The organism is uncultured Fibrella sp. (assembly GCF_964250085.1).
Taxonomy (GTDB): Bacteria; Bacteroidota; Bacteroidia; order Cytophagales; family Spirosomataceae; genus Fibrella.
This window is the reverse complement of record NZ_CAXUEC010000003.1, coordinates 916,261-971,369: the sequence shown is the minus strand read 5'-3', so window position 1 is coordinate 971,369 and position 55,109 is coordinate 916,261. Positions and strand designations below refer to the sequence as shown.

The following is a 55,109-nucleotide window of genomic DNA, read 5'->3' as shown; positions in this document are numbered from 1 at the left end:
CTCTCCCGCATCTGATCAAACCGGAGTTTAAAGCCGTGGTTCATAATCGCGGTCTCTGGCTTTAGATGGTGTTTTGGCAGGCGAGGCCACAGCTTTAGTTTTTGGAACGTTGACTGGATGGCGTTGAATGTCTGCCCGAATGCGCTCATTCACCAAGTCTTGTGTCTGATGTTTACGACTGACGAGTTCGGTGGCAGATTGCCGGTCACCTAGCCGTGCGGCATGGTCCAGCAACTGTTCCCGATCATCGGTGTAGATACGCGCCCGGTCCCGGCCACGCGACACTGACACATAAAATTGTTTGGCATCCGTAGCTGCAAAGGTGCTGGCAGGCTGGGCGATAAAGACTTCATCAACTGTTTTGCCCTGTGACGCGTGAGAGGTCACACAATAGGCATGGGCGAGGTGGCCGTAATCCGCACTTAACTGATAAGTTGACTTGCTGATGTCATTGCGCAGATGAATAGCACCCGATTTGGTAATCGAGACCACGTTTAGAATCTGGCCGTTATTGAGCCTGTTCTTATTCTGATCAAAGCCATTGCGGGTAATGCGGATTTTATCCCCTTTGGCAAGGGCGATGTCTGCCGTGCGATACACATCATAGTCGCTGCTTTTATGCAGGGGCAGGGGAACACCCTGTTGATCATCGCTACCGATGAACACCCCCTTATCGCTGCTGCTTTCAATCGTCCACACACTGCCTCGTTTGATACCCGGCAAATTCTGGCTGAACTGTACCACCTGACCAACTTTAAAGTTACGCCAGTCTGTTTTTTCAGCTTCCGTCAAATTGGTGTTGATGAGACGTCTGGCAGTTATTTCTTTTTTGCCAAGCAGCCCATCGGCTTGCATCTGTTCGCGAATGGATTTTGTCACCGCATCGCTGTTTAGATGCGTCGGCGAAATCACAATCGCCGACTTGCCCTTCTTGATGGTGTCCACATAATCCCTGACTAGCAGTTCGTTTGGTTTGAAGGGGTCAATCGTTTGAATAGCACCCATGTCATTGAGCTTGCCGAAAGCCTCTTTGACGTCGCCTTTCGCCAAATCTTCAACAGCCGCCCGGTAAACCGTATCCCGCTGGCGACGGATTTTGCTTACTTCGGCGGCTTGGATACCCCCGACCGTATTGAGAATCCGTAACGCATCACCGCGCACGATCGCACTGTGCTGCCGGGTGTCGCCCCCTAATATCAGCCGGGCGTTTTTATCGTGCGCCAGTTTAAGCAGTTCTGTCATATCATAAGTACCAAGCAATCCGGCCTCATCGACCCACAGGACTTGGTTGAGAAGGGCATCCTGCATCTTTTGATCGGTCAGGAGTTTGGCAACGGTCTCAGCCGTGCCAAAGCCTTCCTCGCGCAACACACCCCGCGATGCATCCGACGTGGGAGCCACAACGGTCACGGTTTTGCCAGCCTTCGTCATCCACTCAGAGGCTTCGCGCATCAGCGTTGTCTTGCCCGACCCTGCGGCTCCCCGGATGATCGAGACCTGATGGGTCGAGGTCAGCACATGCCGGATCGCTTCGCCCTGTTGTCCGTCAAGAGTGATGTCAGGGACGGTTGTGTATAACGGCTTGAATTTACCTTGCCCGCGCCGCGCCAGCTCAACCATCTGTTGCTCTTCGCCCAGTACCTGTCGTGTCGTACACAGAACACGGTTTGTGTCGTTGACCTGCATGACACGCTGATCGGCTTGAAACGCGTCCGTAATGGCATCCAGCCTGACCGCTGCATCACCCAGACTGTGCCGGTAAGCACTGGCCAGCAGCCGCCGATCCTGAATGACCGAGGCCCGTTCAAAGCCATGCTCCAGCGCATGATTGACGCAATGTTCAGGTGTCAGTGCCGCTTTCGCTTTTGCGGGTGCAAAACGAATAATTGTTTTGCCTTCCGATTGGTCATTACTGCCCAGTTCCAGCATCTGTCGCCGCCAGTCGGCTTTTAACTCACTCATACTGTACCCGGTCTGCTTTTTGGAACGGGTCCGGGCCCCCAAAGCCCCCAGTTCGTCAATGTCGGTAATACCTTTTTCTATGGCGATCCGCCCGATTTCATTGGTACGTTTGGAAAACAGATCAACCACCTTTTGCGGGACCCCTTCGATCTCAAAGGACTTGTCTGTCCGCCGGATTTGATAACCCTGTTCGATCAGCTTATCCGACAGCCGCTTGTGGAAAATGGCCTGATAATAGGGCATATCCCGGTTGATATCGCGAAACTGCCCGGCCTTGACCTGTTGTTCCGCTTCGTCCCACGTCGCATTAAACACAAAGCAGTGAGCATGCAAATGCGGGTCCGGCAAATAGCCATCCACGGGCCTAGACGTTTGATGGACAAACTCTGCATGAAGCAGTTCCCCAGTGTCCCGTTCGCTGGTCTCCTTGTTCTTACGCACCCGCGTTTTGGCGTCGCGTTCAATGTCAGCCATCGTTCGCCGGACACTGTCCTGGAACGCATCCAGAATGTGACTGTCGTTTGACAGGCTGTGCAGGATGCTGACCGATTTTGGGCAGTGAAAATTCAGATCATAACCGACCGTGCGCTGTTCATTGGTGCGGGGTGTCAAAGTCTCACCGGTCACGGGATTGACGTTATCGCAGAGCGCGAAAAATGTCTTCTTATCAACCGGACCGGTGAGACCAAGACGCTGTGCCAGTTTCCCTTGCATGATGCCCTGTAGCTCCTGATCATTCAGGTAATAATCCGCCTTCGCCAATGCCTGCGAAAAATAGGTTTTAGCACCGGATGCGGACTGGCTCTGGATCATTCTAATCATGACGAACAGGATAAATCAGATTGCTGGAAACGATGGCTTGAATCGCACTTTCATAAGCCCTGTACAGCGTGATTAACGCACAGCTATGGTGTGCCCTTAGTCAGAATCAGTCTTGACCGATGCACAGTTCGTTTTGAATCAGACGTCTTCTCGTAGCACAGCCTATGAGCAGTGAGCGGCGTTAAAACGCGACAGCCACTTCGTCGTCAGCAAACAGGTCAGCGACACGACGCCTTGCATCCGGGTCCGCCGGGCGACGACCGTAGAAGTTGAAACCGCGTGTGTCAGTCGCGTCGTCACCGTCGACAAACGCCTTGACAAGTTCCTCATTAGCGATCTGTTCGTCGATCTTGTCGAGTATGAAATCATCCCCTTTTCGGTATTGCGCCTGATAGCTGAAAGCGTAGAACAGGCTACAAAGATGAAAGACACCGCCAATGGGCTGATTCAATAAACCCAAAAGAATGCCTGTAAAGAAAAAGAAACCGGGTTCCAGCAATGTTTCGATTTGCCTGGTGGTCAAGCGTTGCCCGTTAAACTCGAAGTTACGAAAACGCTCATGTATTTGACCCGTGGATAGACTGAACCGCTGGAAGTCAAATGCGCCAGGCAAACGTTTGATCTCTAGGCGTCGTTGCCATGCACTGTAAGCGAAGTATCCAACGTATGCATACCATGTGAAGAACATCTTGACAAACGTAAACACGGCATCATCGCGGTACTGGTATGGAGACTTGCTGTAGATGAAGAGGGGCATGAAGGACATGATTATGATCAACCACACCGCAATTGAAAACCGGAAATACCGCTCACCCATATTCCGCCGAATGGGTACTTCAAGTATCAGACGCGGCCACGAGCTGAGAGCCAGAAAAAAGTCCAGCAAAGTGTCCATGATGACATTGCGACGCTGGAACAGGGTCTTGTAATAGAGGTTACTTTTTTTCATGGGAATTGAAGTTTTGAGACGTGTAAAACATGAAATCTGTGCAATTAAAGAACATACATTGCGGCGATTACGTAGGTTGGTCCTCCTGCTTGAAAGTCAGCTTCATATGATTGTAACCGTTGGGGAACACATCACCCTGCCGGTGAATATAGGCCTCCACGCGCAGGCCGTTTTTGGGTCCACCCGTCAGCAGGCGGGAAAACTCTTCGGGCCGGACCAGCCGCTCAAGCTTGAGACTGCGGCCTCTGGTTTGCGAGAAATTCTGGGCAACCGTTGTGCTTTCCGACACATCTTCAAAGAACGCATCGCCAATAAGCCTGCTATACCATTCGTTGGTTTCTGAATCGCTGGAGGCGTGCAGGATCTTCGTGCCGAAATTGCCGAGCAGGCTACGGACCCGGTGTTCCGCCCGGTCGCCACTCATCATGCCCAGATAGTTGGGCAGGTTCTGCGTTAAAAAAACTGTTGCAATCCGGCTGCTCCGGGCGGTCGTCAGAAACTCGGCATCTTTGTCTAATAGCAGGTGCTGGCTCTCATCAACCCAGAGAAAAACGGGCCGTGGATTCTTATGAACGTCCCGCCGTTGCCAGGCCCGCTGGAAGCAGTACTTGACCATCAATTGTGCATCGCGTCCCGCTTTACGGTAAGTGAGGATGGGAAGATTGATTAAGACAACTTTCCCCTTGAAGCAATCTTCTGGTGTTACTGTCGAGGCATAGCGGCAAAACAGGGAATAGAACGGTTCGCGTAAGAGACGATATAAAAACGCTACACAGGACGCGTCGATCACACTCCGTGTCTTCTGGCTTAAGGGGATAAACGTATCGACAAAAAAGCCATCCACAAACTTGAGCAGCCGGGCATCGGGCAGGGCATCAAGCAGGGCCATTTCATAAACCCCATCGTCAGCGAAACGCTCCTGAGACGTCGCATCCAGTGTTGCAGTCCATTTGTCGATCTGTGCCATGACGTTGGCACGGGCCGCGTCAAACGCCAGATTGAACGCCTTGGTTGGTTCGTCCGGTGAGGGTGCCTCTTGCCCCTCCTTGGGTATCGTGTTGACGATAGCGTAGAGGTTCTGAATAGTTACCCGACCGTAAGCAAGCTTACACAGATCAATGGAGTTTGAGATCAGAAGCTCCAGGGAATTACGCCAGAAGGGGTCGTCTGACTGCCCGCTTTCCTGACTGCTTCCGGCCTGAATGACGGTCGTCAGCATGTCCATGATATTATCGGTTGCTGCCAGTTCATCCTGCCCGTAGCCACTCTCCACATCCATGAAATTGAACCGGTGCTGACCACCAGGTTCGATCACGATAAGATCATCGGAGCGGTTTGTCTGCCAGCAGTAGGATCGCCATAGATCAACCTCATCAGGTTTGACTGTTAATATAAGACCCCCGAAGCCGTTAAGTAGATATTTATTAGCGATCAGGTTACCACTGCCGGATGTTTTCCCAGAGCCTGTGGAGCCAAAAATTTGAATTCCGGTGCAGGCCTGACGGATGGTGATGCAGTCGCGACCGGCAGAAGTCACCAGGTCGATAAGGGGTGTATCCAGATCAAAATTGCTCATGTGTCGTTTGTTGTTTAATGTCCGAACAGTCAAGTCAACTCATGTCTGATAAGAGCGGGCCAAAGCATGTCGTCTTTGACCCGCAATACATCGTTTACTTTCGTACTATCAGTGCGGTTGACTTAATAGTTGTTGCCGCTCTGGTGCTTTTCGTGCCGGTAGTCGTTTTCAGATGATTGGGAGTGGTCCCCATCTGCGTAACGTTTCTCTGTACGACCATCCTTGATACGGTAGTAATAGTCGTCGTTCGTGTCCTTTTTGAAATCGGCATCGCGTAACGCTTTGTCGAGATCGTCACTTGTTGGCTGTCCCATGTTTGTTTGGGGTGAAACTGATTTGGTAATTTCTATTGAGCGTGCATTAGTAGCTTTATGGTATACCCGGCATCCATCAAAGCCGATCGTTAGACGAATGATTTTCCGGGCGGTAAGGCTTGAAAACATCGTCGTCTCCAAGACGCTTCACGTACAACTGTCCTGTTTCTCCGATTAAGGTTTCCAGAAAGGTGTTGTGGTCGCTGTTTGTCATGATGCCGTTATCGTGACAAGTCCAGCCATCCATACGTGCGTCCTCTACAGTGGTCATTTACTTACATTATATTCTCTGCTGACACTTTACAGGTTTCCAGCGTGACCTGCTCAATTTTGATGCGGCCGCTTGAGCAAGACAAAGTTGTGAACTCCTTGATGATGAAGTCAATGGATTATATTTTGCGCTAAATTTTGCGCCATGAAACAGACCATACCTTTACAGCTTCGCCAATCGTTCACACCTGCCGAATACAGGGATTTATATGAAATGCTGTTAGAAGCGTTCATAAAAAAGGAATGGCCGGACAAAGGCCCTGCTCCTGGTGGCAAATTCAGTGTTTGGTTCAAAGAGGGAAAGAAAGGGTACCGCGTAGGAGAACTTTTCCAAGTAGGGCCGGAATACTTCTACGACCGATACGGCCGTGCGAAGAATGGTAAATCTATCAGTCTGGAAGAACGTCTTGTGGTAGCTGTATTGGACTATATCGACATGAATGGTCGTACGATTACAGAGTTGCTAAGCAATTTCTACAGCAGTCCTAACCGACCTAGTCGAAAAACAAATGCAAAAACCAGCGCAATTGCGCCAACTGAATCGGCCGTTCAGGTATCAGAATGGGATGATGTCATCGCAACCGTGTTCCATTTTTATGCCGCTGTTGATGCGGGAAGTGCGAAGCATCATGAAGCGTGGAACTGTTTAACACCACGGCTACAGCACAGCATTTGTGAATCTGACTTTGAGCGTTTCTGCGAAGGCTATACCAATACGGTGGCCATCAAGAATATTAAAGTGTTCAACGTCGTGAAAAACGCGAATGAAGCGGTTGAGTGCTCGGTCTATTACATTGACGAAATCCGTAACTATCGCTCGAAAGATCTGAGCGGGTGGGACGAGTATACCGTAGCTGACCTGATGGAGTTTGTTGAGAAAGTCAGGAAAGTTGAAGCCAGTGTTGCAGCCGCAGGGGGCAAAGGCTTTGAAAAACTAGAACTCTATAAGTTATTTGAACCGGCAGCCTCGGAATACATCTGGTATAAATGCCGGATAAAGCCTGAGAACATTGATAAGGTGTTCCCTACACACAAAGCCACGGAAATTAAACGCCTCTATCGTGTAACCTGTAAGCACATAGGAGGCCGCTGGCTGATTGACACCATCAGGCTATTGAATGTGCATTCATCCCGTTAGGGAACATCACACTCATAAATTAAGCTTTTAAGTAGCGTTATAGAAACTTTGGTAGGTTGTACCAACTCAAATCAATCATAGTCTAAAAGCCTCATTATGAGCTAAGTGAACTCTAAAGTGGTTTGGTCACTAAACATGATCAGCGTGAGCAGAAGCCACGAGGAGATACTCTGCAAAAGAATGTTATTGTTGTACCTATGTTGTACCAAAAAAAAGACCGTTACGATTTCTGGTCGTAACGGTCTGATTATCAGAGTAGCGGGGAGCAGGATCGAACTGCCGACCTTAGGGTTATGAATCCTACGCTCTAACCATCTGAGCTACCCCGCCGAATTGTTCTGCAAAAGTACGGAAAATCTTTTTCGAGACAACGGTCGTGCCTTGTATTTGGTATATATTTTACGTTACCTTGCTAAAACCTTGTTGGTCCGTACCCGCTGAACCACCACATTCCTGCTGATAAAAGGCTGATCGAGAGGGTATCGAAACGTAAAATAAGTATCACTTCTAAGTCTGTAACCCTCATGGAGAAATTTAAATTTGTTACCGAATATGAACTTCGGGCCTCTCCAAAAGTGCTTTTTCCGTATATAAGTACCGCCTCAGGCCTATCACAATGGTTTGCCGCCAAGGTCAATACCATGCCAGAGCATAAATACGATTTCATCTGGGATGACGAAAGTCACCTGGCCCGGCAAACGTCACTACGCCAGAATAAGAGCGTCCGGTTCGAGTTTCTGAACACAGGAGATAACGGACATGATAGCAACTATGTCGATTTTCGGGTCGATGTCAGTGAACTCACCCAGGCAACGTACCTACGAATCACCGATTATTCAACCAATACCGATGAAGAAGAGCTGCAGGACATGTGGGATGGTATGTTGGATAAATTGAAGGAAATCGTTGGGTCATAACCAGTACGCCTGGCTCGCAAGCCGTTAAAAAAACATAATCGGAAATGGATCGTGAACAATGACCTGTGTAGCCAACGTTACATAGGCTGGATAACACTGCTCATCCTATTCCATCGGGCGTCCATTCGTAGTACGTGAAAAAGATTGATAAGCTTGTTCTGAAGTCGTTCTTCGGGCCGTTTTTTCTGACATTAGCCGTCGTTATTTTCATCTTTCTGATGCGGCTACTGATGCTCTACATCGAAGAGTTCGTTTCTAAAGATATTACGCTGGTTACGTTCGGGCGTCTTCTCTACTTTTTTGCCGTACTAACCGTACCCACCGCCCTGCCGCTGGCGGTGCTGTTGTCGTCGCTGATGACGTTTGGTAATCTAGGTGAATTCTTTGAACTCACAGCCATGAAAAGCGCGGGTATTTCGCTCACCCGTGCGTTGCGCCCATTGCTGGTACTGGCTGTCTTTTTTATGGGCTTCTCGTTCTGGTTCAACAATAAAGTCGCGCCCTGGGCTAACCTGAAGGCCTACAGCTTGCTCTACGATATAAAAACGGCTAAGGCTGCGCTGAACCTCAAAGAAGGAATCTTTTATAACGATCTGCCCGGCTACAGCATAAAGGTTGACAAAAAGCAGGGAGACTCGCTCACCAACCTGGTCATTTACAAAAACAGTTCGTCGGGAATCGAGTCGGGTAACCGCGAGATCATTCTGGCTAAATCAGGGCGGATGTATACCGATCCAAGCCGGTCGTACCTCGTGTTTGAATTGACAAACGGGAACGATTATCAGGAATACAATGATGGGCGCACGGCGGTAACGTATACGGGTAGTGGGTCAGTGAAGCCAACGCAGTTTATGCGTAATGGTTTCAAGCACTATAAGCTCGTTATCAGCCTGGAGTCGTTTGGCCTGCACCGGACCGACGAGCAGCAGTTTGAGTATCACCCGTACATGAAGACGCTCAAGGAGTTAACCACCATTGCCGACTCACTGAAAAAAGACGCCACTCGGGCCAGTTTAAGTATAGCCAGCTCGTCAAAAAATTATTACACCTATCAGTTTAAGTCTGATGCCGTTCTGAAGGCTAAAAAGGTCACGGAAGGGAAATGGATCGATACGCTGCTGGCTCGGCCACTGCGAACCTCAAACCCGGTCGAGGTGGAGCAACAGGCGATTTCTCAGGCCCAGAACATGCTGTCGTACGCGCAGTCGAATATTCTTTACTTGTCAGAAAAGAACAAAAGTTCGTATGCCTACGAGTTAGAAAGTCATCACAAATTTACGCAGGCGGTTTCTGTCTTTATCATGTTTCTGATTGGGGCACCGCTGGGGGCTATCATCCGTAAAGGTGGCTTTGGGTTGCCCGTGCTGGTGTCGATCATCTTCTTCATCGTCTTATATGTGCTCACACTGTTGGGCGACAAGTTTGCGAAAGATGGTGCCTGGCCAGTTGTAATGGGTGCCTGGATGGCCAATATTGTATTACTGCCGGTAGGCCTTTACCTGCTTCGTCAGGCTCGGCTGGATTCGAGCCTCTTCGATAAAGATGCCTACCTTGTTGCGTGGAATAAACTCAAAGCCCGGTTTGGAAAAGCTAAACAGGTGGCGTCTGTCTAGCTTTTCAACGGTCCTGGAGCCGAAACCTCAGTATTTGGCACCTGATTGGCAGCCAGCTACCTATCAATTCGTTTTTACAGAGCAGGTACGTTGCCTGGATAAATCAGTAAATTTTATCAAGACTGCCTGTTCTGATTTTCCGTATGGGGGCCGTTAAGCAACTTATTTATGTCGTGGATGATAACCCAGACTACCGTCTTCTGGTTAGTCAGGTCTTCAAACGCTTTCTGATCCAGTATGAGGCCGTCTTTTTTGAGAGTGGTACGGCGCTCTTCACCTATCTACAATCGGAACCACAACAGGTTCCCTGTCTTTTTTTAGTAGACGGATATATGCCGGAACAGACTGGCATAGAGATAATCAGACAGCTTAAGCAGCATCCCGGCTGGCAGAAAATTCCGGTGGTGATGATCAGCAGCAGCGACTCCATTGCTGAACAGGAACGGGCTTATGCTTCAGGGGCAGCCTCGTATCTGATAAAATCGACCAATATCTTGTCACTAAAAGAACAACTGAGCCTGGTTTGTCAGGACTCGATAGCACTGGGTTGTCCGCCTGATGGTGTGCTGTAACAGACTGGACCTGGGCGGCATTTTCCGGTAGAGAATATGCGAATCCGCTTTCATCGGGGCTGTTTTCAGGTTGCAGGAAGGCACACACTTCACAGCACAGCTACGTTATTGAGCAAGCCGATGGCTAAGTTTTGACTACCGGCAAATGTAAGTAATGTATGATCAGTTATTTTAGATGTTCATTGGTTTACCCATAAATGCCATGATGTACAGACAGGATAACGAAAAGGTCATAACTAACTTCAAGCGAGCCCGCATTTTGGTCGTTGAAGACAATGACGATTATTGGGTCCTCATTCAGCGGGCCATGTTGCAGATACTGCCCGAAGTGATACCACTTCGGGCAGCTAGTCGTAATCAGGCTCATGAGCTACTCACCGAATGGGCGCACGATGAAGGGCAAATGCCTAAACTGGTGCTGCTCGACTTGTACCTGCCGGGGCGCGATCAGGGATGGCAAGTGCTTTCAGACATAAAAGAATTAAAAGCACCGTGCAATCAGGTTCCGGTCGTTATGCTGAGTAGTTCCAATGTACAGGCCGACATCACCGAAGCCTACAGACGGGGAAGCACATCGTATTTGGTGAAGCCGACTGTCTTTTCTGAATGGCTCGACTATTTCAAGCAATTACGTATATTCTGGTGGGAAACTGTTACCCTTCCGCCCATGCGGCTCGCTGGCTGACAAACCAGTCAAACGGCTAATGGCAGGGCAGCAGTACGAAGCCAAAATTGACAAATCCGCTCGACCGTCGACGCTATTGGTGCCTGGCTATCTGGTAGTGAAATCACCGAATTAGCCCGCCGACGGTAACTGGCAGAGATGGCTTCGTCGGTGGGTGGAACGACCATCACGATCGGGATTTGCCCGAACTGTTCGTGCTCTTTCAACTGCTGCAAGGTATTCAGGCGTTCAAGAGTCGATGTCCGGGCATCCAGGATGACGAGTACAGGCAGTTCATCGGTCGACAGCAAACTTAGGACACGTGGTAAATGGCTGCTTTGAACCGATGTATGAAGGGTATACTGCGCCCAGCGCGATTCGAGCGCCCATTTGATCGACAGCGTATTACTTTCTTCCGTAACAAGAATAACTGGTCTGGATGTTACTACAGAGTTATCATCCGGTTTTGATCGAGTTGGTGCGTTGTCGAGCGTTTCCGGAGCGGTTTCAACCGGCGCTTCCTCAGGAGAAAGGTAGGGCTGAAGGGCGGTAGCAACCTCGCGCCAGCGTCGTCGGCTGACGGGCAACACCACACCGCCTTCGAGTTGTATACTGCCCGCCATTCGCTGCCGGGGCGGGTGTTGAAGCTTTTCAACACAGGCAGGGTTGACTAGTGCCGTTTTATGTACCCGGATAAAATCGGTTAGCTGGGTTTCCAGATAACTGATGGGTTTGGCAAGCATCTTTTTTTCGCCATTTCTGAAATGAAGCCAGGTATAGTTATTGGCGCCTGCCAGATAAGCAATTAAGGCCGGGTGTCGAATGGCTGGTTTAACAACGCTCATAGGTTTGGTTGACTAGTTGTTGGATATGCACTTAAAGTAATTTAGCAAGAGCTATTCGAAGGGTTGAGAGCCAGGATGTTTCCCGAACCGGATGCACAACAACCGCATCCGGGCACGCCGTGACGGGTACGCCTGCTTTAGCCAGTTTATCGAGCCAATGTTCTTCATGACTCTGCTTACGATCGAGCCACTCGTCGAATCCACCAACTTGCTCAAGCAGCGATCGCCTACAGAAAAGGTTCGCACCCGTCGATGCCGTTATAGGCTGGGTAGGCACCGGATATTGCACCCGGCCAACCACCACCTGAGCACCCGCATGAAATAAGGGTAGCGCGGTTGTTAGCCAAAGCGGTTGTGGCAGGCAGTCGTCGTGGGTAAACGCTACAAACAGGCTACTCGCTATTCGCCAGCCCCGATTGCAGGCCGCCGCCACATTACGATTCCGGCGCTGACTAACGTACCGTATGGAGAGGCCCGTATGAGAAGCAATTTCCCGCACTAGAACTGCCGTTGTCCGGTCATCTGCTGTGTCCACCACGATTACCTCGAACTGGCTTCGGGATAGTTTTTGCTGGGCCAATGCCAGTAGACAGTCCCGAAGCATTGCCGGACGCAGACAGGTAGGAATTACAACAGTAACAAGCGGGTTCATCTATCATCGATAGGCAGTTTAGAGTTTATAAGGCTGCTTAACTAATCAACGCTATCGAAATCCTGATTGGCTTAAATTAATCAAATGAATGAGCCAACGGTTCTTTTTAACTTTTTTGCCTCTTAAATGGTAATAATAGTGAGCAAACGGTCACTTGTGAGGCCGTCAATGGATCCTTTTCTTTCTGTTCACAAAAGAAGCCTGACATTGAGTTGTCAGGCTTCTTTTGTGAACAGAAAGAAAAGATAAGTTATATAGCTTACACGGGTATTTGTTCGAAACTAATAGCCGGTTTACTGGCGTCTTTAAAAGCGGCACGAGGCCGAATGTTCAGCGTTTGAAACAACTGCTGGTCAGCGTCTGTGTCGGGGTTAGGCGTCGTGAGCAGTTTATCACCGGCAAAAATAGAATTGGCTCCAGCCAGAAAACAGAGCGCCTGCTCTTCTGTGGTCATACGTACCCGGCCCGCCGACAGCCGTACCATTGCCCTGGGCATGATGATGCGGGCCGTGGCGATCATACGAACCATTTCCCAAACAGACACGCGCTCCTGCTCTTCCAGCGGGGTTCCTTCAACCGGAACAAGGGCATTGACGGGAACCGATTCTGGATGTTGTGGCAGGGTAGCCAGGGTCAGTAGCATACCAATGCGGTCGTTGTGGGATTCGCCCATACCGATGATGCCCCCCGAGCAAACCGAAATACCCGCGTCACGCACGTGCCCGAGTGTATCGAGCCGGTCGTCGTAGGTACGTGTGCTGATGATGTCACCGTAAAATTCTTCGCTCGTATCCAGGTTGTGGTTGTAGGCGTATAAGCCTGCGTCCTTCAGCTTTTGGGCCTGTCCATCGGTTAGCATTCCCAGGGTGCAGCATACTTCCATGCCCATGGCGTTCACGCCCCGTACCATGTCGAGTACGTTGTCGAAATCGCGGTTGTCCCGTACTTCGCGCCAGGCCGCGCCCATGCAGAACCGGCTGCTTCCCGATGCTTTTGCCCGGCTGGCTGCTTCCAGTACTTCGTTTACTTCCAGCAACTTATGGACCTTCACGTTGGTATGGTATCGGGCCGCCTGCGGACAATAGGCGCAGTCTTCGGGGCAGCCCCCCGTCTTCACCGACAACAGGGTGCAGACCTGTACTTCCTGCGGGTCGTGGTGTTGCCGGTGCACCGTTGCCGCGCGGTAAATCAGGTCTAAAACGGGGCTATTGTAAATGTCAGCGACCTCGTCGCGAGTCCAGTCTGTGCGCATGTGGAAGGTGTTGGTAGTAAAGTTTCAGGTTTCAGGTGCTTCGCTGCCGGGTTGGGGGTAGCCCGCCAGCGAAGCACCTGAAACTTATTTAAGTTTATTAATCTGTTCGGTATTTCGTTTGGTATCAAGCCGACTGGCCTGGGCTATTTCCATCGATTTTGTGGCGGCCTGCTTTGCTTCGGTGGTGCGTTTGGCCCGGCGCAGGGCATCGGCCTGCTCAAAATAAAGATCGGCCTGCTCACCGGGCGTTGTTTTCAAGGCCAGGGCTTTAGCGGTCCACTTGATCAGCGAAGGTACATCGGCCGAGTCCGGGCTGTTCCGGTTGAAGAGCCGGGCCACGTAAATATATTCAGGAACCGACAGCGAATGCGTGGCCACGTGGGTGTTCATGCGTTCGGCGGCCAATGCGCCCTGCTTGAGCCGGAAATAAGCGTTAACCTCAGGAAGCAAGGTACGTGAGGAAGCCATTTTCGGGTCGACCCCAATCTTTGTCAACCCGTCATATACCTGTTTGATCTGGGCTGGCGAATAACGACCTCCGCGGCTGCTATACAAGGACGACATCAGGATATTCTCGGCTACATCAAATGCTGCCTGGCCATACTGCTTTTTGTAAGCAGCAAAGTTGTTGACCAGACTACGAGCCAATGGATTGTCCATGTCGATAACCAGCTTTTGCGTCACCAGCCAGTTTGTGTTGGCGATGTAGGTGTTGGCAGGCTGTTGCCGGGCATAGTCTTCCATAGCCGCCATGTTGGTCACCGTGTCGCAGATAACCCGGCTATACATAGCCAGATCGATCAGGAAATTAGGCGATTTTTCACCGGCGTTGAAGCGTTGTTTCCAGGTCTGGCTCCGCGTTGATGGGGCCACTGCGTTGTTAGCGTGCCGAATTAGTTCATCGGCCGAGTTCTGGCTCATGGCAAAATGAACCAGCTCGCCCGAGGGGCTGAAAAATAGAAACAGCGGGAGCGAAGGCACATAAAATTTCTTCGACTTAAGCCATTCGCGCGTAGTCGGCTGGTTGATATCGACTTTGGTGCTGATAAACTTGGCATTATATGACTTACCAACCCGGCTGTCGGCCAGCGTGGGCATAAAGCTCTGGCACACGTGGCAATCGGGCGAGTAGACTTCAACAAACACCAGTTTGCCCGCCTTCTGCGCCGTTTTGAACACTGTACTGATCGGAGCCTGCTGAAAAGTAATGCCTTTCTGAGCCAGCGCATCGACGGTACCCAACAGACACAGAAACAGAATAATACGCTCCATCTGGAGCCAGTTTGAACGATTCATCATTGGTACGGTGGAGATGCGTGTTAGTGGCGACTACGGTTACTTCCCCGCCTGATTTTCGGCCCGGAACTCAGCTTCTACCCGCTTGCTCAACGTACGGCAGAGGTTATCTATGTCGTCGGCCATGGCGGCGTCGTTGGTGGCGGTACGAACCGTGCTGGCAATACCGCCCATGATTTCGATCATAAACCGCTTCATGTCGCCCACCTCCATGTCTTTCGTCCACAGGTCGATTTTCAGCGTGTTGTGGTGGTAGTGGTCCCAGACGGCAATCGATACGCCCTTGGTGTCATTGAGCCCTTCATTCGGGTTATCGGTAGCGTCCCAATAGATTTTATCAGGTACGTTGTCGTTGTCTAACTCAACGGTGAAGTTTATTTCAGATTGACGCATATGTGTTGTTGGGGAAGTTCGACGTTTAATGTATGCTCGGTTTTACCCCCAACCTCCTGAAGGGGGTTGGGGGTAAAACCGAGCATACACCGAACTAGTTTTGCTTGATTTTTAGTCAAAATTAAGCATTTTCCGAACGCGCTGGCTGTAAAACCGGGGCATTCAACTGCTGCCAGATCACATTATAGACCTCAGTAGCGTCCAGCTCAGGCTGTTCGGTAGCCGTTTCGCGTCCGGGTTCATCCGTGATAAGGATCGGGTAATACTCCCGACCGATGTCAATGGCACCGTGTGAGCCTTTTACCAGCGTAGCATCCAGCGAAATCACGTCCATCAAATACCGGAAGCCGAGCAACTTACGGGCCAGTTTATAACCCGCTTTGGCTTTGATCAGCGGATTGGTCTGATCCATAAATAGTTCGACGGGGTCATAGCCGGGCTTACGGTGAATATCGACCACCTGGGCATAGTCTGGTTTTTTGGCATCATCGAGCCAGTAATAGTAGGCAAACCAGCTATCCTGTTTGGCAACGGCTACCAGATCGCCAGATCGTTCGTGGTCAAGGTGATGGGCCTTTTTGCCTTCCTCGTCGAGCACTTCGGCCACGCCCGGCAAGGCTTCCAGCAGTTTTTTCACCCGGGTAATCTGCTCAGGGTCGTTTACGTACACGTGCGCAATCTGATGGTCGGGGGCGGCAAAGGCGGCACTCGCACCGGCGTCGAGCAGTTCACGGCCCGCTTCGATCCGAACGGCGATCAGCCCGGCTTCGCGCAGCGCCCGGTTGATGTAGATGGGCCGGTTGACGCTGTTGATGCCGTACTCCGACAGCAGGATCACCCGCGTTTTTTTCTTTTCGTAAAAGGCTACCAGTTCAGCCACCAGTTGATCGATCTCGCGCAAATCGCTGGCTATGTTGGCGAAGTCGACGCCGAATTTCTGCAACCCGTAATCGAGGTGGGGGAGGTAGATCAGCGTGAGCGTGGGATCATGCTTGTCGTCGACATACATCGACGCGTCGGCAATCCACTTCGAGCATACGATATTGGCATTCGGTCCCCAGAAGTTGAACAGGGGGAACGTACCCAGTTTGGCCGTCAGTTCGTCGCGCAACCCGGCCGGATGGCTATAGCAGTCGGGCATTTTCAGCCCGTCGGCATGGTATTGGGGCCGGGGCGTCACCGAATAGTCGACGGAGGCGTACATGTTGTACCACCAGAACATCTTCGAGCAGGTAAACGTCGGGTCTTCTCGTTTGGCGCGTTCCCAGATCTTCTCGGCCTTAACCAGCTTGTTCGACTGTTTCCAGAATTTTACTTCCGCATCTTCCCGGTCATACCAGCCGTTGCCCACAATGCCATGCTCAGACGGCCATTTGCCCGTTACATAGCAGCTCTGCGCGGTAGTGGTCACGGCCGGCAGCACCGGCTTGATGTAGGTCAGGTGCCGGGCCTCGATGTACTGTTTTAGAAACGGCGTATGCTCGCCAATCAGGCTGGCACTCAGGCCAACGATGTCGATAACTACGGTCTTGTTCATGGGCGTTGATGTGTTTAGGTTAAATGTGAGGCGTTGTAACACGGACTGAAGTCCGTATTTTTCACTTAGAATACGGACTTCAGTCCGTGTTACAGTTTATCTGTTAATCCTCAAACAGTGAACATGTCAGTCACCCACGCCATTTCGCGGCTAATCGAGTCGCTGATGGGCACTTGAACGTCGGCAGGAAGTACGCCCCAGGTGTAGGTTTCGACTTCCAGTTGGTTGGTGAACGGCTGGGTACGTTGCCGGTTCAATACTTCGATGACGTTATTCTGGGTTGACTGCAACAGGCCATACGTTTCCAGAAACAGCGGAACGTGGAAATGAACCCGCCATTCGCAGTGCGTATTGGCGTCGAAATCAGCCAGTGCTTCCGTAAGGTCAGGGTAATGGTTGAGTGTTCCGTCGGCGAGGCGAGCCACTACCTGATGCAGGTACGTTGGCTCGTTGAAAGCGGCAATCGCATTGATTTTTTCCCCGAAATTTTCCTCGAATTGTAGACGCAGGGCCGAACTGATCTGGATTTTACCAACCCGAATATCAGCTTCTGACAAGGAGGCCAGAACAGCGTCTGTTTCTTCGTAGGCAACGGCCACATGGCACACGTCGTAACAGAGTTGAATATGGTCACGTACGGCTGCGTCGGCCTCAGGTACGTCTAAACCGTGTTTTTCGGCCAGGTACGTTCGCGCGGCGGGGCGCAGCACCTGCGTATACCAGGCCACAAAGTCGGCCACGTTGTCGAGCAGGCCGTCGGGTTCGGGCTCAATGTCGAGGTGGAGCAACGTACCTGTTTCTGTACGCAACCGGATCAGTTCGTCGAGCACGCGCAGCACATGTTGCGTGGCCGCCTGCGTTGCCTCCTGCCGCGCTTCGGGCGACGGCCACCAGAGGCGATAGGAGAGGGGCGAGGTAGAAATACCGCCTTCGGTTTCGCTATCGGGCAGAAGCTTCGCCAGCAGGTGAAACAGCCGAATAGTATAGTCGACGCGCTCGTTGGTTGTCCAGTCGGGGGCGTGGACCTGATCTTTTACCCGTTCGTTGTGGAAGCCGCCATAGGGGAATCCATTCATAGTGAACACGTAACAGCCTGTATCGGCCAGCCACGACTGAAACTCGGCCAGGTTTTCGGGTTTTGTCAGGTCAATACTGGCCTGATTCGCCAGCCGGAGACCAAGCGGAAGGGGAGCGTCTGGTGAAACGGCCGCTTTAACGGCTGGAACCTGGTTGCGCAGGTGCTGAAAATGGTCAGACCATGTTTCGCCAGGATGAATATTGGTGCAATAACCGAGGTGCATTTTCTTGGAAGTCAACGGTCGAAAGGTCTTACCGCAGTTTGCGGGAGCCATTGGCTAGTACGCTTTTGACAATGAATTAATTTCCAGTTTGGCCACCGCCTGGCGAATCAGGGCTATATCCATCTCGTGTACTTCAACGCCCTTACCCAATGCATCGAGCAGGGTGATAGTCAGTTCGCCGCCGAGATGTTCCTGAAATTCGGCCAGGCCACGAACCAGGTGCTCGCTGTTGTTTTCGGCAAGGGCGGGGTGAAACAGCTCAAAACCTACGCCTTGTAACACGTGCATAATCCGCTCGGTATCGGCTTCCTGAATGCGGCCGGCCAGTTGCGAATACACCACATCGAGCGCAATGCCGATGGCAACGGCTTCGCCATGACGAACCGAAAAGTTGGTCAGGTATTCCAGCTTATGCGCGGCCCAGTGCCCAAAATCGAGCGGCCGGGCCGACCCCATCTCGAACGGATCGCCGCCCGATATGTGCTGCATATGCAGGTCGGCGCAGCGGTAGATAAGGTAGTTCATGGCGTCGGCGTCGCGGCGGGCCAACGCATCGGTGTTGGTTTCGAGCCACTCGAAAAAAGACAGGTCTTTGATGAGGGCCACTTTTACCGCCTCGGCAATGCCTGCCCGCCAGTCCCTGTCATCGAGGGTAGTCAGGAAACGGGCATCGTTGAAAACGGCAACGGGTGGCGCAAACGTACCTACGAAGTTTTTCTTCCCCCGGTAGTTGACGCCATTCTTTACCCCAACACCCGAATCATTCTGCGACAGCACCGTTGTTGGAATGCGGATATGCCGAACGCCCCGATGAGCAATAGCGGCGGCATAGCCCACCAGATCGAGCACCGCGCCACCGCCTATGCCAATTACGTATGAATGCCGGTCGATTCCATACTCGTTGACAGCATCAACAAGCAGGTCAACCAGTTTGGGGTCGTTCTTGGCGGCCTCGCCACCGGGTACTACCAGTGGCTCGGCAGCCAGGATAACGTTCGCTGACTGAGCCAGGTACGTTCGTACATCGTTGGCTAGCGATGGATGATGCTGCGCGACGCCTTCATCAATCACGACCAGTACTTTTCGCACCAGCTTACCCATAACCTGCTGGTTGAGGAATGTACGGAAAACTGGATTTGTGACGCTGAACAGGCTATTGGTGAACGAGACAGTGTACGTGAACGGAACGTTGAACGATTGTTGAAGTGAGGTCATTTCAAAAGTAGTCAGATAAAGGAAAAGACAAATTTACCCATGAATACCCATGTTTTCGCTTACGAATTAAGGGATCAGGCTAAACGGCGCTCTCTCTTTATATACCTTGACCTCCGCGTTATAGTTCGCCGCAGGCATCATAGCTGACCGGCTTACGAACTTCTGCACATCTGTAAGAATCATCCACGGATCAACGGGCCTGGTGGTAGGCATAACTCTATCCGAATTATCCCGCCGGATGAGGCGCGGGTGGTGGCCGGTTAGTGTCACGGAGACCTACTTGTTAACTGGCTAGCTTTGGTCGTTCGCAACTGAAGCAGGTATATACATATCGAACCTGGCCCCTTTAGTCAGTTCGCCCGTAGCGACGATCAACCCGTTGTGATTTTCTACAATTTTTTTTACAATAGCCAATCCAATACCTGTACCATCGTATTGTTCTTTTCGATGAAGCCGCTGAAAAACGTCGAATATTTTTTCGTTGTATTTCGGATCAAAACCGATGCCGTTATCGGTCACGGTGAGGTGGTAGTAGGTCTGGTTTGCCACCAGCAGTTCGTTGCCTAAGTCGCTGCCTTTCACCACCACACAGCTTATGCGTATGTGTGGTGGTACAGACGGGTCTGAGAACTTAAGGGCATTGCCAATAAGATTGGTCAGCAACTGGCGAAACTGAAAGGCTACCATATTGATTGGGCACAGTTCCGTGATGTCGATGATGGCGTGCTTTTCGTCAATCAACTCGCTGAACTCTTTAACCACCTCGGTCAAAATCAGGGCGGGGTCAATCATTTCACGAGTCAGTTCATGGCTGCTGAGCTTGGAAAAGGCCAGCAGGTCCTGGATGAGGTGCTGCATCCGTTCGGCTGATTTCTGTAGCCGCCTGAACGCATCTTTGCCGCTGACCGAAAGATTCCGGCTTTCTTTTTCAAGAATAGTGTTGGCTAAGGTTTGTAGTTTTCGGAGCGGCTCCTGTAAATCATGACTCGATATATACGTAAACGATTCGAGTTCTTTATTTATCTTTTTGAGTTCGCTATTTTTTCTGCCCAGCATGTCGTTCGCCAGCCGCAGCTCGTGTGTCCGGCTGATAACGGCTTTTTCCAGCACTTCTGTCTGTTCTTTCTGCTCCTGGATTTCCGTGTTGGTGCCTATCCACATGGTGATGTCGCCGCTTTTATTTTTGTAGGCAATAGCGCGACTGAGATGCCATTTGTAGTCACTGGATGCATTCAGAAAGCGGTGTTCCATGTCAAAATCGGCGCCGGAGTCAATCGAATGCTGCCAATTTATTCTGGTCTTCTTCCGGTCGTCGGGGTGAACATTTCTTTCCCATCCCCAATCTTTCAGGTCGTCGAATGAAAGACCGGTGTACTCATACCAGCTCTGGTTGCAATAATCAACGTTGCCGACAGCATCAGCCGTCCAGACTTTGAGCGGCATTGAATTAGCAATAAACTGAAACCGTTTTGTTGCCTGCTGTTCAACTTCCCGCGCTTTGGCTGCTTGGGTAATGTCTTCGATGGACAGCAATATGAGCCTGTCTGCGCTTTTTTTATCCACAATCTCACGGGCATTCAGCAACATCACCCGCTCCCCGATAGTGGCAAAGTTGTGGGTAATTTCAAAATCACTGAATGTCGATTTTTGGGGCAGAATATGCTCCAGTAGCGTACGCAGTTGGGGAATATTCCACTGCCGGTTGCCCAGGTCATACACCAGCATTCCTTCCGTTTCGACTTCACTGACCCGGAATGTTTTATAAAAAGACTGGTTTGCCAGTTTTACCCGTAAGTTACTGTTCAGCACCAGCAGCGGCTCGCGGATATTGGCAATAATGGCTTCGGCATAATCTCTGGCTGCGGTTACCTGTTCATTCAGGCTGGACATTTCCTGATTTACTACCGTTAGCTCTTCATTGGTGCTTTGCAGCTCTTCTTTGCTGCTTTCTACTTCTTCGTTCAGGCTCTGTAATTCCTCGTTACCGCTCAGAAGCTCTTCGTTGGCACTTTGTAGTTCTTCGTTGACAGCTTCCTGATCTTCGGTAATGCCCCGCATATCGTCGCGAAGTTGTACCAGTTCCTGCTCCAATTGCAGAATGCGCAGGTCTTTATCGTCTTTCTCCAGCGCTTTGGCCGTTTTCCGGTTGCTCCGTGTCGACTTAGTGCCAACGGCCACACGACTGTGAAAAAGAACCAGGTAATGCGGCTCAACAGTATTGGGCAGCGGAATGGCTTCGATGGTAATGGTGGTCAGGTTTCCATTTACCTCCACCAGAATATTCTCTTTACTAATCGGGATTTTTTCTTTTTTGACCTTGTGAAGCATATTCCGCAACTCAAATGCCAACCCGTTTTTGGCCATCAACAGCAGATTATGCGTGGGTTTACCCGACGATTGTTCCAGATAAGTGCTGGGATTACCCCGAAAATGCACAATGTCGAGCGACTCATCCACGATTACGCCGACGGGCGAATAGTTAGCCAGAATAATTTCGTCGGCTGTTTTCTGGAAATCGGTTTTCATTGACTTGGTTTCAGGGTTCGGCCTGACGGGCTGAGCTGTTAATTCCTTTCGGCCGGGGGCGACCGGAATAAAGCGCGTGGGCGTGTCTTTCCGGGAAAATAGTTTCTCATTTTTGGATACAGTCGCAAACAGGTCTGGCACACCACCGATGGTTTCTGACTTGCCAAGCAGTAAAAATCCGGTTGGGTTCAGGGCATAATGAAAGGTAGTGAGCACCTTTTTTTGCAGGTACGTGCTCAGGTAAATCAGCACGTTGCGGCAACTGATAAAATCCATCTTGATGAAAGGCGGATCTGTCAGGAAATTGTGCGAGGCAAACACGCACATAGCCCGCACCGATTTATTGATCTGGTACCCACCCTGGGTTTTTGTAAAAAATTTCAGTAACCGCTCCGCGCTCACGCCACTCACCTCGGCTTTGGTATATAGGCCGGTACGGGCTTTGGCAATGGCCTGGTCGCTTAAATCGCTGGCAAAAATCTGCACCCGTTCTGCTTTGTTGCCCAGATATTCGCTAAAGCACATGGCAATCGAGTAGGCTTCTTCGCCGGTGCTGCACCCTGCTACCCACACCCGGATGGGTTTACTGGCCGTCTTCTGGGCAATACGCGGAAAAACTGACTCGCACAGCGTGTCAAATACCGTGTTGTCGCGGAAGAATGAGGTTACCGAAATCAAAAGATCCTGATACAAGGCATCCTGCTCTGACGGGTTTTGCCGCAGATACTGAAGGTACTCGGCCGGATTTTCGTTTTTGTTAATCGCCATCCGGCGCACTATTCGCCGACGGATAGTGGTCTGTTTGTAGTAGGTGAAGTTGGTTTTACGGCGGGCACGCAGCACCGCCAGTATCTGGCCAAATATGTCGTTATCAGATAGCAAAATAGCCGATCTGCCAGTGGCCATTTCGTTGATACTATGGGCTACTTCCTGAAGCTTTTGGGGCATTTCGTTGGGCGGTAGCACAAAATCGACCACTCCGGACAGCACGGCATTTCGGGGCATTCCTGGGTACGTTGCCGACGCTTCGTCCTGGGCGAAGGTGATCCCCTCGTTAGCTCTGATTGCTCTCAGGCCATTGGTGCCATCGCTGCCTGTACCGGATAAGACAATGCCGATGGCATGATTATGATGAATGGCGGCCAGTGACGTAAAAAAAAGGTCGATAGGCAGATTGAGTTCCCCTTTTTTCGTGGTGCGGGGGCTAAGCTGCAATACGCCGTCGTTGGCCACCAGCATTTTGTTGCTGGGCAGAATATAAATATGGTTGGGCTGCACCTTGACATCGTCAGCAATTTCCAGCACCGGAATATTGGTGACCTTTTGCAGCAAATCGGGCAGCAAGCTCTCGTGGTTAGGATCAAGGTGCTGCACCAGTACATACGCCATTCCCGACTGGTCAGGAATGGCTTTAATGAAATTTCGAAAGGCTTCCAGCCCACCCGCCGACGCACCGATACCCACCACCGGAAACAGGTTGTCGGAGAGTATTTTCTCTTTTTTTTTCACGTTGATTTTGGTGTCGGGACGACCTCAACAGGGAGGGCGTCTTTGGCTGGTGGCAGGCTAACGGCTTCCACGGTTAGTGCCAGTTCCCGCTGAATAACGTCTTTGAGTTGAGCAATGTGGGGTGGTTTGACAATACAATGGGTGGCCCCGCTTTTATACAGTTTTTCTTCCGTGTCAGGATTGATATACGTAGACAAGATAATGACAGGAAGCCGTCTTAGTGTGGGGCTAAGTCTGATCTCCATTAAACACTCGTGCCCCCCTTTACGCGGCATGTTGAGGTCGAGGAAAAGAAAGTCGGGCAGGTCTGATGCTTTATTATGGAGTAACTCCATCAATTGTTCACCATCGTGGACGACAGTCAGCATTGTGGCTACAGGCAAGCCTTGTACTGCTTCTTTGAAAAAAAAACAATCGTCTTCGTCATCATCTGCGAGCAGTAACTTAAGGAAATTTGTATTCATCAGTGAGGCCTGCGCTAGCAGTGAGTTACGGAGTTGGGAAACGTACTGTCACCTGGAAATGCCTGCCATTGAAACAGGACGTGACGATGCATTGATCAGACGTGCATTCATGTAAGCTATTCAAGTTAGTGGGGGCACCTTTGCTATCCTGGAACTGGCCGCAGTGTGCTTAAGTAAATTCTACTAAATGTAGTTAATCAGAAAGACTAAATACATTAAAGTTGCAGCCTGCTGATAGCTGCCGTTTCCTGAATGCCCGATCGTTCTGGAAAATGTTGCTCACAAACTGGTTATCTTATGAGGCTGTTCATCCAATTACCCATAAAAATACGTGCTTTTATAACTATTTGGCAGCATGTTGCAGGGCCGGTGTAGCCAGCGTACGCGCAATGACGCGTTTCTTTTCAGGTTCGTAGGGACTGGTACGGGCAACCTCCTGATGACCGGCTAAACCTTTCGCGTTCGTCGATGTCCAACCACCGAATTACGTTAAACCAACATACGAATATGAAAACGATGAAATTAGTAGCCATTGCCCTGTTACTCTCGGCCGGTGCCTATGCTCAGTCTCAACCTACTGCCCCTGCTTCTGCCAATCATCAGGGGCACCGAAACAGGACACCAGAGCAACGGGCGACAATGAAGGCTGAGCGCAAAGCCAAATTTGACAAAATGACGCCCGATGAACGGAAAGCATTCAGGGAAACGCATCGTCAGCAGCGCGAAGCTAAACTGGCCGCCCTGCCCGCCGACAAACGCGCGAAAATCGTTGAACGCCAGCGGACGCGGAAAGTCCAGCGCAGGCAGGAGAAAGTGAAGTCGTAAGGCAGCAGATCGTACACCTACCAGGCTGTTTACGTCAGCAAATGGCTAACGACAACAGCCTTGTAGATTTTTGTAGCGATTTGACGTTCAGTATATTATGTTACGGCAAATGCTTTGGCCAGCCAGATCGAAACGGGTAACAGCAGCAACGTACCCAGGGCCAGTTGCCAGTTGCCGGAAACGCTCACCCAGGCGGCATCCATCACGATCAGAGACAGCACGCCCGCTTTTACGGCACCACCAATATTGGGGCCGATTGGGTGCTGGATGGCTTTCAGAAGTGGTCGGCCAATCAGGAAAAGATGCAGTAGAACGAAGCTGACAGTCAGCATCAACGTATTGGCACTGACTGCCATGACTAGCTGGGCCGTGCTGACCAGCAGGTAAAATCCGGCGGCTGCGTAGAGGGTCAGGCGTTTGCCGCCATGCACTTCGTCGCGGCTGATCATGGTGATAGCGGCAATGTAGATGACCGGAACCACCGCCAGCCACCACAGCGACTGAACAGCCGTTGGGCCGGCTGCGCCAACGCCCAACAGCAGGTTGAACCCCCGGCAAAGGCCCATATTTATCGGGCCAAACCACGACATGTGCTTGCCAAAGCGGTTGTAAAAAACGGCCAGCCCCGCAATGAGGGCGGCTGTACCACCCGTTGCAGGGCTGTAAAAAAAAGCCAGGGCAATGCCAGCCAGCAGCAAACCAACGCCCAGAGCCGACGCCTGGCCCAGACTGACGCGCCCACTGGGAATAGCCCGTTCCGGCCGTTCAACGGCATCGAGTTCCGCATCGAACACATCATTCAAAACTACACCGCCGCCGTAGAGGCCAATAGTCGACACCAGTAATAGCCAGATCGGCTGTTGGGTTGTCAACAGAGAAAACATGCCTGTCAACGCGGCCAGGGATAAACCCGCCAGAACGTCGGCTACGGCTGTAACGAGGTTGGCCGGCCGCATTAATTGTAAATAGGACTTCACTCGGTTATTTTATTAGAACGGAGTTTTTATCTAATCTCGGCTGCTGACCACCCCGCAGAATGGTGTTGCCGTTGAATTTCTGGCTTTGGTCAATTGCCAGTCCATCCGCAAAATCAGCGGTGTTTATCTGGCCACTTTGCGCAAAGGCATCGATGGCATTTTGGTACGTGACCTGCCGGATGTGCTCGAGCGGAATGCCGCGCATAACCATCAGTGCTGCCGTTTTGGGCACGGCCAGTGGGTCGCTGATACCCCAGTCGGCGGCTGAGTTCACCATGATGCGTTCCGGGCCGTACTGCCGCACCACCTCGACCATGCGTTCGTTACCCATTTTGGTGAACGGGTAAATCGTAAATGCCGCCCAGAATCCTTTATCCAGCACCGACTTCACCGTCTCTTCGTTGTTGTGATCCACGATCACCATTCGAGGGTCGAGACCATGTTCGAGGGCAATGGCCATACTGCGCTCAGTGCCTTCCTTTTTGTTGCGATGCGGCGTATGTATCTGGACGGGTAAACCGCTTTCTTTTGCCAGTTCCAACTGAGCCCGGTAGAACCGATCTTCGGCGGCCGTTTGATCGTCGAAGCCAATTTCACCGATGCCCACCACGCCCTCTTTGTACACAAAGAGCGGCAACAGTTCCATCACCTCCTCGGCCAGGGGTACGTTGTTGGCTTCGCGCGAGTTGAGCCCGATTGTGCAATAGTGCTTGATGCCAAACTGCGACGACCGGAACCGTTCCCAGCCAATCAGGCTGCTATAATAATCTTTAAACGTAGCCAGACCGGTACGCGGCTGCCCCAGCCAGAAAGCGGGTTCGATCAGGGCCACAATACCCGCATCGGCCATCGCCTGATAGTCGTCGGTGGTGCGGGAAGTCATGTGAATATGCGGGTCAAAAAAACGCATACCCTGAATATAGGTGGGGTAGTCGAAGGGCGTTTCGGCTACGGGTGCCGGGCTTGGTGAAACGGCCTCGTCTTCGGCGTGAGAAGGGTTCATAGGAGAGAGTTGGTTACTGGTTATTAGTCACTGGTTATTGGCGTTGCACAGGTACAGCCTGTGCCGTAAGGCGAAGCTCCTCAGCGGAGCAACAACGAGTCACTAATAACCAGTAACCAATAACTGTCTTGCTGGTTCGTAGTCGGTTTCGGCAATCACCTGACGGGCGGCGAGCTGGTCGCGTTCGTCGGGTGATTGCAATAGTTTTTTTACGTCGGCGAGCAACGTTTCGTTCATGAAGTGCGGAATCAATTGCCATACTTCCGCCGGAACGGTCCGGCCGGCGGCCCAGCGTTCATGGGCGAAGTTCGACAGGTCATTGGCCAGTGTCTGGTTGGCCCGTTGGGCTAAACCTGTGATTTTAGTGATGGGTTTATCGTTAAAAATACATTTGAGCACCAACTGATTCCAGGCCGCTTCAGGGAAATAATCGGCTGGGTACGTATTGCCAAACGCGATGGCATCGAACACCGGACTCATGTTGGACCGAACGGCTTCGGTGGCCTGAAATAGCCAGCGTTCCGGGTACGTTAGCAGGGGCAGGGCAGCGTACAGCGCAACAAGTTCCTGCAACTCGGCCGTATCAAACAGCGTTTGAATGGCCTTCACATAGGCATCTTCCGGTTCGGCTGGCAGGGACGTGAGCAGCAGTCCGCGTGCCAACTGGTCCATTGTCCAGTTGGGCGGCATTCCGTTGGGCGGCGTTCCGTCGGGCTTCTCAGGTACGTTCCTGCGGATAATGAACCGGGGAGCCGCTACAAATGCAGCCAGTTTCGCCGGGGTAGGAGCCGCCAGTTTGCTTTCCAGCCAGTGTCGTTCGGCGTCAGTGGCTGCGTTGATGAAGGTGGATTGAAGAGTTGTCATAATGAACCACAAAGACGCAACAAGAAGCGCAACGAAAAAAGTAGCCGTATTAGGTACACTACTGATTTTGATCAATAACAAACGTAAACGGCATCAAATTCGCTTAAAGGGGGCTGTGCATGGCGAAAGTGGCCAAGAGTATAACTCTCAACGGCTTTTGCCATGCACGACCCCCTTTAAATTGAGCCAATTACTTGCTACCGAAAACCCGCTTTAGAATGTCAGTGACGCGGGCAACGGGGTCTTCGCGGATGCGCTTTTCTTCCTGAGCCACCAGAATAAACAGCCCGTCGACGGCCTTGTTGGTGGCGTATTCGGTCAGGTTGGCGTTGACAGGTTTTACCAGGGGAAGCCGGTTATACGTCGACGCCAGGGTGTTGTAATACCGCGTGGCGTTGTTCTTCTGCAGGGTGCTGTCGATAATTGGCGTGAATTCCGAGACCAACTGCTGGCCTGTGGTGCGGCGCAAATACTGCGTAGCCGCATCCTGACCACCCCGCAAAATACCCACAGCGTCGGAAATGGACATTTGGGTAATGGCTTTGAAGAAAACAGGTTTCGCCTTTTTGGCCGCATCTTCGGCCGACCGGTTCAAGGCCAGCACAAACTGGTCGACCTGATTGCCGAAACCTAGCTGCCGTAAACGAGATTCAATGCGCTGTGCTTCAGGGGGAAACAGGATCTTGATCAGGGTGTTTTTATTGTAGCCATCCAATGCCGAAGCCTGGGTTGCACCCTTGTCGATGCCCACGCGAAGCGCTTCTTTCAGGCCGGTAGCAATCTCGGTCGACGAGAGTGACCCTCCCGACGCAGCCGGCTGGATCACTTTCTCGAGTAAGCCACCCAGCTTGCCAAATGGACTGGACGGCTGCTTTTGTGCGGGCTTACTGGTAGTGTCCTGAGCCTGAACGGCCCCGGTGAGCAAAAGCGAGAGGCCCAGGGCCCATGCACGAATTGGTTTCATCTCAATAGGTTGTTTTACGTACTTTTGACATTGGTAACTGTAGAATGTAAAGCGGCCTGTACAAAAAAAATGTTCCCGCCCAACACAGCGGCAATGGCCAGTTTACACCCTACGGTAGCTTCGAACGCGGAATGCCGTCGTTCATTTAGATCAATACATTCTCTATGCCAACTACCATCAGGGCCGAAGTGATTACCATTGGTGACGAAATTTTATTCGGCCAGATTATCGATACCAATACCCAGTGGATCAGTACTGAACTGACCAACATCGGCATACGGACTATTCGGAAGACATCCGTTGGCGATGAAGCCGGGGTTATTTTAACGGCTCTTGCCGAAGCCGCCGCCCGCGCCGATGTGGTGATCATTACCGGTGGCCTGGGACCAACCAAAGATGATATTACCAAAAAAACGCTTTGTGAGTTTTTCGGCGTCGGCATGGTCCGCAATCAGGCGGCGCTGGAGCTGGTAACCGGTTTTTTTGAGAAACGCGGCCGTGAAATGACCGACCTCAACCGCATGCAGGCCGATCTGCCCGAAAACGCCGAGTACATTCAGAACGATTGGGGAACGGCCCCTGGTATGTGGTTCGATCAGGACGATACGGTCTTTATCTCACTGCCCGGCGTTCCGTTTGAGATGAAAAGCCTGATGACCTATCGGATGTTACCGAAGCTGAAAGAGCGATTCGTGATGCCAGTTATCCGCCATAAAATGATCCGGACGATTGCCATCGGGGAGTCATTTCTGGCCGAGCGCATCGAGGCCTGGGAAGATGCCCTGCCGCCTCATATCCGGCTTGCTTACTTACCCAGTTTTGGCGGTGTAAAACTCAGGCTGACCGCTACCGGTACGGATAATGACCAGCTTGGCCGTGAACTCGATGAACAGGTAGCCAGGGTGCTTCCGCTGATCGAAAAGAACGTGTATGGCTATGATGACGACGAAATTGAGACGGTCGTGATCCGGCTGCTGAAAGAAAAAAACCTGATGCTGGGCGTTGCCGAAAGCTGTACGGGTGGACAGGTAGCGGCCACACTAACGAAGGTACCGGGCGTTTCGGCTGTGTTTGCTGGCGGTATTGTTAGCTATAGCAACGAGGTCAAAATCATTGCGCTTGGCGTGAATCCCGAAACACTTGGGCAGTTTGGGGCCGTGAGCGAACCAACAGCCAGCGAAATGGCCGAAGGCGTGCGGGTCATGCTTGGCACCGATGTAGGCATTGCCACCACCGGTATTGCCGGACCAGACGGCGGTACACCCGACAAGCCCGTTGGCACCGTCTGGATCGCCGTAGCCACGGATAACGGGACCGTTACGAAGCACCTGAAACTGGGCCAGTATCGTGAGCAGAATATCACGCTCACCACAACGTACCTACTAAATCTTTTACGTGAACAACTAATTTGATTTTGGATTTTGGATATCGGATTTGGGATTTGTTGCTTACGCGTTCACGTTCTCTGCCACAACAGTTGAACGCGTAAGCAACAAATCCCAAATCCGATATCCAAAATCCAAAGTCCCATAATATGGCTCTCATCGACATGGTCATGCCCAAAATGGGCGAAAGTATAATAGAATGTACCGTTATCACCTGGCTCAAAGAGGTTGGGGATCGCATTGAAGTTGACGATTCGGTGCTCGAAGTGGCAACGGATAAGGTTGACACCGAAGTGCCAGCCTCGGCAACGGGCATACTGAAAGAGCGGCTGGTCAACGAAGGCGACATTGTGCCGATTGGTCAGGTCATCGCCCGGATTGAAACGGAACAGGAAGCAGGTACGTCCGCTGCGTCACCGGACCCTGTTCCTATGGCTTCACTGGAGCAGGTCGGCGTCGACGTAGCTGCCGCCAACGATGTAGAGGAAGCTGAAGTAGTCCACTCGGCGGCGGCGCTCGAAGCCAGCATCGGGTCCATGAGCACAAAACCCGGACTGGTGCCGGTAGCGGCGGGTCCGGCATTCGAGGGCCGTTTCTACTCCCCACTCGTGCTGAATATTGCGCGGGAAGAAGGCATTTCCCGTGCCGAACTGGACACAATTCCGGGGAGTGGTTCCGACAACCGGGTGACCAAGAAAGACATGCTGGCCTATGTGCTCGACCGTGCCGAAACACAGCGGGCAGGGAGCAGCGAGAAAAAGGCAACTGTGCCGTCTGCCACGCCCCCAACTCCACGCGCCCAGCCCCATGCCCCCAGCCTGAATGGGTCGGCCGACATTGTTCAGATGGACCGGATGCGGAAGATGATTGCGCAGCGTATGGTGGAATCGAAACAGATATCACCGCACGTTTCGTCGTTTGTAGAAGCCGACATGACTGCCATTGTGCAGTGGCGCACGGCCAATAAAGACGCCTTCAAAAAACAGACCGGCGAAAACCTGACCTATACGCCCATCCTGATCGACGCGGTGGTGAAAGCCATTCGCGACTTTCCGATGATCAACGTATCGGTGGATGGCGACAACATTCTGGTCAAACGCAGCATAAATATTGGCATGGCGGTAGCCCTGCCAACGGGAAACCTCATTGTGCCGGTCATTCACGACGCCGCGCAGTATAACTTGATTGGCCTGACAAAAAAAGTGAACGACCTGACGCGGCGTGCCCGCGAAAACAAACTCACGGCCGACGATCTGGCTGGCGGGACCTACACGATCTCGAACATAGGTACGTTCGGTAACCTCATGGGTACGCCCATCATCGTGCAGCCGCAGGTAGCCATTATGGCGTTTGGAGCAATTGTGAAAAAACCCGCCGTGATTGAAACACCACAGGGCGATCTGCTGGGTATTCGCCAACTTATGTTCCTGAGCCATTCATACGATCACCGCGTGGTGGATGGAGCCCTCGGTGGGCAGTTTGTCCGCCGTGTTGCCGATTATTTCGAGGGCTGGAACGAGCCTAACCTCTAACATGATGATCCGCGTACCATCTTCGCGTACCATACAACCTTTATGAAGAAACGCATTTGCATTGACCAGGATGATGTGCTGGCCAACACCCACGCCAAACTGATTCAACTGTACCTGGCTTCGGGTGCGCCCCGCTATGAACTGGCCGAACTAGAGCAGAAATCCTTTCAGGAGATTCTGGACGAGAACGAGCGAAAATCCATCCACGAGCAGGTATTCGAGCCGGGCTTTTTCGCTGATATCGAGGTGATGCCCGGTGCGCAGGAGGCGGTTTTGGCCCTTCAGGAAAAGTACGACGTCTTCGTGGCTACGGCGGCGATGGAGTTCCCTAATTCGTTTCGTGAAAAATACGACTGGCTGGCCCGCTATTTTCCGTCGATTCATTGGAAAAACATTATCTTCCTTGGCGATAAGAGTATTTTAGGCGCCGATTACCTCATCGACGATATGCCGTATAACCTACACACGTTCAAGGGGAAGGGCCTGTTGTTCGATGGGTTGCATAATCGGGATGAAACGGCCTTCGAGCGGGTGATGAACTGGACCGACGTAACAAATCTGCTACTCGGTTAGCGTTTCTTAACCAACGGTCCAACAAGCAGCCTGAACAACTCGTTGAATGTACAACTAGCCAACTATACGTAACGCCCCACGTGAATATGCCTCAAATAAGTTGCTCGTTTTGCGGTCGCCGCAAAAATGAAGTTCAATTGCTACTGTCTGGTATCGATGCCCACATTTGTAATCATTGCATCGAACAGGGATTTGAAGTCGTTGTTGAAGAAACGCGCCCTAAGAAAAGCCAGAACGCAGAGCCACCAAAGCTGAATTTGATCAAGCCGCAGGAAATGAAGCGGTTTCTGGATCAGTACATTATCGGGCAGGACGAAGCGAAAAAAGTATTATCAGTGGCCGTTTACAACCACTACAAGCGATTGATGCAGCCGCGCACTGACGACGAGATCACGATTGAAAAATCGAATATTCTGATGGTGGGCGAAACCGGGACCGGTAAGACGTACCTGGCCCGCACCATCGCCAAAATGCTCGATGTGCCCTTTTGCATTGCCGATGCCACCGTTATTACCGAAGCCGGGTACGTTGGCGAAGACGTGGAAACAGTGCTGACGCGGCTCTTACAGGCGGCCGACTACAAGATAGATCAGGCGGAGATGGGCATCGTGTACATCGACGAGATCGACAAGATTGCCCGCAAATCAGATAACCCGTCGATTACCCGCGATGTGAGTGGCGAGGGCGTGCAGCAGGGATTGCTCAAACTGCTGGAAGGGTCATCGGTCAATGTGCCGCCGCATGGGGGGCGCAAACACCCGGATCAGCGTTTAATTTCGATTAATACCGAAAATATTTTATTCATCTGCGGTGGTGCTTTTGACGGCATCGAGCGGCATATCGCCAAACGGGTAACCTCGCGTCCTATCGGATTTACCGACGAGCGCCGCCTGCACGCCAGCACCGATCGGAGCCATCTGATGCGGTACGTGTCGGCGCAGGATTTGAAATCGTTTGGCCTTATTCCCGAACTGTTAGGTCGGTTGCCCGTGCTGACACACCTCGATGCGCTCGATCGCGACGCGCTTTATCGTATCCTGACAGAGCCTAAAAATGCCATTACCAAACAGTATGATAAACTGTTTGCGATGGACGACGTAGCCGTTCGTTGGGACGATTCGGCGCTGAACTACATTGTTGATCAGGCGCTTACTTTCAACCTGGGTGCTCGCGGGCTTCGGTCAATCTGCGAATCGATTATCACGGATGCTATGTTTGAGCTTCCCTCGCAGGAAGGAAAAAAAGAACTGACCATTACGCATGAGTATGCCTCCGAGAAGTTCAGCCGCACGGCGGCGCACGAACTTCGGAAAGCCGCATAAACAGGGCTGAGCGCCCAACGAGTTACCAATCGACGTCGCGTTGCTACACCTGTCATTAGGCCCTGTAGCGGCGCGACGTCCGCCTTTTTTTGGGGCATTACAGAAAACGCAATTAGTTCCATTGCGTCAGATGTTCACAACATTCAGGAGGGGTTCGTGTTAGGAGGCAGATAGCTTATCTCTCACTTAACACACGAACGTTATGAACACGTCGACAAAACACACACTTTTAGTCCTTGCCGTTACGGCTTTTTTAGGCTCTTGCAGCCGTCCGGTGGCTACTTTTCAGCCGTCTAAAGCAGAACGGTTCTATTCGGTACAAACTCCGGTTATGCCAGTAGCCACTCAGGAAGTAGTAGCTAGCGAACCGGTAGCCGTTGCACCCGTCGTGGCTGAAACTCCAGCCGCGCCCGTAGCTGCAAACGCTACGATCAACGAGGCACTGACTAAAGCAGAAGCTTACGCATCGACGAAAGCCCGTCCTGCCGATGCGCGCAAACTGGAGCGCCGGATCACTAAAATTCGGGAAGTGTTGGCTGCCAACCCACAACAGGCCCTGACAACAAACAATGCAGTTAGCCAGAAAACCACGCTGGTTAAGCGCATGATGCTGAAAAGCATGGACAAGAAGATTCAGAAGCATCTGGCGCCTGAACAACCAATGCGGAGCAGCACGCTAACAGCCGGTCTGGTAATCGGTCTGATTGGCTTACTTCTGTTGCTGTTGACAACCGGTACAGCGGCAACTATTGGTCTGATCGCTTTGGTGGTTGGTATTGTCCTCGTTATTTTGGGCCTGCTCTAATTAGTAGTTCACATTAATTCATTGGTTATTTCCAACACGAGTATGAAACAGTTTATTCACTCCGTATCGCTTGCCCTGGCGGGCGCTGCCCTGCTTACTGCCTGTAGCCGTCCCGTTGCCACATTCCAGAAGTCGCAACCTGAGCGTTTTTATTCTCAGCAGAAAACAACAGAGCCTGTGGTATTGACTGAAGAGGTGGTAACGCCTGCTGCCGACGTACCTGCGGTGGTTGCGACCGAAGCCGTTGCAAATGCACCGGTGGCTGTGCAAACCAAACAGGCCTCTGACGCGCTGGCTAGTCTGAAAACAACCAACTCTACAGACCGCCGCCTGACAAAGCGGATCGAGAAAGCAGAGAAGATGCTGGCCGATGTGAATCAAAAAACGAGCACGCAGGCGGTTACGTCGACGAAAAAGGCTAGCTTTTTTGAGCGCACTATGCTGAAAAGTATCGACAAAAAGATCAAGAAGCACATGGCACCCAAAGAAACAACGGCTATGACAGGCTACGTGCGTCTTGGGGCCATTATTGCACTGGTTGGTCTGCTGTTGCTGCTGATCGGTAATGGCGTAGGTGCCACTATCGGCCTGATCGCGCTCATTGCTGGCCTGGTACTCGTGCTATTGGGCGTAATAAACCAGGGAAGCCTGTAACTTAGAACGTTACCGGTAGTGCATTAATTGAATTGTCCTGAATCGGGCGACTTGTTGATTGGTTTTACCAACACAAGCCGCCCGATTTCTGTTAGAGACGGTATTACCTCAACCAACTTTTCTATGCTCAAACGTCCAACCCTCGTCTTTCTGCATGGGCATCCACTAAGCCCGGTTATATGGGACTTCCTGGCCTCAGCCCTGTCCGACGATTATGCCATCATCAAGCCTGACTTTTCCCGGCTGACCGATCATACCAGCATTGATGCCTACGCCGACGAGTTGCAGGGGCAGCTAAGTTCGTCAGAAATGGGCGCATGCGTGCTGATCGGTCATTCGATGGGCGGCTACATCGCGCTGGCGGCCGCCGAAAAATATCCCGACCGGGTGAAAGGCATTGTGCTCGTTAATTCAACGGCCTTTGCCGACCCCGATACGGACCAGCAACGCCAGAAGCGGGAGGAAGCAAAACAGAAGCTGGAAACAGAAGGTGGTCATGCGTTTGTCGAGAAAGCCATTCCAGCCATGTTTTCGGAACAGCACCGTCAGTCGCTCGCCGACACCATTCAGCAACTGGTCGATGCCCACAAGAACCTGCCCGAAGCCGCCATGCTGGCCGGTTTACAGGCAATACGTACCCGGCCAGACCGGTCGGATTTTCTGAAAAATGCGGACCTGCCCGTGCTGATCATTGCAGGTCGGGAGGATAAAGCGATCCCGTTCGAACGCTCGGAGGAATTGAAACAGAAACTGCCCAGCGCCGAATTTGTAGTGCTCGAGCAGTCGGGCCACTTAGGTATGATCGAGGAGCCGGAGCAGTTGGTACTGGCTATCAAACCCTTTTTGGAAAAGATCACGGTCGATTGAGTTGGTTCGTTACCGTGATTCCTAATTAAACGTAACGCGGACTTCAGTCCGCAGGCCATTATTTTGCCTGCGGACTGAAGTCCGCGTTACGTTTATACCTATACCCTGTCAAAATCCGTATTTTTGCCGACTTATCACCAAAGAACGTCCGTATGTCACAGCTATTCAACGTCTACCCACTCTACGATATCGAACCCGTTCGGGCGCAAGGCAGCTACCTTTGGGATGCCAATGGCACGCGGTACCTCGATCTGTACGGCGGTCATGCCGTGATTTCGGTTGGTCATACGCATCCCAGGTACGTTCAGGCCTTGACCGATCAACTCCACAAGATTTCGTTCTATTCCAACTCGGTCCACATTCCGCAACAGCAGGAACTGGCCGATAAACTGGGCGAACTGTCGGGCCATACCGATTATTCGCTATTCCTCTGTAATTCAGGTGCTGAAGCCAACGAGAATGCGCTCAAGCTAGCTTCATTTCATACGGGCCGGAAAGGGGTTGTTGCCTTTACAAAATCGTTTCACGGGCGTACGGCCGGCGCTGTAGCCGCCACCGATAACCCGGCTATTGTGGCTCCGGTAAACTCAACGGAGCACGTCACGTTCCTTCCTTTCAACGGCATCGACGGCCTTGAGGCGGGTATTACAACCAGCACCTGCGCCGTCATCGTGGAAGGTATTCAGGGCGTGGGCGGTATTCAGGTAGCCACTGATGCGTTCTTGCAGGCGCTCCGCAACCGTTGCGACGAAACGGGAGCCGTCCTTATCCTCGACGGTGTGCAGTGCGGATATGGTCGAACCGGCCAGTTTTTTTCGCACCAGTTCAGCGGAATCCGGGCCGATATTATCTCGATGGCGAAAGGCATGGGCAACGGTTTCCCGATCGGTGGTATCCTTATTGCGCCTGAGTTCAAAGCCAGCTACGGCCTGCTGGGCACCACGTTTGGCGGCAATCACCTGGCCTGTACGGCGGCCATTGCCGTGCTCGACATCATGCGCGAAGAAGGCCTGATCGAGAACGCCGACCGCCTTGGAACGTACCTGATGGATGGTATTCGGCAGATTGGCGGCTACAAAGACCTGCGTGGTCGTGGGCTGATGATCGGTATCGAGTACGATTTTCCGGTTGAAAACCTGCGCCACAACCTGCTATTCGGGCATAAGCAATTCACGGGTGTAGCCGGTAAGCATACCATCCGTCTGTTACCTTCTCTGGCGTTAGGCACCGACGAAGCCGATCAATTCCTGGAAGCGCTGAGCCAGGAAGTTCACCGCGAAGACGCAACCGTTTCACGCTAAGGGCGCAAAGAGATGGAAGAGAAAATCCTTAATCGTCATAGACCCCCAACCCCCTAAAGGGGGCTAATGCTCCGCGAGGGCAGGTAAGCAGCACCTTAGCCCCCTTCAGGGGGTTGGGGGTAAAGCTGAGAATGTCTCAGTTCAACTTCTGATAATTTACAACACTCCGTGTACTCTGTGCCTCTGTGTTTCATCCTTTTCCAATGCACCAATTCATCTCACTCGCCGACGTCACGGATCTTGACGCATTGATTCAATCTGGCCGCGACGCCAAGGCTAATCCATTCGCCGATGAACAGCTTGGCCATCACAAAACTATTGGCCTGCTTTTTTTTAACTCCAGCCTACGTACCCGCCTCAGCACCGAAAAAGCCGCCCGTAATCTCGGCATGAACGTGATGACCCTCAACGTGGGGGCCGATAGCTGGGGACTGGAAATGGAAGACGGCGTATTTATGAATGCCGATAAAGCCGAACACGTGCGCGAAGCCGCCGCCGTGATGGGCCGTTATTGCGACATCCTCGCGGTTCGTGCCTTTGCCGGGCTGACCGACCGCGAAGCTGATTACAAAGAGCAGGTAATGACCCAGTTTGCCCGGTATGCAGGCGTCCCCATCGTCAATCTGGAGTCGGCGACACGCCACCCATTGCAATCACTGGCCGACTGTATCACCATCGACGAAGCGAAGACAACGCCCAGACCGAAGGTGGTGCTCACCTGGTTGCCGCATATCAAGCAGTTGCCACAGGCCGTTGCCAACTCATTCTGCGAATGGATGAACCCCCGCGCCGCCGCTGGCCACATCGACTTTGTTGTGACGCATCCGAAAGGCTACGAACTGGCTCCACAATTTGTTGGCAACGCACCGGTGATCTACGATCAGGACGAAGCCTTCGCCGGGGCCGACTTCATTTATGGTAAAAACTGGTCGTCCTACGCCCAATACGGGCAGATGCTCACCAGCGATCCGTCCTGGGCGGTGACGATGGATAAAATGAACCTGACCAACGACGGAAAATTCATGCACTGCCTGCCCGTTCGTCGTAACCTGAAAGTGTCCGACGCCGTTCTCGATAGCCCCCAGTCGCTGGTGATCGAACAGGCCGCCAACCGCGAATGGTCGGCGCAGGCCGTGCTGAAGGAGATATTGTTAAATTTAAAATAGTTTAGTGCGGTCCCGCGTCTGGGTTGGGGGTAAACGCCGCTTAAACTGTTATAAGTAAAATCAATGAATCAAACTACCGTTTTCAAAATTGGCGGCAACGTCATCGATAGTCCCGCCGCGCTGACCCGCTTCCTGACGGCTTTTTCTACCCTCCGTGGCGATAAAGTACTGGTGCATGGTGGCGGTAAGATTGCCACGCAGATTGCCGAGAAGCTGAACGTACCTACCACGATGGTTGAAGGGCGGCGTATCACCGATAAACCCATGCTCGACGTAGTGACGATGGTGTATGGTGGCCTGATCAATAAGCAGATCGTGGCGCAGTTGCAGGTTCTTGGCGTGAATGCCATTGGCCTCACCGGGGCCGATGCGGGACTCGTAAAAGCCCAGAAACGCCCCGTTGCAGCCATCGACTACGGTTTTGTCGGCGACATTCAGGAGGTCGATTCGGGCCGGTTACAGTCGTTCACCAATCAGGGCCTGGTGCCCGTGCTGGCCCCGCTTTCGTTCGATCCGTCGCTGGGTACGTTGCTCAACACGAACGCCGATACAATGGCGCAGGCACTGGCCGTCGACCTGATTCGCCACAACGAGGTGACACTGGTATACTGCTTTGAAAAGAAAGGCGTGCTATCGAATCCCGACGATGACGATAGTGTCATTAGCCAGCTCACGCCTGCGGTCTATGCTGCACACAAAGCTGCCGGCAGCATCAACAAAGGCATGATCCCGAAACTCGACAACGCCTTCGCCGCCCTCGATGCCGGTGTAAAGCGCGTCATCATCTGCCACGCCGATGACATAGCAGCAGCGTTGAACGGGGCAGCAGGAACGGTAATCAGTTAGCTTCGTCCTGATGGTTGATCTGTAGGGGCAACCCATCGTGGTTGCCCGCCTTGCGTCAGCAATACGCCGATCAAACAATCTGTCCACCCATTGGCTATTTCATCAACAATTTTGAAATGCAACCCAATCGGGGCGGTCGCTATCGCGCCCGAAAGCGGGCAGCCACGATGGGCTGCCCCTACATATCAACCATCAGAAACCCCTATAACGCCAGTTCTTTCGCGCTCACGATGGTGAGCACTTCGGTGTCTTTGAGGCGGGCGGCGAGGCCGAGTGTTTTGGGTACTTCGTAGTGGAAGAAGAACTTCATGGTGTGCAACTTTCCTTCATAGAACGCCAGTTCATCGCCCTGTGGGTTTTGTGTCAGGATCAGTTGCTTGGCCACGATGCCCTGTTTCAGCCACTGCCACGCCACCACCACAATCCCCATCTGTTCCAGAAACAGCGTGGCATCGCTGAGGTAGCGTTCGTAATCACCCGCGCCAGCGTGCGGCATGATCGCCTGCATCACTTCCTGAATACGGCCCAACTCCGTTTTGAGGATGCTGGCATACGGTTTTAGATCGTCATGAGTAGCTGCTTCGGCAATGGTCTTGCCGATTTCCTGCATCAGCAGTTGCGCCGCTTTGCCACCTTTCATGGTCATCTTCCGACCCAGTAAGTCCTGCGCCTGAATACCGGTAGTGCCTTCGTAAATTGGCGTAATCCGAATGTCGCGGTACAACTGCTCCACCGGAAAATCCTCCGTAAAGCCGTAGCCACCAAACGTTTGTACGCTCTGGCTCACCGACTGAACGCCCATCTCTGACGGGTAGCTTTTCGCCATCGGCATCAGAATCTCCACCAGCAGATGCGCGTTTTCTTTCTCTTCGCCTTCAGCCACGTGCGCAATGTCGAACTGCTTCGCCGCTTCAAGCAATAGGGCCAGCGAACCTTCCGTTACGGCCTTCTGGAACAGCAGCATCCGCCGAACATCGGGGTGGTTGATGATGGGCGTCTGGGGCGAATCGAGGGCATTTTTTTCGTTCAGGCGGCGGCTTTGTGGGCGTTCACGGGCGTATTGCAGGGCCGCGTGGTAGGCTGCCGTGGCAATACCCGCCGCAGTCATGCCCACGCCAATCCGGGCCTCGTTCATCATCTGGAACATGTAAGGTAATCCCTGGTGTGGTTCGCCAACCAGGTAGCCAACGCAATCGTCGCGCTCGCCCATGGTTAGGTGCATGGCCGGTACGCCGCGTTGCCCCATCTTGTGGTAAACGCCCGTCGAAGTTACGTCGTTGTCAGTCTGATCGGTACCATCGTTGGTCAGGCGGTACTTGGGTACCACAAACAGGGAGATCCCTTTTGTGCCTTTGGGAGCACCATCAATCCGGGCAAGCATCAGGTGAATGATGTTACCCGCCGCGTCGTGGTCGCCTGCCGAGATAAATACTTTTTGTCCCTTGATCTTGTAGGTTCCATCGGGTTGCGGTGTGGCCGAGGTCATCACGTCGGAGAGCGACGAACCGGCCTGTGGCTCGGTAAGGGCCATAGTGCCCTGCCACTCGCCCGCCAGCATTCGGGGGACGTAGGTCTCCGTGAGGTCAGCGGACCCAAATGAGGTGATCAGATTGGCCGCGCCCGACGTCAGGCCGACGTACATCATGCCGTTGTTGGCGGCCATGAGAATATAGCCGATACTGGAACTGATGAGCTCGGGAAGCTGCTGACCGCCCTGTTCAAACGAAAAGCCGGTGCCGATCAGGCCCGCGTCGCCCATCGCCTTGATGAATTCTTTTACTTTGGGGTGAACAGTAACCTGCCCATTTTTCAGCTCGGGCTGGTTACGGTCAACCTCGCGGACATACGGGTATAGGAGCGTGTCGGCAATCTGCGTAGCCGAGTCGATCGCCATGTCGAACGTACCCCGGTCGTGGGCGGCGAAGAACGGGTATTTTGTCAGATTTTCGGCATGGAAGACCTCGTGAAGCAGAAACTGGAGGTTGCGTTTACTGAAGTAGGCAGACATAAGAAGGAGTTTACAGTTTTTCGTTTGCTGTTTTCAGTTGCTTCGCTAAGCTGAAGAACTACACGTTGGCAGCGCAACAGTAAACGGTAAACAGTAAACTGAAAACAGAGGTAGTATGCACGCATACTATTATGTAAAAGTAAGAAAAACAAGGATTCTTCCCTTGAAGAATCGACAAAAACCATATTGGTATAGATGTTGTTTACGTTTTGATGCTAAATCACTAACCAATTCATTACGGATCATGAAACAGACTGTTTCTTTACTAGTACTCATGCTGCTTGCCATGACGGCGACCGTTGGGTTTGCTCAGAACGCAAAAAGCCCCCATTTAACCGTTGAAAGCCCCGATAAAACCATCAAGGTCGTTTACGGTCAACCCTCAAAAAGAGGACGGGTTATTTTCGGCCCTGAAGGCGTCACGTCACTTGAAAAGTACGGTAAACCCTGGCGCACCGGTGCCGACGCCGCTACGGAGATCACCTTCAAGAACGATGTTATGTTTGGCGGTAAAATGGTGAAGGCAGGTACCTACACGCTGGTGACCATTCCAAACGAGAAAGAATGGTCGGTCATTCTGAACACGGTTTTGGGGCAGTGGGGCGCGTATGATTACGACAAGCATGTCGCCAAGAACGTGCTGGAAGTGAAAGTACCCGCCGTGGCCAGCAAGATGCCGGTTGAAAAACTGACGATTACGCCAACCAATAAAAGCGTGAGTATCGCCTGGGATACAGCCATGATCACCATTCCCGTGATGAACCACGGCATGAGCAACTAGGCAACGTACCTGAAGCATACACTATACGCTATCGCACACAAAAAATCCCGACCATTATCTGGTCGGGATTTTTTGTGTGACAGTCTACAAATTCAGGTATGCTACTTACCTGATGTACTTGGCTGATGTTTATATATTGCAAAACGACCGTCGAAAAAAGATAGGTTATAGAACGGCAATTGTTTGGTACCTGCCGGTGGATAATACGGTTCGGGGCGGTAGACATAATCCATGAGTATGAAGTCTACTTTACGATCATTTGCCCAGGGTCCTAAGTCGCCGGGGCGGTTAGAAAAGTAGGTAAAATTTTCGTGACAAAGCAAGTATGCATATTGTTCATACTCATTGAAAAAGAATGTCAACGGGACCAGTCCTCTCTCCGTTGACGAAAGATGGGACCGTAATTTTTTATAAGCAACAGGGATATATTCTTGACTATTATTGGTATAAATTATTTCAATTGTTCCATATAGCCCAATCACCATGTATAAAATCAGCACAAACTTTAAACCTAAACTGGTAAACGGTTTTTTCCTGTATAGCTCATAAATAATGAGGAGCATAAACGGAATAAACAACGTTAAATAGCTGCCTGACGGCGACTTTGTTAGGATCCAGAACGATATAAAGAGGAGGAGTGAGTATATTTTCAGATCAGCGGGTATGGTATTGAGAATTTTCCGTTGATGCCATACGATGTACACAAATAAAATAGAAAGCGCTGCGTGTTCGGGTGTATAGAAAAACAACCTCGGATAAGTGGCCATGACCAGTAACTTCGAGGTTATAGTGAAGGCATTTTGTGTAGCGGGGTCGCTTTTAAATTGACTCAGCCAAACGGCTATGCCGTTGTCGGCCATCAGAACATCAATGAAATAGGTCATACTCGTGCAGCCAGCGATTATGGAGAAGAGAACAGCCGCTTTGAAAGTGCGTTGATAGACCAGCAGCCCAACGCCAGCCAGCAGGTAGATAACTCCATTTAAGTGGCTGAGTAGCGCTAGACCAGCCAGTAAGCCGCCAAACGCTGCGTTGCGTAGCTTATGTCTTGAAGCTATTAAACAGAGAAAAGAGCTGAATCCTAACGCGGCGACCACCATATCGGGTCGGTTTTCGAAACTTGTTCTAATCAGAAATCTGTTTGAGAATATAAGGATAAGTATTGCTAGTAAATAAGGAGAGTTGTACGAATATTCTCGTTTACGGATATAACTCGTTACGGTGAAAACAAGAAGACAGAAAAAGAGTAAACCCGTAAGCTGAACGGTAGGAAGCTGATGCCCGAATAGTTTGATCAGAACGGCACCAATAGCTATAAATAATTTGTGGCTAACCAGAAGTTGCTTCTCCCAGCCTAATATGCCCCTGAAAAATTCAGAACGTACAATGCCATTTTTACTGAGCCAGTATGATTCTTCGGCAATCCAGGCATCATCGCCGGTTGGGTACCGATGATAATAGGTGGCTATAGTCAAGCCTACCAATACAAAAAGGACAATGTGCAGGAAACGATTACCCGGAAAAGACATCGACAGATTCAAATCAGAACGAATTTTTATGAAACCGCTATTTGCCTAATAAACGATAGTTTTTGTACTCGCCTATTCGCCAGTTGGTCAACTTTTCAATAAAAGTAAGTATCCGCACTCTAGGCGAATACCTGCGTTGGCGGGTATCAAACGTAAATGAATTATTGGTTGAAGCAATGCGAGGCAGCATCACGGCAGGATGCGTGCCTGTAAACTCGGCAAGTGAGTCGATATGTTGTTCGTAACTGAACTGTTTTGCTTCATTCGCCACTCGTTGCATGGCTTCTTCGCTATGCCAGAATCGATAGAAATAGCCGACTTTTGCCCGTTGCAATTCAATCGGTTTTACCCAACCGTAATGGTAGATATAGGCGTCGATTAGTTTGACCCGCAACTTGGTATTGTCCTTTTTTCTAAAGCCCTGCGCATCGCGGTATGACGCCACGTTACCGGTATGGCGGATGACCCGAATCTCACGTCGATACCACCGGCGCGAATCACCAACGTACCTGAACGAGCCGTAGAAGTGCAGGTATTTAAAGAGCAGCCCATCCACCCCGAGGTCGTTGAGGTTGTCCTGCATAGCCTGTCGAACCGTGTCGAGGTATTGCTCGTGCAGCACCTCATCGCCCTGAATGTAGAAAGCCCAGTCGGTGTCGGCCGATATGGCAGCAAGCGCTTTGTCCGTCTCTTCGGCCAGTACGCGCCCGCCTTCGCGCAACTCATCATTCCAAATCGTGTGGATAAGACGAATTTTAGACGATCCGATAGCCTGGATCAGGCCAATTGTATTGTCTGTTGAGTTGCCAACGGCCACCACGAATTCATCGCAAAGGGGCAATATAGACCGAATGGCTTCTACAATAGGATAGCCGAACTTTTCAGCGTTTCGGATGAAGGTAAACCCAGTGACTTTCATGATTGGTGGGCAAGGGTCGCGTACAAATTCGCACGCAAGTTAGCCACAAATCAGAATGGGTAGCCTACTGCAATATTCAGGATCAGGTTGTCGCGCCGCCATTCGGGGCTGCGAAGGTTGATCTGATTTAGCACCCAGCGCTGACCTTCAGGAAGATACGGCTTTTGGAACGGCGTGGCCAGATCAGCCCGGATCAGGAAGTACGACAAGTCGATGCGTAGGCCGAGACCGCCCCCGATGGCCAGTTGCTTAATGAAGTTTTTATTGAATTGCGAGTCAGGCCCGTAATACGTCTGATCAGTATACGACCATACGTTCCCTGCATCAATAAAGGCGGCTAGCTGAAAAATGGAAGTGAGTTTTGCTCGTAGCTCGGTATTGACTTCGAGTTTAATATCACCTCCACCGTCCTGAAACAGCACTTTTCCACCGGTACTTGAGAACGTACCCGGCCCAACGGCGCGGGGTCTAAAGGCACGAACACTGTTTGCTCCACCCACAAAATACTGCCGTATAAACGGCATTTCGTTGCTGTTGCCATAGGGGATTCCGATACCCCCGAAGAAGCGGTTGGCCCACACCAGCGATTTATTCAACTGAAAGTAGTGGCGGGAATCATAATCAATGCGAAAGAACTGGGCAAACGCAGCATCGAAAATGCGTTTGTAATCAGTCTCGTCATTCTTTAGCAACAGACCGGCCAGATTACCGGCAGGCTCAATGTTTACTGTATGCCGGTAGGAGTGCCGCTTATTGGCGTTGGGGTCTGAATTTACATTGAGTGTATAAATGGTACTCAGAATCAACTGATCCTGGAGGATTCGCAGAAGTGGGGCCGACACAGCAGCGTTTGTATCAGAAATGGCATTATAAAATTTAGGGCCAAAATTAAAGCTATGAACATAGTTGACATTGAACAAGGTAAGCGAATGCTCTACCCGGTTGCTCGTCCTGAACGCATACCCAAAGGAAGCCCGCACCGAACTCAGGTTGTAGAGCGAGTCGCGCTGAAGGAGTTCGTAGCCAATACTAAGATTCGTTTTGGGAAGTATCTGCCGCCGGTCATATCGGATCGGAAAGGGCGACACCAGCCTTGGGAAGCTCAGCGTGGCATCGGTGCCGTAGCGGTAGTTGGTAACGCCCCGCCCGGCCGCCCCGATCTGAAGGTCGATACCAGCCGTTCCGTTTATCGTTAGCTGTTCAGCGCGGCCCAGAAAATTCCGGCCTATGAAGCTCAACGTCAGCAACGTACCTGCGAGGTTGTTGGAGCGGGAGTTACCCGAAAGCTCCAGCCGGACCGATTTGCGGGGCAAGGGCGTCAGGTAGTAACTCACATCAAACAGGGCCGAATCGCGTCCGTTACGACCCACCGGCTCGAACCGATTACGGACGTATTTGAACGTACCCAGGTTCACCAGCCGAGACAGGGAAAGGTCCTGAACCCGGCTGTTGTACCGCCGCCCCGGTCGAAGCCCGATCACGTCGTTGAACAACTGCGGTTTAAACACCCGCGCCGAATCGACAATGAAAAACCGCCGGAGCGACCGGCCGGTATCAGCCGGGTTCTCAACGGGGGGGCGGTAGGCATCGGCGCGGTTGGTATCGCGGCGGGCGTTGCTCAGGGTGTAGTTCGGGAAAATGAAGACGTTACGGATGTAATACGGAATCTTGGCCGCTTCAGGAATGTCGGGCTTGATAGCCACGTAGAACCGGACTTTATGATTACCCGCGGCCGTATCGGTCAGCATAGCCACATATTCGGGCAGAAAATAATAGAAACCACGCTGCTTCAGGACGTCGGCAATGCGTTGTTTTTCGGCCGTTATGGTGTTGAGTATAAAGGCATTGCCTGGTTTTAGCAGTGTTTTAGGCGATGCGTTGAACATGGCCCGCGCCGCCAGTGTAGAATCGCCGATGAAGGATACCGAATCGATCAGGTAACGTTGAGGCACCTGTGCGGTGTAGCGGGCCTTGGTCTGGTAGCTGTCTACATCCACAAACTCACCCGACACCTGCGACCGGAAATAGCCTTCATTCTCCAATACGTTGGCCATCAGGTTACTGTTGGCGGTCAGGCCCCGCGCACTGGCCAGTACGGGTGCTTCGCCAAACCGGCGTCTGAGCCCCGCCCGAAAGCCTTTTTCCTTTTTAGGTTCACCGATGAAATAGTAAAAACCAACTTTATACGGAAAGCCAAACAGGCGTTTATTCGGTCTCGGACGAGCCAGTTCGCTGAGTTGTTCAGTGAGCCGGGTCTTCTCATCCTTGGTAATGGTCGAATCCGTATTCAGCACGAAATCAGCGCCGACGTATAGCTTCTCACCCGCTGGCAGATGTCTGGATACATTGCAGCTTTGAAGCAATATGCCGAAAAGAAAGGCGACTAGCAGGTATGGTTGAGATCTCTTCATTAATCAATTGATACTGATAATGCTGTTTTTTTTAGTGGTGGGGTTGTTCAGCTTTTTGCTGGGTGGGTGTTGCTTCGCGCTCTAGGCCCTTCGACAGGCTCAGGGTGACAACTCACATTCAGATGTTGATGACGAACTTGAGTGGGATTGTCACCCTGAGCCTGTCGAAGGGCCATGCGTCAGCAACACCCAGCCAAAAGCCGCTGCTAATTCTTACTCCTGTTCTTCATCTTTACGCCGCCTCACCAGCTCAGCCAGCGTGTTGAAATCGACCGTAATAACGAAGCCAACACCGGTTTCGATTACAAATCCTTCCAGAATGGTCCGTTCTGTGTTGCTGCGGCGATAGGCGCGCAGGGCGTAGCGGCCATCGCGGGTGAGGTTATAGTTGAGGTTCAGGTTGTCAAAAACGGCGTTATTTTGGGCTGAACTCGCACCGGCCACCACAAAGTTTTTGCCGACAGAAACGGTCAACCGCCCCTGCATGAAGCTTCGTGATAAGCCAATGTTCAGGTCGGTACGGCTGCTGCTATTACTGGTTGTATCGCCCGTTTCGGCCGTCCCTGAACGCGAGTTCAGGCCAACGTCCAGATCGACTCCTTTGATGAGACCCGAGGCAAACTGCTGCAACTGTTGACTGATAATCTTGCTCACGCTGCTTCGGGCCAGGCTTTCGGCCGTATTGCCCACGTTAAACTCCGAGGACGAACCACCGGAAGTCTCCGAGATGAAATTGCCCAGAATAAGCAGGCCAAATACCTGTTTGTTCATCTGGTTCGGGTCTTCGCGCAGGGTAGCCAGCTTTTGCGTCACCAGGTCGGCCGAACTGCCCAGACGCGTTAGCGTTTCGCTTGGTGCAATAATATCAAAGCCGATCGTGGGCGACGCCAGGTTACCACTCAGGGTAAGCGCCACGTTGTAGGGTAAGTTAACTTTTGTGGTCGCCTGGGTCGAGTTCGATGTTTCGCTGGCGATCAGAGCGTCTGACGTCGTTCGCGCCTCGTAGATGGCCGTCAGGTTCAGGTCGGCTTTCAACGGGTCGCCGGTGAAGTTAATATAGCCGCCTTTCTGAAGTTCGAATTCTCGCTGCAATACCTGATAGGTGAGTGAATAACGCCCTTCCGTCACTTCATAGCGGCCCAGCACCGATATTTCGCCACTAGGCGAGACGTTCACGGCCAGGTTGGCGTTTCCGCGCGCTTTCAGGTTATCGCCGTTCAGTTCGTCAACTATAATCGTGATCTCCGACTTATCGGTGGCTTCCAGCGTCAGGTTGATGTTCGAGTTATTCAGTTGTTCGAACTGAAGCGGGGCCAACACTGTGTCTTTCCGGGGCCGCAGGTATTTACTGAGGGCAAGCGTATCGTTATGGTTGATGAACGTCACGACCTGCCGGGCATCGTTCAGGCTGGCTTCGTCGCTGGGTAAAACGGTGGTTACCTTACTGCCCTCTTCGAGTTTCACACTACCTGTAACAGCCGGTGATCCGCCCTTACCGACAATGTGCATGTTTGCTGAAATGGCAGCTTTACCATAGAAAAAGTCATTGTCTTTACGGGCGGCATTCAGGGCCAGAAAGTTCTGGGCACGTACCCGGAGGTCGTATGACACATCGGGAATGTTGCTCAGCACCACTTTACCATCGGTGGTGAGCGTACGGCCAAGCGTATCACGGAGATTAAAATCCGTAAACGTCATTGTTTGGCCTTCCAGCCGAATACGTTCCTGATCGATACGATAGGTCGCGTTCAACTGCTTGATATTGAAGGCGACCGAATCGAACGAGATGCCCCCGTTCAACCGTGGATTGTCGGGAGTGCCCTGAATATCAGTCTCGCCGCGCAGCATGCCTTTGGCCCGTCGTAGCTCGCCAAAGCTGAACGCTTCAATGGTCTTGGCATCCAGCTTATTGAGTTTCAGGTAAAAATCGAGCGACTCTTTCGGATTGGTCGGGTCATAATAGCCCGATACTTTAGCGTCGTTGGTTGAACTCAGCAGCGTCACGTTCACCCCAATCCGGCCACCCGACGCGTTGGCAAAGTCGCCGTTCAGGTTGCCGATGGGTTTGTCCATCACCCGCAAACTGTCTACGTTAAGGTCGCCAGTGAAGGAAAGCGGTGTGCCACCTGGCGGCGACAGGTAATCGCGCACAACAACGGTGCTGTTCAACGTACCTGCCACCAGCGTCGTATCCTGATTGGCCAGACTCGACAGATCGCTCAAACTAACGTTGCGGGCCTCCACGCGAAGCGGTCCATTGGGCACCGGGTTAACACTGTTGACGGTGATGGTTTGTGCGCCCTGCCTGAGCAGGAAATTCTGCGCCAACACCCCCGCTTTGCCATACTGGATATAGCCGGTTGTATCCGAAGTCCACGTTCGGTAGTTGGTCAGCAGGCCACGCTGACCAACCTGAAGCCGGTAGTCGGAACCAACCAGCGATACCAGCCCGGCCAATCCATAGCGGTCTTTGTTAAGCGAATCTTTATTAACGACCGAAAAGGAAAACCGGTTGTTGGCCGCTGAGCCACTCAACTGCGTGAGGCCAATTTTCAGGCTGTTCGTTTGCAAGGCATTCACCTGCCCCGCCACGCTCAACTGGTTGTTATAGGCCAGCAAGCCCAGCGACGATCCCTTGACTACAATGGTATCGTAATCTACCAGGCCGGTTTTGATGGTGGCGGCAAACGTGGTATCTCGGGTATTGTCCAGGTACGCATCGAGCGAAACGGGGTCCAGCTTGCGCAGTGCGGGCACAAACGCCTGCAACAGCGGGTGTTGACGTACCTGGCCGGTCACATAAAAGCTGTAGGGAGGCTGGACGGTCTTGTAGGTCAGGTCAGGAATTTTGAAGTAGCGTCCAATTTCACTAGCCACAATATCGTACAGTTGCGTGTACTCAAACTGACCGCTCAGTGCCAACTGCCCGAATGGCAATCCGAGCGTCAGCGTTTTCCGGCCGGGGTTTACGGTGCCCGCTTTCAGGTACAGTGTATCAATTGGGTACGTCTTGCCTTTTAAACTCACCACCGCGTCGGAGGCATAGATAGTGCCTTCGGGCCGCACGGGGCCGGTCGACGTCATGGCCAGTTTGATGTTGCCTTTAATAGACAACGGGTCGGCGTAGAGCTTCAGCTTGTCGAGGTTCAGTTCCTGGATATTGATGTCTCCGGCAATGGTTGGGTACGTTGTTTTCAGGCTCACTTTCGTGTCCAGATTGAGGCGTACATTCGGGTCGTTGATACCACCTTTCAGCGTTAGCAACCCGTTGACGAGCGACCCCGTTACGTCGGCGTTTTTGTACGAATACCCGTTTAGGCCCGCTTCATCCACCACAGCCCGGAAGTTGGTCTCCATCGTGGCGGGGTCGATGCCGCTGCCGTTCACCGCCGCCCGCGCCGTGATGGTGCCAAACTGCTTCGGATTCATCAGCCACTTGCCTGCTTCGAAGTTCGTGAGCACGGCCTTCCCCGCATACGATTGGCCTTTGCCCGCGTAGAAGTTGCGTAGCGTTCCGTCGAAAGCGGCCGTGCCCCAGTTGGTGGCCAGTTTGGCGTCGGTAACCAGCTTATTCAGCGTACCTCGTATTTTGCCGGTCAGTTTTAGTTGCGGAGCCAGGGCCAGTGAATCAGGCAACGTACCTGGCGGTACGAATTTGCCGATGTCGGCACGGTTTGTTCGGGCATCGGTCAGCGTCAGGTCCAGGCCGAGCCGATCAGGGTTGGTTACGTTGGTCAGGCGGCCGCTGGCTTTCAGGACAGTACCCGAAAACATGGCGAACTCGGCTTTGGGAATCCGCAGGTCGGCCAGGGTACCACGCAACTGCGCATCGGCCCTGACCACTTCGTTGCGGTTGCCGGCCAGCGGAGGTGTGTCGGCCAGAAAGGGAGCCAGTTGCAGCACGTCGGCAAAGGCCAGTTTGCTCTGGCGAAGGTTCAACAGCACGCTAACCCGGTTCAGGTTCTTACCTTCGGTGGCGCGGGTTAGTTGACCCAGCGAATCGTAGCGCAGTTCGAGGCGGTCGCGCAGGATGGTGCCGGGCGTACGAATAAAGAGGTTTGTCAACAGCGTGGCTTTTTCGCCATAGAGCAGGTCGACGTCGAAATGCTGGAGCACGAAGCCGCTTTTGTCCCTGAATTTACCCTGCCGAATCTGCCCCGAAATCTTATCCGGGCTATATAGCAGGTTGCGTCCTTCGATGCCCAGTCCGCTCAGGTCGAGGTGGCCGTAATCGAGGCCGCGGGGTTGGCGGGCCTGCGTTTCATCATCGAACCGGATTCGGTTGTTGGAAAATTTAGCCAGGCCAACCCGCGCTATCCAGCCAGATGGTTGAGCGGCTTCGGCTTTCTGCTCGGCCTTGGCGGCGGCTTTTACGGTTGGGTCTGCCTGCTTAATCGCCACGGCTGCTTCGGGTGTTCGGGCGGCTTGTTGGGTACGTTGCGGCCGTAACAGCGTAGTGGTAATATCGGAATTGGCCATTGCCAGCGACCGGATGCCCACTTTTTCGCCGTTCAGGTGGAAATAATCACTTTCCATCGCCAGCTTACCCACCTTTCCCGTCGTTGCAAAGTCAGCGGTTTCTACACGAACATCCCAACGGGCCTGATCTAACTGCCATTTGCCGAGGCCCAGCGTCAGGGTGTCGCCCGGTTTCGATGGGGTCGATGGCGTTGGGATACCCTCATAAATCCGGCTTTTCACGGTCAGCCCAACCGCCGACACATCGCGGATCAGGTAGCGGGAGCGGGCCACGTTTACCTCATCGAAGTTGAGACGAAGGCTATCGACGTAGGCGTTGACATTGGCCCCGGCCACATCATCTTCATAGCGAATCAGAACCTTTCGCAGGGTCGCGCCCGACAGGCTTATATCGAGTGGGGTAGACGTTGTATCGGCCGGTGGCGCAATTTTGGTGGCCAGACTGGCCGTGTCGGGTTGCGCCGTATTGAACGCATCAAGAATGTAGTTGAAGTTGAAGGCAGTATCTGGTAACGTGCGGGTTACGTGCAAGCGAACGTCGTCTAGCTCAACCTGGTTAAGCGAGATTTTGCTTTGCATCAGGGCCATCATGTCCAGGTCAACGCGCATGCGTTTGCCGATCAGGAGCGTGTCGCCCTGGGGCGTTTTGAAGAACACATCGTCCAGTTCGATCCAGTCGGGAATGTGGTAGCTGATGCGCCCGATGCGAAAGGGAGCCTTAATTTTTTTGCCGAGATAACTGTTAACCTGCTGCGTCACAAAGCCCTGGCCCCACGAGGTGGTAGCGATCACCGTGACAAAGCCAGCTATTAACAGTATGAGGGCCAGGATAACCAGACCGGTTGTTACCAAAAATCGTTTCACGAACAGCGAAGAGTGTATGAATAAAATCCCTTACGTCTTAACGCGAAAAAGGGGAGCGGTGTTATTTAAAGCGCTTCTGAGGTGTTTTTGGATTCGGGGACTAATGGAGATTGACTGAGTAGGTGGTCATTAGTGGAATCAAGATATAGTCTCGGTTTTACCCGGACGCGGGATTGCCCTACTCCCAACCCCCTGAAGGTGGCTAATGCTCCGCAACGTTACCAAGCAGCGCTTTAGCCCCCTTCAGGGGGTTGGGGTAGGGCAATCCCGCGTCCGGGGCTACGCCGTTAATACAGTAAACTAATTCTGCCTGACCACCAATGACCATAAAATCTAGTCGTCATCATCGTCATCCTCGTCTTCTGCTTTGCCCGCGCGGACAAACGCACCCCGCCGGGGAGCAGGCATGATGCTGTGTTGCCCGCGAACGGTTTGCCACACGATCTCGCTGAAAATCAGGTCGTCGATCTCATCGGGTCGCGTCAGGTTGAAGAGTGACGAACGCTTCGAATTTGTATTGACTGCCACGTTTCGCTGGTTAAGGTCAATGCCTGCCTGGCGGGCGGTGAACGTACCTGGATTCGCTTTTTTGTCGAAACACCGCCACATGGGCGTTGCTGCGGCATCGTACTGACTCATAGGCTTGAGCCCTAAAATCAGTTCGATCGTACGCAGTAACCCTGAGGTCGAGTACATGGTGTGATCGACGTATCCCCGTTTCACGAACCCACCCGCCACGAAGGCAATCGACCGGTGGGCGTCAACATGGTCGGGGCCGTTCTGCGCGTCGTCTTCAAGAATAAACACGACAGATTCCTTCCAGATCGGGCTTTTCGAGAGGTGTTCGACAAACTGACCAACGGCCAGGTCATTATCGGCAACGGCGGCGTCGGGCGTTGGCAGGCCAATGCGGGCACCCGATGTGTGGTCGTTGCCAAACCGCACCGTGCTCAGTCTGGGTACGTTCCCGGCGGCCACAAGTGCGTCGAAATCAGTTTCCCAGGCGGCCTCCCGTTTCGTATCCATGTAGCCCAGATTGTACCCTTTGAAAGTTGGGCAATAGCGGCCTTCCAGGGCTTTTATATTCGGCTTTTCATCGTCGGCAAACCAGCCGTAGCTGCGGAACGGAATGCCCGCCCGCAGGCAGTGATCCCAAATAAAACCGTCGCGCGGGTGGGCAATTTCTTTTTGTCCTTCATAATCATACGTGCCGCCGCGACCGCCATAACTGGTTACCCAGTTTTTCTCTACATAATCATTGGCGTAGGCCGCCGCTGACCAGTTGTGCCCGTCGGCGCTCACTTCGGCATCGACGTAAAAATTATCCAGCAGCACAAATTCCTTCGCCAGCGCATGCTGGTTGGGCGTCACTTTCTGTGGGAACAGGCAAAGCGACGCGTCGCCGTTTCCTTCGGTCATATCGCCCAGAATCTGGTCGTACGTGCGGTTTTCCTTGATAATATAGAATACGTACTTGATCGGTGATTTGGTGCCGACCCGCATTGGAATCGGATTTCCGCTCTCGCCTTCCGTCTGGAGTTCTTTGCGTTTGGTGTAGGGCGTATTGGCGTAAACCAGGCGCGAATAGGCCGCCAGAATATCGGCCTTGGGTTTTCCCGCGTCAGGTACGTCGATGATCGACAGGGTTCCCTTAAACAGCCCGGCAATGTACTGTACCGGTCCGGGGTTGGCCTGCGGGTTGGCCCCGATCTGCTGCGGTGTGCGCGTACGAACCGGGTTTGGCCCTTTAGGATTCGCCTTCGACGAAAAACCTTTGCCATTTGTAACGAACAGCCTGTTGCCAATCACCTTCACCGCCGTTGGATACCAGCCCGTAGGAATAAATCCGCTGGACAGGCTATGCCCTTTTCGCGACACGTCGAAGACTGCCAGGCAATTGTTGTCGGCGTTGGCAATGTAGAGCGTGTTTTCATCCTCGGTCAGGGCCAGTCCGTTCGGGGTGGTGCCTACGGGGGCGTCGGGGAAAAGCGAGGCGGTGAGGGTTTCGATTACCTGCCGTTTGGCCACGTCGATCAGGGCGACGGTGTTGTCGTTGCCATTGGCCACGAAGAGGTACTTCCCGTCGCGGGTAAACAGCAGGTCATTCGGATTTTTATTGGTGGCAATTCTGGTTACGACCTGTAGCGTGTTCACATCCACGACGGCTACGCTGGCCCCGCCCCAAAGCGAAATATACAGCTCTTTTTTGTCGGGCGAGAGCAGACAGGTGTAAGCCGCCGACCCGATGTTTATTTTCCGAAGCACCTGCTTCGTCTTTGTGTCGGCCACGTAGAGGGCGCTGTCTTCTTTGGTAACCACATAGAGCCGGTCCTTGCTGCTATCGATGCACAGGCCTGTGGGCGAAATCTTCACTGGCCAGGGTTTGCCCAGGATAATTGCCTCGTCGGGTACCAGTTTACGGTTCTCGATCCGGTAAGTCAGAATCCTGTTGTCGTTCCCACCAGAGGCATACAGTCGGGTTTCGTCGTCGCTGAAAGCCAGCCCGACGTAGGCTTTGCCAACTCTGGCCGTGTCGATGATCTGTTGCGAACCGGCGTCGATCAGGGTGATGCTTTGCGTGCTTTGCCCGTTGTTGGTAATGGCGATGTACTTTTTCGACGGCGAAACCACCATCGTTAAGGGCAAATCGTCGAGGTCGAGGCTGCTGCCGGGGGCCGTGAGTGACCAGCCATTGGGCAGATTGACTCGTTTGGCGGCCAGTTTTTTGTAGACCTCAGCGCCTTCTGCCGACTGGTTTGAGCCGCCATTTCGCTGGCAACTGCTGAGCAGGGAAAGAAGGCATAGCGTCAATCCGACGAAGGGAATCGAGTATTTGTTCATGCAGAAGTTGCTGATAACGAGTTAGCAAAAAGGAACGGCTCAAAATTATCGGATTGTTACGGCTCCAGCCTGGCGTACCAGATCATTTCACACAATGACAATATAGAAGCGACTTAGCCAATAGGCCAGGCCGCTACCAACGTACCTGCTGGAAATTCATGCGGATTGGCGGGCAATTCCAGGAAGGCATCGGCGGCGGTCAGGTTTGTGAAATCGCCGGAGCCACTGCCGGGGAGGGGGTTGGCCAGTAATTGGCCGTCGGGTGTGGCTTCCAGGCGGGCGGGGGTGAAGTACGTGAGTTGCGGTTTAAACGTAACCGGACTGGCTAACTGGGCGAATAGGGGTGGTTCCGGGCTCATGCCCATCGCCGTTTGCAGGTAGGGGCGAACGTACCTGTAGAAACAGA

Annotated in this window: 42 protein-coding genes and 1 tRNA gene (1 of these 43 running past the window's edge); 17 read left to right on the top strand and 26 right to left on the bottom strand. The window is 52.3% G+C overall.

Going from position 1 to position 55,109, the window contains the following annotated elements; all coding sequences use genetic code 11:
* Window positions 1-27: 27 nt before the first annotated feature.
* The 4 genes from mobF to ACFE8Q_RS13640 form a co-directional block, all read right to left on the bottom strand.
* Window positions 28-2,784, bottom strand: coding sequence for a MobF family relaxase (gene mobF / locus ACFE8Q_RS13655; protein WP_375445949.1), 2,757 nt, complete (start codon window positions 2,782-2,784; stop codon window positions 28-30).
* Between the two features lie 181 nt (window positions 2,785-2,965).
* The gene (locus ACFE8Q_RS13650) at window positions 2,966-3,733 is read right to left on the bottom strand and encodes a hypothetical protein (RefSeq protein ID WP_375445948.1); all 768 of its coding nucleotides are present in this window, start codon (window positions 3,731-3,733) and stop codon (window positions 2,966-2,968) included.
* 67 nt (window positions 3,734-3,800) lie between these two features.
* Entirely contained in the window at window positions 3,801-5,309 is a 1,509-nt protein-coding gene (locus ACFE8Q_RS13645; protein WP_375445947.1) for a type IV secretory system conjugative DNA transfer family protein, read from the bottom strand.
* A gap of 122 nt (window positions 5,310-5,431) precedes the next feature.
* On the bottom strand, window positions 5,432-5,764 hold the full coding sequence (locus ACFE8Q_RS13640; protein WP_375445946.1) for a hypothetical protein: 333 nt from the start codon (window positions 5,762-5,764) through the stop codon (window positions 5,432-5,434).
* Between the two features lie 274 nt (window positions 5,765-6,038).
* Between ACFE8Q_RS13640 and ACFE8Q_RS13635 the strand changes: the two genes are divergently transcribed.
* On the top strand, window positions 6,039-7,031 hold the full coding sequence (locus ACFE8Q_RS13635) for a hypothetical protein (protein WP_375445945.1): 993 nt from the start codon (window positions 6,039-6,041) through the stop codon (window positions 7,029-7,031).
* Window positions 7,032-7,287: 256 nt separating this feature from the next.
* Here the strand turns inward: ACFE8Q_RS13635 and ACFE8Q_RS13630 are convergent.
* Window positions 7,288-7,361 (bottom strand) — tRNA-Met (locus ACFE8Q_RS13630).
* Window positions 7,362-7,555: 194 nt separating this feature from the next.
* On the opposite strand from ACFE8Q_RS13630, the gene ACFE8Q_RS13625 reads away from it, so the two are divergent.
* From ACFE8Q_RS13625 to ACFE8Q_RS13610, 4 genes are all read left to right on the top strand, one after another.
* Window positions 7,556-7,948 (top strand): START-like domain-containing protein, encoded by a 393-nt coding sequence (locus ACFE8Q_RS13625; protein ID WP_375445944.1) that lies wholly within the window; start codon window positions 7,556-7,558, stop codon window positions 7,946-7,948.
* A gap of 134 nt (window positions 7,949-8,082) precedes the next feature.
* The gene (locus ACFE8Q_RS13620) at window positions 8,083-9,561 is read left to right on the top strand and encodes an LptF/LptG family permease (protein ID WP_375445943.1); all 1,479 of its coding nucleotides are present in this window, start codon (window positions 8,083-8,085) and stop codon (window positions 9,559-9,561) included.
* A gap of 143 nt (window positions 9,562-9,704) precedes the next feature.
* Window positions 9,705-10,133, top strand: coding sequence for a response regulator (locus ACFE8Q_RS13615; RefSeq protein WP_375445942.1), 429 nt, complete (start codon window positions 9,705-9,707; stop codon window positions 10,131-10,133).
* Window positions 10,134-10,335: 202 nt separating this feature from the next.
* Window positions 10,336-10,818, top strand: coding sequence for a response regulator (locus tag ACFE8Q_RS13610; protein ID WP_375445941.1), 483 nt, complete (start codon window positions 10,336-10,338; stop codon window positions 10,816-10,818).
* Between the two features lie 8 nt (window positions 10,819-10,826).
* Here the strand turns inward: ACFE8Q_RS13610 and ACFE8Q_RS13605 are convergent, their stop codons facing one another.
* The 10 genes from ACFE8Q_RS13605 to ACFE8Q_RS13560 form a co-directional block, all read right to left on the bottom strand.
* Entirely contained in the window at window positions 10,827-11,642 is an 816-nt protein-coding gene (locus tag ACFE8Q_RS13605; RefSeq protein WP_375445940.1) for a LytTR family transcriptional regulator DNA-binding domain-containing protein, read from the bottom strand.
* Between the two features lie 31 nt (window positions 11,643-11,673).
* Window positions 11,674-12,294, bottom strand: coding sequence for a glycosyltransferase family 2 protein (locus ACFE8Q_RS13600; RefSeq protein WP_375445939.1), 621 nt, complete (start codon window positions 12,292-12,294; stop codon window positions 11,674-11,676).
* A gap of 259 nt (window positions 12,295-12,553) precedes the next feature.
* Window positions 12,554-13,546, bottom strand: a complete 993-nt coding sequence (gene bioB, locus ACFE8Q_RS13595; protein WP_375445938.1) for a biotin synthase BioB — start codon at window positions 13,544-13,546, stop codon at window positions 12,554-12,556.
* Window positions 13,547-13,630: 84 nt separating this feature from the next.
* The gene (locus ACFE8Q_RS13590) at window positions 13,631-14,845 is read right to left on the bottom strand and encodes a TlpA family protein disulfide reductase (RefSeq protein ID WP_375445937.1); all 1,215 of its coding nucleotides are present in this window, start codon (window positions 14,843-14,845) and stop codon (window positions 13,631-13,633) included.
* A 36-nt stretch (window positions 14,846-14,881) separates the two neighbouring features.
* Window positions 14,882-15,235 carry a gliding motility protein GldC gene (gene gldC / locus ACFE8Q_RS13585; RefSeq protein WP_375445936.1) on the bottom strand — a complete coding sequence of 118 codons (354 nt, stop codon included), beginning with the start codon at window positions 15,233-15,235 and terminating at the stop codon, window positions 14,882-14,884.
* A gap of 121 nt (window positions 15,236-15,356) precedes the next feature.
* Window positions 15,357-16,772, bottom strand: coding sequence for an alkaline phosphatase family protein (locus ACFE8Q_RS13580; RefSeq protein ID WP_375445935.1), 1,416 nt, complete (start codon window positions 16,770-16,772; stop codon window positions 15,357-15,359).
* Between the two features lie 110 nt (window positions 16,773-16,882).
* The gene (gene eboE / locus ACFE8Q_RS13575; RefSeq protein WP_375445934.1) at window positions 16,883-18,073 is read right to left on the bottom strand and encodes a metabolite traffic protein EboE; all 1,191 of its coding nucleotides are present in this window, start codon (window positions 18,071-18,073) and stop codon (window positions 16,883-16,885) included.
* Window positions 18,074-18,127: 54 nt separating this feature from the next.
* Window positions 18,128-19,288, bottom strand: a complete 1,161-nt coding sequence (locus ACFE8Q_RS13570) for a 3-dehydroquinate synthase (RefSeq protein ID WP_375445933.1) — start codon at window positions 19,286-19,288, stop codon at window positions 18,128-18,130.
* 291 nt (window positions 19,289-19,579) lie between these two features.
* Window positions 19,580-23,323 (bottom strand): CheR family methyltransferase, encoded by a 3,744-nt coding sequence (locus tag ACFE8Q_RS13565; protein WP_375445932.1) that lies wholly within the window; start codon window positions 23,321-23,323, stop codon window positions 19,580-19,582.
* Window positions 23,320-23,787, bottom strand: coding sequence for a response regulator (locus ACFE8Q_RS13560; RefSeq protein ID WP_375445931.1), 468 nt, complete (start codon window positions 23,785-23,787; stop codon window positions 23,320-23,322). The genes ACFE8Q_RS13565 and ACFE8Q_RS13560 overlap by 4 nt, the downstream gene beginning before the upstream one ends.
* Before the next feature lie 507 nt (window positions 23,788-24,294).
* Here ACFE8Q_RS13560 and ACFE8Q_RS13555 point away from each other — a divergent pair.
* Complete coding sequence (locus ACFE8Q_RS13555; protein ID WP_375445930.1) at window positions 24,295-24,612, top strand: hypothetical protein; 318 nt, start codon at window positions 24,295-24,297, stop codon at window positions 24,610-24,612.
* Between the two features lie 95 nt (window positions 24,613-24,707).
* Here the strand turns inward: ACFE8Q_RS13555 and eboC are convergent, their stop codons facing one another.
* The 4 genes from eboC to ACFE8Q_RS13535 all read right to left on the bottom strand — a co-directional run bounded on the left by eboC (window position 24,708) and on the right by ACFE8Q_RS13535 (window position 28,420).
* Window positions 24,708-25,589, bottom strand: a complete 882-nt coding sequence (gene eboC / locus ACFE8Q_RS13550; protein ID WP_375445929.1) for a UbiA-like protein EboC — start codon at window positions 25,587-25,589, stop codon at window positions 24,708-24,710.
* Window positions 25,590-25,593: 4 nt separating this feature from the next.
* On the bottom strand, window positions 25,594-26,592 hold the full coding sequence (locus ACFE8Q_RS13545) for a TatD family hydrolase (protein ID WP_375445928.1): 999 nt from the start codon (window positions 26,590-26,592) through the stop codon (window positions 25,594-25,596).
* 102 nt (window positions 26,593-26,694) lie between these two features.
* Window positions 26,695-27,456: an EboA domain-containing protein gene (locus ACFE8Q_RS13540; RefSeq protein WP_375445927.1), complete on the bottom strand. Its 762-nt coding sequence runs from the start codon at window positions 27,454-27,456 to the stop codon at window positions 26,695-26,697.
* Window positions 27,457-27,646: 190 nt separating this feature from the next.
* A complete protein-coding gene (locus tag ACFE8Q_RS13535; protein ID WP_375445926.1) occupies window positions 27,647-28,420 on the bottom strand; it encodes a DUF4197 domain-containing protein in 774 nt (257 codons plus the stop codon).
* Window positions 28,421-28,584: 164 nt separating this feature from the next.
* Between ACFE8Q_RS13535 and ACFE8Q_RS13530 the strand changes: the two genes are divergently transcribed.
* From ACFE8Q_RS13530 to argB, 10 genes are all read left to right on the top strand, one after another.
* Complete coding sequence (locus tag ACFE8Q_RS13530) at window positions 28,585-29,832, top strand: competence/damage-inducible protein A (RefSeq protein WP_375445925.1); 1,248 nt, start codon at window positions 28,585-28,587, stop codon at window positions 29,830-29,832.
* Between the two features lie 122 nt (window positions 29,833-29,954).
* Window positions 29,955-31,337, top strand: a complete 1,383-nt coding sequence (locus ACFE8Q_RS13525) for a dihydrolipoamide acetyltransferase family protein (RefSeq protein WP_375445924.1) — start codon at window positions 29,955-29,957, stop codon at window positions 31,335-31,337.
* A 42-nt stretch (window positions 31,338-31,379) separates the two neighbouring features.
* Window positions 31,380-31,910 (top strand): 5'(3')-deoxyribonucleotidase, encoded by a 531-nt coding sequence (locus tag ACFE8Q_RS13520; RefSeq protein ID WP_375445923.1) that lies wholly within the window; start codon window positions 31,380-31,382, stop codon window positions 31,908-31,910.
* Between the two features lie 86 nt (window positions 31,911-31,996).
* A complete protein-coding gene (clpX, locus tag ACFE8Q_RS13515) occupies window positions 31,997-33,232 on the top strand; it encodes an ATP-dependent Clp protease ATP-binding subunit ClpX (RefSeq protein ID WP_375445922.1) in 1,236 nt (411 codons plus the stop codon).
* A gap of 202 nt (window positions 33,233-33,434) precedes the next feature.
* On the top strand, window positions 33,435-34,037 hold the full coding sequence (locus tag ACFE8Q_RS13510) for a hypothetical protein (RefSeq protein WP_375445921.1): 603 nt from the start codon (window positions 33,435-33,437) through the stop codon (window positions 34,035-34,037).
* Window positions 34,038-34,079: 42 nt separating this feature from the next.
* Window positions 34,080-34,691 (top strand): hypothetical protein, encoded by a 612-nt coding sequence (locus ACFE8Q_RS13505; RefSeq protein WP_375445920.1) that lies wholly within the window; start codon window positions 34,080-34,082, stop codon window positions 34,689-34,691.
* Between the two features lie 123 nt (window positions 34,692-34,814).
* Window positions 34,815-35,558, top strand: a complete 744-nt coding sequence (locus tag ACFE8Q_RS13500; protein WP_375445919.1) for an alpha/beta fold hydrolase — start codon at window positions 34,815-34,817, stop codon at window positions 35,556-35,558.
* Window positions 35,559-35,710: 152 nt separating this feature from the next.
* Window positions 35,711-36,859 (top strand): aspartate aminotransferase family protein, encoded by a 1,149-nt coding sequence (locus ACFE8Q_RS13495; protein ID WP_375445918.1) that lies wholly within the window; start codon window positions 35,711-35,713, stop codon window positions 36,857-36,859.
* 203 nt (window positions 36,860-37,062) lie between these two features.
* Window positions 37,063-38,025: an N-acetylornithine carbamoyltransferase gene (locus tag ACFE8Q_RS13490; RefSeq protein WP_375445917.1), complete on the top strand. Its 963-nt coding sequence runs from the start codon at window positions 37,063-37,065 to the stop codon at window positions 38,023-38,025.
* A gap of 63 nt (window positions 38,026-38,088) precedes the next feature.
* Entirely contained in the window at window positions 38,089-38,871 is a 783-nt protein-coding gene (gene argB / locus ACFE8Q_RS13485) for an acetylglutamate kinase (protein ID WP_375445916.1), read from the top strand.
* Between the two features lie 202 nt (window positions 38,872-39,073).
* On the opposite strand, the gene ACFE8Q_RS13480 is transcribed toward argB, so the two are convergent.
* The gene (locus ACFE8Q_RS13480; protein WP_375445915.1) at window positions 39,074-40,879 is read right to left on the bottom strand and encodes an acyl-CoA dehydrogenase; all 1,806 of its coding nucleotides are present in this window, start codon (window positions 40,877-40,879) and stop codon (window positions 39,074-39,076) included.
* Between the two features lie 244 nt (window positions 40,880-41,123).
* Here ACFE8Q_RS13480 and ACFE8Q_RS13475 point away from each other — a divergent pair, with 244 nt between their 5' ends.
* Window positions 41,124-41,660 (top strand): DUF2911 domain-containing protein, encoded by a 537-nt coding sequence (locus ACFE8Q_RS13475; RefSeq protein WP_375445914.1) that lies wholly within the window; start codon window positions 41,124-41,126, stop codon window positions 41,658-41,660.
* A gap of 101 nt (window positions 41,661-41,761) precedes the next feature.
* Here ACFE8Q_RS13475 and ACFE8Q_RS13470 read toward each other — a convergent pair whose 3' ends face one another.
* From ACFE8Q_RS13470 to glp, 6 genes are all read right to left on the bottom strand, one after another.
* Complete coding sequence (locus ACFE8Q_RS13470; RefSeq protein WP_375445913.1) at window positions 41,762-43,201, bottom strand: hypothetical protein; 1,440 nt, start codon at window positions 43,199-43,201, stop codon at window positions 41,762-41,764.
* 25 nt (window positions 43,202-43,226) lie between these two features.
* The gene (locus ACFE8Q_RS13465) at window positions 43,227-44,108 is read right to left on the bottom strand and encodes a glycosyltransferase family 2 protein (protein ID WP_375445912.1); all 882 of its coding nucleotides are present in this window, start codon (window positions 44,106-44,108) and stop codon (window positions 43,227-43,229) included.
* A 50-nt stretch (window positions 44,109-44,158) separates the two neighbouring features.
* Window positions 44,159-46,519 carry a BamA/TamA family outer membrane protein gene (locus ACFE8Q_RS13460; RefSeq protein WP_375445911.1) on the bottom strand — a complete coding sequence of 787 codons (2,361 nt, stop codon included), beginning with the start codon at window positions 46,517-46,519 and terminating at the stop codon, window positions 44,159-44,161.
* Window positions 46,520-46,732: 213 nt separating this feature from the next.
* On the bottom strand, window positions 46,733-51,862 hold the full coding sequence (locus ACFE8Q_RS13455; RefSeq protein ID WP_375445910.1) for a translocation/assembly module TamB domain-containing protein: 5,130 nt from the start codon (window positions 51,860-51,862) through the stop codon (window positions 46,733-46,735).
* A gap of 333 nt (window positions 51,863-52,195) precedes the next feature.
* Window positions 52,196-54,703 carry a beta-propeller fold lactonase family protein gene (locus ACFE8Q_RS13450; RefSeq protein WP_375445909.1) on the bottom strand — a complete coding sequence of 836 codons (2,508 nt, stop codon included), beginning with the start codon at window positions 54,701-54,703 and terminating at the stop codon, window positions 52,196-52,198.
* Between the two features lie 113 nt (window positions 54,704-54,816).
* Window positions 54,817-55,109, bottom strand: partial view of a gephyrin-like molybdotransferase Glp gene (gene glp / locus ACFE8Q_RS13445; protein WP_375445908.1) — the 3' end only. 910 nt of this gene lie beyond the right edge of the window; 293 of the gene's 1,203 nt are visible here — the last part of the coding sequence; its start codon lies beyond the right edge, outside the window — the gene reads right to left on this strand; it ends in the stop codon at window positions 54,817-54,819.

What these genes read in the sequence shown, in the direction of transcription:
- ACFE8Q_RS13520 (WP_375445923.1), top strand. Translation starts at nt 31,380, where the DNA reads ATGAAGAAACGCATTTGCATTGACCAGGATGATGTGCTGGCCAACACC.
- ACFE8Q_RS13610 (WP_375445941.1), top strand. Translation starts at nt 10,336, where the DNA reads ATGATGTACAGACAGGATAACGAAAAGGTCATAACTAACTTCAAGCGA.
- argB (WP_375445916.1), top strand. Translation starts at nt 38,089, where the DNA reads ATGAATCAAACTACCGTTTTCAAAATTGGCGGCAACGTCATCGATAGT.
- ACFE8Q_RS13635 (WP_375445945.1), top strand. Translation starts at nt 6,039, where the DNA reads ATGAAACAGACCATACCTTTACAGCTTCGCCAATCGTTCACACCTGCC.
- eboE (WP_375445934.1), bottom strand. Translation starts at nt 18,073, where the DNA reads ATGCACCTCGGTTATTGCACCAATATTCATCCTGGCGAAACATGGTCT.
- ACFE8Q_RS13495 (WP_375445918.1), top strand. Translation starts at nt 35,711, where the DNA reads ATGTCACAGCTATTCAACGTCTACCCACTCTACGATATCGAACCCGTT.
- ACFE8Q_RS13605 (WP_375445940.1), bottom strand. Translation starts at nt 11,642, where the DNA reads ATGAGCGTTGTTAAACCAGCCATTCGACACCCGGCCTTAATTGCTTAT.
- ACFE8Q_RS13525 (WP_375445924.1), top strand. Translation starts at nt 29,955, where the DNA reads ATGGCTCTCATCGACATGGTCATGCCCAAAATGGGCGAAAGTATAATA.
- ACFE8Q_RS13460 (WP_375445911.1), bottom strand. Translation starts at nt 46,519, where the DNA reads ATGAAGAGATCTCAACCATACCTGCTAGTCGCCTTTCTTTTCGGCATA.
- ACFE8Q_RS13570 (WP_375445933.1), bottom strand. Translation starts at nt 19,288, where the DNA reads ATGACCTCACTTCAACAATCGTTCAACGTTCCGTTCACGTACACTGTC.
- ACFE8Q_RS13650 (WP_375445948.1), bottom strand. Translation starts at nt 3,733, where the DNA reads ATGAAAAAAAGTAACCTCTATTACAAGACCCTGTTCCAGCGTCGCAAT.
- ACFE8Q_RS13645 (WP_375445947.1), bottom strand. Translation starts at nt 5,309, where the DNA reads ATGAGCAATTTTGATCTGGATACACCCCTTATCGACCTGGTGACTTCT.
- ACFE8Q_RS13505 (WP_375445920.1), top strand. Translation starts at nt 34,080, where the DNA reads ATGAAACAGTTTATTCACTCCGTATCGCTTGCCCTGGCGGGCGCTGCC.
- ACFE8Q_RS13590 (WP_375445937.1), bottom strand. Translation starts at nt 14,845, where the DNA reads ATGATGAATCGTTCAAACTGGCTCCAGATGGAGCGTATTATTCTGTTT.
- ACFE8Q_RS13450 (WP_375445909.1), bottom strand. Translation starts at nt 54,703, where the DNA reads ATGAACAAATACTCGATTCCCTTCGTCGGATTGACGCTATGCCTTCTT.
- ACFE8Q_RS13500 (WP_375445919.1), top strand. Translation starts at nt 34,815, where the DNA reads ATGCTCAAACGTCCAACCCTCGTCTTTCTGCATGGGCATCCACTAAGC.
- ACFE8Q_RS13540 (WP_375445927.1), bottom strand. Translation starts at nt 27,456, where the DNA reads ATGACAACTCTTCAATCCACCTTCATCAACGCAGCCACTGACGCCGAA.
- ACFE8Q_RS13475 (WP_375445914.1), top strand. Translation starts at nt 41,124, where the DNA reads ATGAAACAGACTGTTTCTTTACTAGTACTCATGCTGCTTGCCATGACG.
- ACFE8Q_RS13490 (WP_375445917.1), top strand. Translation starts at nt 37,063, where the DNA reads ATGCACCAATTCATCTCACTCGCCGACGTCACGGATCTTGACGCATTG.
- ACFE8Q_RS13535 (WP_375445926.1), bottom strand. Translation starts at nt 28,420, where the DNA reads ATGAAACCAATTCGTGCATGGGCCCTGGGCCTCTCGCTTTTGCTCACC.
- gldC (WP_375445936.1), bottom strand. Translation starts at nt 15,235, where the DNA reads ATGCGTCAATCTGAAATAAACTTCACCGTTGAGTTAGACAACGACAAC.
- ACFE8Q_RS13625 (WP_375445944.1), top strand. Translation starts at nt 7,556, where the DNA reads ATGGAGAAATTTAAATTTGTTACCGAATATGAACTTCGGGCCTCTCCA.
- ACFE8Q_RS13560 (WP_375445931.1), bottom strand. Translation starts at nt 23,787, where the DNA reads ATGAATACAAATTTCCTTAAGTTACTGCTCGCAGATGATGACGAAGAC.
- ACFE8Q_RS13555 (WP_375445930.1), top strand. Translation starts at nt 24,295, where the DNA reads ATGAAAACGATGAAATTAGTAGCCATTGCCCTGTTACTCTCGGCCGGT.
- mobF (WP_375445949.1), bottom strand. Translation starts at nt 2,784, where the DNA reads ATGATTAGAATGATCCAGAGCCAGTCCGCATCCGGTGCTAAAACCTAT.
- ACFE8Q_RS13510 (WP_375445921.1), top strand. Translation starts at nt 33,435, where the DNA reads ATGAACACGTCGACAAAACACACACTTTTAGTCCTTGCCGTTACGGCT.
- ACFE8Q_RS13600 (WP_375445939.1), bottom strand. Translation starts at nt 12,294, where the DNA reads ATGAACCCGCTTGTTACTGTTGTAATTCCTACCTGTCTGCGTCCGGCA.
- clpX (WP_375445922.1), top strand. Translation starts at nt 31,997, where the DNA reads ATGCCTCAAATAAGTTGCTCGTTTTGCGGTCGCCGCAAAAATGAAGTT.
- bioB (WP_375445938.1), bottom strand. Translation starts at nt 13,546, where the DNA reads ATGCGCACAGACTGGACTCGCGACGAGGTCGCTGACATTTACAATAGC.
- ACFE8Q_RS13580 (WP_375445935.1), bottom strand. Translation starts at nt 16,772, where the DNA reads ATGAACAAGACCGTAGTTATCGACATCGTTGGCCTGAGTGCCAGCCTG.
- ACFE8Q_RS13545 (WP_375445928.1), bottom strand. Translation starts at nt 26,592, where the DNA reads ATGAACCCTTCTCACGCCGAAGACGAGGCCGTTTCACCAAGCCCGGCA.
- ACFE8Q_RS13530 (WP_375445925.1), top strand. Translation starts at nt 28,585, where the DNA reads ATGCCAACTACCATCAGGGCCGAAGTGATTACCATTGGTGACGAAATT.
- ACFE8Q_RS13480 (WP_375445915.1), bottom strand. Translation starts at nt 40,879, where the DNA reads ATGTCTGCCTACTTCAGTAAACGCAACCTCCAGTTTCTGCTTCACGAG.
- ACFE8Q_RS13465 (WP_375445912.1), bottom strand. Translation starts at nt 44,108, where the DNA reads ATGAAAGTCACTGGGTTTACCTTCATCCGAAACGCTGAAAAGTTCGGC.
- ACFE8Q_RS13615 (WP_375445942.1), top strand. Translation starts at nt 9,705, where the DNA reads ATGGGGGCCGTTAAGCAACTTATTTATGTCGTGGATGATAACCCAGAC.